Genomic DNA, 57,671 nt, shown 5'->3' on the forward strand with positions numbered 1-57,671 from the left:
TGCGAGGTTGAGGTTTTGCCCCATACGGAAGCCTGTGTGCACAGCAAGTGCGACCACGGCAACTACCCCAGTAAGGCTGTGGGCATAGCGCCAGTGATCCACATGGCCGAAAGATAGTTTTTTCCAGCGCTTTCGCACACTGAGCGCAGCGGTAAAAAAACACAGCGTGAGAATCGTGTAGCCGGTTACCTGTTTCCAAAAGTTGTCATACCAGAGTTTTTCCCAGAATTGGCCGGCCTGCACAGAGTCAGATATTGGCGGGGGTGGCATAAGGAATGACAAGGTAATTAAAAGTAGCGATATAATCGAAGTGATTAATATACCCTTGGCGTGGCGCATAACCAGATTAGGCGCAGGGGTATCGAGTAGCTCGGCCATTAAGGGGCGGCAGCTGCCGCAGACAGATCCGGCGGTGGTTGCCTGCTGCAGTTCGTTTAACGTGCGCTTGCCTTCGGAAATAGCCTTGCATAATTCCCCTTTGCTGACGGAATTACACTGGCACACCAGGTAGCTGTCGGGAAAAGTCTTGATACTGTTTGACGTCTGCAGGCCAAATAGACGGCCCTCGTCTGCAAACTGCTTAAGCGCTTGAGCACTGACTTTTTCCTCCTGAGCCACCGCTTGGCGCAAGCTGTTGGCCTCATCCCAGCTGCCAATATAAATAGCACCGAGAATGCGCCCATCTTGAACAAATAGCCGGCGATAAATACCCTTGAACCGATTACGGAAAACGTGACTCTGTAAATTACCCTGCTGATGAAGGTTGTCGGAGGCAACGTCTCCCATAATAGCGCAAGGAATATGGGCGATTTTGAGTTGGATATCTGTGTAACTGCCGGAGTAGGGGCGCTCTAAAATCTCCCCGCCATGTTCGCGGCGAATATGTGAACAACAGCTTTCCGCCTGCTCATAACCGGGGCGAACCAGCTGATAAACCTTTTGATCAAACTCGGCACATTCACCAATTGCGTAAACATCCGGATCGGAGGTTTGCATCCATTCGTTGACTACAACCCCTCTATCGATTTTTAGTCCGGCTTTTTTGGCAAGGGAGACTTCTGGCTGAATGCCAGTGCAAAGAACAATGGCATCGACGCAGAGATTTTCGCCATCCTCAAAGTGTAAATGGGATTTTTCCCCCTGCTGCTCAATAGACTTAAGAATTGAGCCTGTTTTCAACTGCACACCAAGGGCGGCAAGAGAGGATTTTAAAAACTCCTCGCCTTCCTCGCCTAAAAGGCCACTTAGTAATTTTCCGCGGGATTGAAGTGTGACAGTATTTTTCGGTGTTTTTAGAGCCGTTGCCGCTTCCAGCCCCAAGGCGCCGGCACCGATCACACAAATATCGGCGTGCCGCTCTCGCAGGGCGATTAGATCATTGGTATTGCGCAGGCTGCGAAAGGGGTAAACGCTGGGTAAGCCTGCACCGGGGATTGTGGGAATTTTGGGGTTGGAGCCGGTGGCTAGAATCAGCTTGGTGTAGGGCTGAATATTACCGGCAGCATCTGTTACCGTTTTTTTGACACGGTCTATAGAGACGATTTTACGGTCGATATATTCTGCGAGTCGGTGGTCAGTTTTACCTAGGATGGGATTATCCAGTTCCTCCCGTTCCACATGGCGAGAGAGGTACTGAGATAATTTTACACGATTGTAAGGTGATTCTGTTTCCGCTCCATAGATAACAATTTGCGCTTCGTCACAGAATTCAAGCAGCTTTTGTGCACAGCGAACCCCGACCGGTCCAGTGCCTACAATTACATAAATCGGATAGCTGCTGTCGCTAGTGCGGGCGCCATCTGGTAAATATTGACGAGCAGCTGAACTTTCTAGTTCAGTCATATTTCCCCCGAATCCCCCGGCTTTTACTACTGGCCTTTTGTCCTTTTTGTTTTAAGCCACAAAGCTCTCAGAACTTCCTAGACCAATATTCCACCGTTATGAGTTTTTTTAAATTCTAATTTCTATATGTTTAAACAAAATTAAATAAACGTCTAGTGTTGAATAGAAATCGCGAGAGAGAATAGGAAGGTATGGGAGGTCAGGCTGGAAAGTTTTTTTAAGTTGTTGTTATTGTTCGCTTTTTTTGATGCTAGCTTCAGCAAAAAAAGTGGCTGGCCTGATTGTGGTTGCCACTTTTTATTTGTTGAGGAAAAATTTTTAATCAGGCCTTCGCTGTCAATACCTATTAGGTGGGTAAGTTTGATTAGCCTTGGGGTGTAGCTTTAAATAAGCTAAAAAATATGTACTCCACTCTTATGGGCTAGATGCGCTTATCCGAAATAATTCCAAAATAATTTTCACTTACCTGTCGGGTATGCGTCTAACGCTTTTGGGTTGGTAAGCGGTTTTTAGAAAAATGTTTTGAGTCAGCGAGGGCCTGGAGCCAGGCTTCTAAAGGGAAAAGGTTTGCGCCCCGTCCTTGTGGGTCGCAGACATCCATTCAAAGTATTTTTTAATAAGTTGTTACTCACTCATTGGCTCACGCCTAATTCCTGTAGATGTTGAGTAACGAACTGGACCTCTCTAGTCCGAAAATACTTAGGAGGGCTGATAGAGAACGTAAAGTTCTTTTTCTTCCAGTGCGGTGCGGCGAGTGAGTGCTTCACCTATCTTTTGGTAATCCATTTTAAAGTCGCGAACCATTTCCGGGGTGAAGGCTTCATGATTGTAGCGTTTGCAGAATTGCACCACGGCATTGGCGATTTCATTCATATCAGTGCGGAAATCTTTTACAACCTGCAGTGTGTGCGCATCGCCGGCGAGGGCCTGCTCCAGATAGACGTAGAAGCGAACATTTTCCTTTATCAGATGTGCCTGGAAGCCGGACTTAAATTGAGTGAGTAGTTGTGACAGTTGGCGATAGTTTTGCTTTTCAAAGCCTTCGGACCACATACGCTGGAAAATGCCAATTAAGTGGCGATGATCGTCCTCCAGGGCTTTGATCAGAGTTGGGTCGTAAGAAATTGTGCGGCTGCCTTTAGCGCTGGCATAGTTGCTGCGGGTATATTTTTCTTCCAGGTCGACGCTGTTGGAGGACTTGCTACCTCTGAACATGCCGGAGATAAAGCTAAGCATATGCTGTGCCCTTAATAGGTTTAATTTTGTGTGTTGTATGGGTAAGGGAAACCGCGGGCGGGTAGTCGCTGAGGTGCGGTAACTACGCAGCAAATTCACCCGGTCCGAGAGGCGCGGATTTTACATTGCATGACAGGTGTTTTTCTGTGTGGCGGGAGTTACATCAGGATGAGAATTTTAATATTGAGAACCTTGTCACAATTAATAGAGGTCTGGGTTATTGCGTTATTTGAATTTTGTTGAATATTTTTAAATTCCAGGTGGTTATTTCAGGAAATAAAAAACCCGGCATTGCCGGGTTTTTTATTTTGAACTTTATTAGCGTTGTTCCAGTGGAACATAATCGCGCTGGGCATAGCCGGTATAAAGCTGGCGAGGGCGACCAATTTTGTACGGGTTGGAAATCATTTCATTCCAGTGTGCGATCCAGCCTGAAGTGCGGCCGGTGGCAAAAATTACGGTGAACATATCGGTGGGGATGCCGATAGCCTTCATAATAATACCGGAGTAGAAGTCGACGTTCGGGTAGAGTTTTTTCTCGACGAAGTAATCGTCCTCAAGGGCGATTTTTTCCAGCTTCTTAGCGATCTTCAGCAGAGGATCGTTTTCTGCGCCCATGGCTCCCAGAACTTCATCGCAGATGCCCTGCATTACGCGGGAGCGTGGGTCGAAGTTCTTGTAAACGCGGTGACCGAAGCCCATCAGGCGGAAGGGGTCATTCTTGTCTTTGGCACGCTTCACGAACTCGTCGATACGGCTCTCATCGCCAATTTCCTGCAGCATGTTCAGTACTGCCTCGTTGGCGCCGCCGTGAGCGGGTCCCCATAAGGTGGCGATACCGGAGGAGATGCAGGCGAAGGGATTGGCGCCAGAGGAGCCAGCCAGGCGCACGGTCGAGGTGGAGGCGTTTTGCTCGTGGTCAGCGTGTAACAGGAAGATGATGTCCATTGCCTTGGCGACAACCGGATCGATCTTGCTGGGCTCGCAGGGATTGCCAAACATCATGTGCAGGAAGTTCTCGGAATAGCTGCGGCTATTGTCCGGGTACATGAAGGGCATGCCTTGGGAGTGCTTGTAGCACATGGCTGCCAAGGTTGGCATCTTGGCAATCAGGCGGTGCGCGGAAATCTCGCGGTGCTCCGGATTGGTGATATCCAGGGAGTCGTGATAGAAGGAGGCGAGGGCACCCACTACGCCACACATCATCGCCATCGGGTGGGCATCGTAACGGAAGCCTTTAAAGAAGCTCACCAGGGATTCGTGAACCATGGTGTGAGACATAATAGTGTCTACATACTTCTTTTTTTCTTCTGCATTGGGCAGTTCGCCATTCATCAGCAGGTAGCAGGTTTCCAGATAGTCGGATTTTTCTGCTAGTTGCTCGATGGGGTAGCCCCGGTGCAATAATTGGCCTTTGCCACCATCAATAAAAGTGATCTTGGAATCACATGAGGCGGTAGATACGAAGCCCGGGTCGTAGGTGAAAAAGCCTTTGCTGGTCAGGCCGCCGACATCGATCACATCGGGGCCGAGGGTGCCGGAGCGAACGGGCATCTCAAGAGCGCCGTCGATACCATCGACTGTGAGGTGCGCTTTTTTATCGGACATTGCGGACTCCTAAAAACTGTTCTTATGGCGGCCTTTTCCTAGTGTTTTCGGGTGCTGGCGGCCTTTTGAGCGGGGCCAAACTTAAGTGCCGCGCCGCAAATTGTCAAACCCAAAGGGGTGGACGGCCAGTCGGCCGGCAACAGGATATTCGGCGACAGCGTGGGCTGGTAGAGCTTTTGCCTGGTCGTGGGCGCAAAAATCTGCGGAAATCCCGTTGAGCTAAATCCTGTGCCTGCGAGGTGCGCTGAGGTGGCGTATTCCTAGGCGTTCGTTGTGTTTTGACTATCGAATGCCTATAATCCGCGCGGCTTGCGCCATGGTACGGCTACTTTGTACAAGGCTTCATCAGGTCGAGTGCAAAGTGATCAGCAAGCAGCTCGTCCCTCCCAATTTGAAAAGCTAACGGGCGCCCGGTCGTTCAGGGCAACAAGGTGTTTTTCCTGTGAACAAAAACAGACCTGTCAATTTAGACATTTCCACTATAAAGCTTCCCGCTGCCGCTTTGGTTTCCATTTTGCACCGTGTATCCGGTGTGGTGCTCTTCGCCGTTGTGGCGTTGCTGCTCTGCATGCTCGATGCCAGCCTGGAATCCGAACAGGGCTTCGCCGATATGGCGGCAGCATTTAACAGTATTCCAGCCAAGCTCATCCTGTGGGCCTCCCTGGCAGCTCTTATTTACCATTTGCTGGCCGGTGTGCGTCACCTGTTTATGGATATGGGTATGGGTGAGAGCCTCGAAGGTGGTCGCCGCAGCGCAATTGCCGTGCTGGTGGTGAGTGTAATCCTTATTCTTTTAGTGGGAGTATGGTTGTGGTAAGAACAGTAACTAGCTTCGGCCGTAGCGGCACATTCGACTGGCTCTACCAGCGCGTTACCGCAGTAATACTGCTCGCTTACGTCCTCTTTATAGCGGGCTTTATCTTTTTCACCAAAGACTTCGGCTACCAGGCCTGGTCTGAATTGTTCGCCCAGCGCTGGATGCGTGTATTCAGCTTGGTTGCCTTGCTGTCCACCGTGATTCACGCCTGGATCGGCCTCTGGTCTGTGGTTACCGACTACATCACCAACCGGGTGATGGGCGGTAAGGCCACTGTTCTGCGCCTGTTCGTAGAAGTGATTCTGGCTGCGGTTGCCGTGCTTTACACGGTGTGGGGCATTGAAATTCTTTGGGGTGTATAAGCAATGGCGAACATGCGAACTATTTCTTTTGACGGGATTGTGATTGGTGGCGGCGGTGCTGGTATGCGCGCGGCTCTGCAGATGGCCCAGTCCGGCTATAAAACTGCGGTAATTACCAAGGTATTCCCAACCCGTTCTCACACGGTATCCGCCCAGGGTGGTATTACCTGTGCGATTGCCAGCTCTGACCCCAATGATGATTGGCGCTGGCACATGTATGACACCGTTAAAGGCTCCGACTATATCGGTGACCAGGAGGCGATTGAATACATGTGTTCTGTAGGCCCCGAAGCGGTATTTGAGCTGGAGCACATGGGCCTGCCTTTCTCCCGTACTGAGGAAGGCCGTATTTATCAGCGTCCATTCGGCGGTCAGTCCAAAGATTTCGGCCGCGGTGGCCAGGCAGCCCGTACCTGTGCTGCCGCCGACCGTACTGGCCACGCACTCCTGCACACGCTGTACCAGAATAATGTTAAGCACCAAACCGAGTTTCTGAACGAGTGGTTTGCGATTGACCTGGTGAAGAACCAGGACGGTGCCGTGGTGGGTGTGATCGCCATGTGCATCGAAGATGGCGAAGTGGTGTTTATTAAGTCCAAGGCGACCGTATTCGCTACCGGTGGTGCCGGCCGTATCTTCGCCTCCACCACTAACGCACACATCAACACCGGCGACGGTGTCGGTATGGCCCTGCGCGCAGGTATGCCTGTACAGGACATCGAGATGTGGCAGTTCCACCCGACTGGTATTTACGGTGCCGGTGTACTCGTGACCGAAGGTTGTCGCGGTGAGGGTGGCTACCTGATCAACAAAGACGGCGAGCGTTTTATGGAGCGTTACGCGCCCAACGCTAAGGACCTCGCTTCTCGCGATGTTGTAGCCCGCTCCATGGTACTTGAGATTCTCGATGGCCGCGGCTGTGGCCCCGAGGGCGATCACGTGTTCCTGAAGCTTGATCACTTGGGCGAAGACTTGCTCAACAGCCGTCTGCCCGGTATCTGTGAGTTGTCCAAGACCTTTGCCCATGTCGACCCAGTTAAGGCGCCGATTCCGGTTGTTCCCACCTGTCACTACATGATGGGCGGTATTCCGACCAACGTTCATGGTCAGGCCTTGACCCAGGACGCTGCGGGCAACGACCAGATCATCGATGGCTTCTACGCCTGTGGTGAGGTTGCCTGTGTATCGGTACACGGCGCTAACCGCCTGGGTGGTAACTCGCTGCTGGACCTGGTGGTATTCGGCCGCGCATCCGGCCTGTTTATCGAGAAGGCACTGCGCGAAGGTATCGAGCACCGCGAAGCTTCCGAGTCCGATCTGGAAGCGGCGATGGCGCGTCTGAACCGTCTGGAAACCAACGAAACCGGTGAGAAAGCTGCGGACCTGCGCAAAGAGTTGCAAGGTGTAATGCAGAATCACTTCGGCGTATTCCGCCGCGGCGACTACATGGCGGAAGGTGTGAAGAAGCTGGCTGACCTGCGTGAGCGTATTGAGAATGTACGCCTGGACGACAGAAGCCGTGCCTTTAACACCGCCCGTGTCGAAGCGCTGGAACTGCAGAACTTGCTGGAAGTTGCCGAGGCCACTGCGATTGCCGCGGAGACCCGCACTGAGAGCCGCGGTGCCCATGCCCGCGAAGACTTCCAGGAGCGCGATGATGAAAACTGGCTGTGTCATTCCATGTACTTCCCAACTGAGAAGCGTGTGGGCAAGCGTGCGGTAAACTTCGCACCGACCACCATGGAAGCCTTTGAACCGAAAGCTCGGACCTACTGATTCGGGAGCGGAATAGAGTATGTTGAAAGTAAGCATTTACCGTTACAACCCGGAAACTGATAAAGCGCCTTACATGCAGGACTACCAGCTCGACACTCAGGGCAAGGACCTGATGGTGTTGGACGTGTTGGAGTTGCTCAAGGCTCAGGATCCGACCCTGTCCTTCCGCCGCTCCTGCCGTGAAGGTGTGTGTGGTTCCGACGGTATGAATATTTCCGGCCGCAATGGCCTGGCGTGCACTACGCCACTGTCTGAAGCTGCCCCCAAGGGTAAACTGATTCTGCGTCCGCTGCCGGGCCTGCCTGTGATTCGCGACTTGGTTGTGGATATGGAACAGTTCTACGAGCAGTACAAAAAGATTGAGCCGTATCTGCAGAATGACACTCCGGCACCGGCGATTGAGCGCCTGCAATCCCCAGAGGATCGCGAAAAGCTCGACGGTCTGTACGAGTGTATCCTGTGTGCCTGCTGCTCCACTGCCTGTCCGTCCTTCTGGTGGAACCCGGACAAGTTTATCGGTCCGGCCGGCCTGCTACAGGCTTACCGCTTCCTGGCGGATAGCCGCGACCTGGCCACTGACGAGCGTCTATCCAATCTGGACGACCCCTTCAGTGTGTTCCGTTGTCACGGTATTCAGAACTGTGTCAACGTATGTCCTAAGGGTTTGAATCCGACTCGCGCCATTGGCCATATTCGCAATATGCTGCTGACGCGTGCTGTATAGGGATTAATGAAGGCTGCAAAGCAGTCTTCAGGGCTCATCTTCGGTGGGCTCGGTGCCAGGTAGGGCGCTTATCTAATACAAAAGCCGGCTCCGGTCGGTATTAAATTAAAAAGGGGAGGTGGCTTTGTGCGCCTCCCCTTTTGTGAGTGAAGGAAAGCGCAGTGGCTGTAGCGATGAGAGTCCACTGCAATCGAGGTAGGCATCAAAATGCACGAAAGTACCATGGAGCAGCTGTGGCGTAGCTCCCATATCTCCGGGGGCAATGCTGCCTATGTGGAGGAGCTTTACGAGACCTATCTGCACGACCCCAACGGTGTACCGGAGGAGTGGCGCAATTACTTCGACAGCCTCCCCCGCGTTGAGGGCAGCAGCGATGTCTCTCACGCCGCAGTGCGCCAGCACTTCGAGCTGCTCAGCAAACACCGCGCGCGCCCAGTAGCGGCGCCCGGTTCCGGCTCCGTCAATATCGAACATGAGCGCAAGCAGATTAAAGTTCTGCAGCTGATCGATTCCTATCGCCATCGCGGCCATAAGAAAGCGACCCTGGACCCGCTCGGCCTGATGGCCCGCGAGCAGGTGCCCGATTTACAGTTGAGCTACCACGGCCTTACTGAGGGTGATTTCGATACCACCTTCAATACCGGTAGCCTGTTCCTTGGCAAAGAAGAGGCGACCCTGCGTGAGATCGTAGAAGGGTTGGAGCGCACCTACTGTGGCAATCTGGGTGCAGAGATCATGCATCTCTCCAATCTGGAAGAGCAGCAGTGGTTTCAGCAGCGCCTGGAGCGCAGCCAGTCCAAGGCCAACTTCGGCACCGATATCCAGATTGAGATCCTGCAGCGCTTGTCTGCAGCAGAGGGCCTGGAGCGCCATCTGGATTCCAAATACCCGGGTACCAAGCGCTTTGGTGTCGAGGGTGGTGAGAGTCTGATCCCGATGATGGACGCCCTGATCCGTCGCTCCGGTACCTACGGGGTGAAGGAAATCGTGATCGGTATGGCCCACCGTGGCCGTCTGAATACCCTGGTGAATATCCTCGGTAAAAACCCATCGGACCTGTTCGAAGAGTTCGAGGGCAAGAAAACTCTGGATACTTCCGGTGACGTGAAATACCACCAGGGCTTCTCCTCCAACGTAATGACTCCCGGTGGTGAAGTACACCTGGCGCTGGCCTTTAACCCGTCGCACCTGGAAATCAGTGCGCCTGTGGTGGTTGGTTCTGTACGCGCTCGCCAGGACCGTCGTAAAGACGGGACTGGTGAAAAAGTAATGCCGATTAACATCCACGGCGACGCGGCTTTTGCCGGTCAGGGTGTGGTGCAGGAAACCCTGCAGATGTCTCAGACCCGCGGTTACTACACCGGTGGTACTGTGCACATCGTACTGAACAACCAGGTAGGCTTTACCACCAGCAAGCGCGAAGACGCTCGCTCCACCGAGTACTCTACCGATCCCGCCAAGATGATCGATGCGCCGGTGCTGCACGTAAACGGCGACGACCCGGAAATGGTCGTATTGGCCGCGTTGCTGGCGGTGGACTACCGCTACGAATTTAAGAAAGACATCGTTATCGATTTGGTTTGTTACCGTCGTCGCGGCCATAACGAGACTGATGATCCCTCTGGTACCCAGCCGCTGATGTACCAGACTATCCGCAAGCATAAAACTACCCGTACCCTCTACTCCGAGAAGCTGGTGGCTGAGGGCATACTCGATAAGGCTGCTGCGGACAAGCTGGCCAACGACTACCGCGATAAACTCGATGCGGGTGAGGACGTGGCCACCGGCTTGGTGAAGCAGCCGGACTCCTCCATGTTTGTAGATTGGAGCCCCTACCTGGGCCACGACTGGCAAGTAGCTGCAGATACTGGCTATGCGCTGCCGAAGTTGCAGGATGTGGCCAACCGTATGACCGCTGTGCCCGATGGCATTGTGATGCAGCGCCAGGTCTCCAAGATTTACGATGACCGTCGCAAGATGGCCGGTGGCGCACTGCCCTTGAACTGGGGCATGGCGGAAACCCTGGCTTATGGCACTTTGCTGGAAGAGGGCTTTATGGTCCGCTTTACCGGTGAGGATGTGGGTCGCGGAACCTTCTCCCACCGTCACGCGGTGATTCACAGCCAGAAAGATGGCCAGAGCTATGTGCCTTTGCAGCATATGTTCGAAGACCAGCCGCCTTTCTACATCTACGACTCGCTGCTGTCTGAAGAGGCGGTGTTGGCGTTTGAATACGGCTACGCCACCACTACACCAAAATCCCTGGTGGTGTGGGAAGCTCAGTTCGGTGATTTCGCCAACGGTGCCCAGGTAGTAATCGACCAGTTCATCACTTCCGGTGAGCATAAGTGGGGCCGTATGTGTGGCCTGGTAATGTTGCTGCCGCACGGCTACGAAGGCCAGGGTCCGGAGCATTCCTCCGCACGTCTAGAGCGCTTTATGCAACTGTGTGCCGAGCACAATATTCAGGTGTGTAATGCCACTACTCCGGCACAGATCTTCCACCTGCTGCGTCGTCAGGCGGTGCGCCCAATGCGTCGTCCTCTGGTGATTATGAGTCCAAAGTGGATTTTGCGTCACAAGCTGGCCACTTCCAGCCTGGAAGAGCTGGCCGAAGGCCGCTTCCATAACGTGATCCAGGACCAGGGCGTAGACCCAGAAAAAGTGAAACGCTTGGTGCTGTGCTCCGGCAAGGTTTACTACCACCTGCTGGAAGCCCGTATGGAGCGTGAGCAGGAAGATGTTGCGTTCGTACGAATCGAACAGCTGTACCCATTCCCAGACGAAGAGTTTGTGGAAGCGGTATCCGCATTCAAGAAGATCAAGAGTGTTGCCTGGTGTCAGGAAGAGCCCATGAACCAGGGCGCCTGGTACTCCAGCCAGCACCACTTGCGTCGTCTACTGTCGGAAACCCACCCGAAGCTGGATCTGGAATACGTGGGCCGCGCCCCATCCGCAGCACCTGCGGCGGGCTACATGTCCACGCACCTTGAAGAACAGAATAAGTTCATCAACGAGGCGCTGACCGTCAAGTAACCGGCGGCAGTAATAAGTGAAGAGTCAATCTCAGGAAACAGAAAAAATGACGATCGAGATTAAAGCGCCAACTTTCCCTGAATCTGTTCAGGACGGAACTGTCGCCACCTGGCATAAACAACCCGGTGAAGCTGTGTCCCGCGATGAACTGATCGTGGACATCGAGACCGATAAAGTTGTGCTGGAAGTTGTTGCACCTGCCGATGGTGCCCTGACTGAAATCATCAAGGGTGAGGGCGATACCGTCCTCTCCAATGAAGTGATTGCTAAGTTTGAAGCGGGCGCTGGCGCGGCCGCTGCCCCGGCGGCAGAAAAAGCAGAAGCTCCGGCTGCCGAAGCGGCTGCCCCCGCTGCTGGCGACAAAATTGCCATGCCATCCGCCAAGAAAATGGCCGCTGAGAAGGGTGTCGATCTGGCGGGTGTTGAAGGCACTGGCAAGGGTGGCCGTGTTCTCAAAGAAGACGTAATGAAAGCTGGCACTGCGCCCGCCGCTGCTGCTCCCGCCGCTGCTGCCGAAGTGGCTGTTGCTCCGGGCGAGCGCGTGGAGAAGCGTGTTCCTATGACCCGCATGCGCAAGCGTATTGCTGAACGCCTGCTGGATGCCTCCCAGTCCACCGCCATGCTCACCACCTTTAACGAGGTGAACATGAAGCCGGTCATGGACCTGCGCAAGAACTACAAAGATCTGTTCGAAAAAACCCACAACGGCACTCGTCTGGGCTTTATGGGCTTCTTTGTGAAAGCTGCGGTAGAAGCGTTGAAGCGCTACACCGCGGTGAACGCGTCTATCGATGGTAACGATATTGTTTACCACGGTTATCAGGATATCGGTGTAGCGGTTTCCTCTCCGAAAGGCCTGGTTGTACCGATTCTGCGCAATGCGGAAAACATGGGCCTGGCGGATATGGAAAACAATATCCGCGATCTGGGTGTTCGCGCCCGCGATGGTAAATTGTCTATCGAAGAGATGACTGGCGGTACCTTCACCATCACCAACGGTGGTGTATTCGGCTCCCTGCTGTCCACTCCGATCCTGAACCCGCCGCAAACCGCAATTCTGGGTATGCACAAAATCCAGGAGCGCCCGATGGCGGTAAATGGCAAGGTGGAAATCCTGCCGATGATGTACCTGGCGCTGTCCTATGACCACCGTCTGATCGACGGTAAAGAAGCGGTTGGCTTCCTGGTAGCGATCAAGGAAATGATCGAAGATCCAGCGCGTATCTTGCTCGAAGTTTAAAAAATAAGTTCTGGGGCCTGCGGGCCCCTCGATCACACTGCATTAGAAATATCTGGAACTGATCATGTCGGAAAAATTTGACGTAATCGTAATCGGCTCTGGTCCTGGTGGTTATGTCGCTGCCATCCGTGCCGCTCAGCTGGGCCTGAAGACTGCTTGTATTGAAAAGTGGAAAAACAAGGAAGGTAAATACGTTAACGGCGGTACCTGCCTGAACGTAGGTTGTATTCCCTCCAAGGCACTGCTGGACAGCTCCTGGAAGTACCACGAGGCCAAAGACGCTCTCGACGTGCACGGCATTGAAGTCGGCAAGGTCAAGATGGATGTGAGCAAGATGATCGAGCGCAAGGGCGAGATCGTTAAGAAGCTGACCGGCGGCGTAGCTGGCCTGTTCACCGCCAATAAAGTGACCTCCATTTTCGGTACCGGTAAACTGCTGGCCAACAAGAAAGTGGAAGTCACTGACGACGAAGGCAACAGCACTGTCTACGAAGCCGAAAATGTCATTCTGGCTTCCGGTTCTGTACCGGTAAACATTCCCCCAGCTCCGGTAGACAATAAAATTATTGTCGATTCCACCGGCGCTTTGGAATTCTCTGAAACGCCCAAACGTTTGGGCGTTATCGGTGCCGGCGTTATCGGCTTGGAGCTCGGTTCAGTATGGAACCGCCTGGGCTCTGAAGTGGTTGTTCTGGAAGCGATGGATAAGTTCCTGGCGATCATGGACCAACAGGTTGCCAAAGAATCCCAGAAGATCTTCAAGAAGCAGGGCCTGGATATCCGCCTCGCTTGCCGCGTAACCGGCTCTGAAGTGAAGGGCGAGGAAGTGGTTGTTACTTACCAGGACAAAGATGGTAAAGAGCACCAGGAAACTTTCGACAAGCTGATCGTCTGCGTTGGCCGTCGTCCTTACACTGAAGGCCTGTTGTCTGAAGATGCCGGCGTGAAGATGGACGAGCGTGGATTTATCTACGTTAACGACCTGTGCATGACTTCTGCACCGGGCATATGGGCGATCGGTGACGTGGTACGCGGTCCGATGCTGGCGCACAAGGCTTCTGAAGAAGGTGTTGTAGTCGCTGAGCGCATCGCCGGCCAGAAGCCAATGATGAACTACGACGTGATCCCCAACGTTATTTACACTCACCCGGAAATCGCTGCGGTTGGTCGCACCGAAGAGCAGGTGAAGGCCGATGGCGAGCCCTACAACGTAGGTAGCTTCCCGTTTGCCATCAACGGTCGCGCTATGGCTGCCAACGATACCCAGGGCTTTGTGAAAATCATCGCTCACGCGGAAACTGACCGTGTACTGGGTGCCCACATCGTTGGCCCGTCTGCTGCCGATCTGGTTCAGCAAGTGGCGATCGCGATGGAGTTCGGTTCCAGCGCCGAAGATATCGGTATGACCGTATTCGCACACCCGACTCTGTCTGAGACCGTGAAAGAAGCGGCACTGGGCGTGAACGGTCATGCGATTCACACCGTAAATCGCAAGAAGCGCAAGTAAGAAGTTTTTTCGATGTCGGGGCACTAATTATTAATTAATTAGCGCCCCGGTTTCATTTGCGGAATTCAAAATTTGCAACGACGGAAATTTTGAGTTTTGTCTTTCAGGTGCAGAGAGATCTGCAATTAATAAACACATTTCACATGTGAATTGGTATTGACTATGAACTTGCATGAGTATCAGGGCAAACAACTGTTTGCGGCATACGGATTGCCGGTTTCCAAAGGCATTGCAGCGGAAACCCCGGCAGCGGCAGTAGCAGCGGCTGACGAAATTGGCGGTGATAAGTGGGTAGTAAAGGCCCAGGTACACGCTGGTGGCCGCGGTAAGGCTGGCGGAGTAAAGCTGGTAGATTCCAAGGCAGAAATTGAAGAGTTTGCCAAGAAGTGGCTGGGCGAGCGCCTGGTAACTTATCAAACAGACGAAAATGGCCAGCCTGTTTCCCGTATTCTGGTTGAAAGCTGCACCGACATTGACCAAGAACTGTATCTTGGCGCCGTTGTTGACCGCTCCACCCGTCGTATCGTTTTCATGGCTTCCACCGAAGGCGGCGTTGAGATCGAGAAAGTAGCGGAAGAGACTCCGGAAAAAATCCTGAAAGCCACCATCGACCCGCTGGTAGGCGCTCAGCCTTACCAAGCGCGCGAGCTGGCTTTCAAACTGGGCCTGAACCCGACTCAGGTGAAGCAGTTCACCAAGATCTTCCTCGGCCTGGCGAAAATGTTCGAAGAAAAAGATCTGGCCCTGCTCGAGATCAACCCGCTGGTAATTACTACCGAAGGCAACCTGCACTGCCTGGACGCCAAAGTGGTAATCGACAGCAACGCGCTGTACCGCCACGCGGACCTGCGCGAAATGCACGATCCTTCCCAGGAAGATTCCCGTGAAGCGCACGCTGCCAAGTTCGACCTGAACTACGTAGCCCTCGATGGCAACATCGGCTGCATGGTAAACGGTGCTGGTCTGGCCATGGGTACCATGGACATCGTCAACCTGCACGGCGGCAAGCCAGCTAACTTCCTAGATGTTGGCGGCGGCGCGACCAAAGAGCGCGTTGTTGAAGCGTTCAAGATCATCCTGTCTGACGAGAACGTAAAAGCCGTACTGATCAATATCTTCGGTGGTATCGTTCGCTGTGACATGATCGCTGAAGGCGTTGTGGGCGCAGTAAAAGAAGTTGGCGTTAAAGTACCGGTTGTTGTACGCCTGGAAGGTAACAACGCAGACCTGGGCGCCAAGGTTCTGAGCGACAGTGGCCTGAACATTATCGCGGCGACCAGTCTGACCGATGCGGCTCAGCAAGTGGTTAAAGCTGCGGAGGGTAAATAATCATGTCAGTATTGATTAACAAAGACACTAAAGTAATCTGCCAGGGCTTCACCGGCTCCCAGGGTACTTTCCACTCCGAGCAAGCGATTGCTTACGGCACCAAGATGGTTGGTGGTGTAACTCCGGGTAAAGGCGGCCAGACTCACCTGGGCCTGCCAGTATTCGATACCGTTAAAGAAGCGGTAGAGAAGACCGGCGCTGAAGCTTCTGTAATCTACGTACCTGCGCCTTTCTGTAAGGATTCCATCCTGGAAGCGGCCAACGCTGGTATCAAGCTGATTGTTTGTATTACCGAAGGTATCCCGACTCTGGATATGCTCGACGCTAAAGTGAAGTGCGACGAGCTGGGCGTGCGCCTGATCGGCCCGAACTGCCCGGGTGTTATCACTCCGGGTGAGTGCAAGATCGGTATTATGCCGGGTCACATCCACAAGCCGGGTAAAGTGGGCATCGTTTCCCGTTCCGGTACCCTGACCTATGAAGCGGTTAAGCAAACTACCGATTACGGCTTCGGCCAGTCTACCTGTGTGGGCATCGGTGGCGACCCCATCCCGGGCTCCAACTTCATCGATATCCTGGAGATGTTCCAGAACGATCCGCAGACCGAAGCGATTGTTATGATCGGTGAGATCGGTGGTACTGCTGAAGAAGAAGCCGCTGCTTACATCAAGGAAAATGTTACTAAGCCTGTAGTTTCCTACATCGCTGGTGTAACTGCTCCTCCCGGCAAGCGTATGGGTCACGCGGGCGCGATCATCTCTGGTGGTAAAGGCACCGCTGACGAGAAGTTCGCTGCTCTGGAAGACGCTGGTGTTAAAACCGTACGCTCCCTGGCTCAGATCGGCGACGCTCTGAAGGAAGTTACTGGCTGGTAAGTAATTACTAGCTGGCTAGCACAAAAAAAGGCCACCCTTTGGGAGGCCTTTTTTTGTTTATTAAACTCAACCGTCATCCTAATTCCGTGCCAATCTTTCCCTTGGCTTCTTTTGTTGCCAGATTAATTTCGCTGCGCAGCCATTTTAATTTTCACGCTACTCACTATTTCTGTGCATTTTGCCGATATTTTTCTTCTGCCTTGTGGTTTTTTCATGTTTTTGTTTTTTTATGCAATTAAATATTGAATGATATTTATTGTTGTTTGAGAAAGTATCTTATTTTTTTATTTTTTCTTGGAGTGTTTTAGGAGTTATTTAATTTTTTCTAGGTGTTGTGAATTTGTTGGGGTATAAATTCCTTGTTGGGATTAAATGCGGAGGTTGGCTTTTAAGAGTCCGGTTGTAAGTTAGATAAAGGATTTATTAACCCTCAAAATAATGACCAAATAATTGTGGAGGTTCACAGCATGGGACTATCAATAGATAAAAATATTCGAAATATTTCATATAAGCTGGTCTTTAGTGGTTTTTCTTTGGATAGAAATGAGGATGTTGGCGGAGTCTGGCCTAATGGGATCGTTAAATATTACGTACCGAATAATCTTGATGCTGGCTATGTGACGGCGGTTAAGAAAGCCATGTCCCGCTGGGAGTTGTGTATTTATCGGGCGTTTCAGTTTGCGGCGATTAAATTTTTGCAGGTGGGAGCGGCGGGGCAGGGTGTGATTACTATCCGGGATAATGATAGTAGTGCCACCGTAGGTTATACCAATACAACAAATCAGTATTGCGGTGTTAATTGGAGAGGGAATCGGGCTGCGATTGCCTCGCTTCCACATGAAATTGGTCATACCCTGGGATTGGCCCACGAGCATATGCGTTCAGATGCTCCCATGGCAGTGCAGAGCACACTGGATTCTTTACAAGTGCAAACCCGCACCCAGACAATGGCACGCTTTATGACTCATGGCTCGTCATTCGATGGCCAGTCTATCATGATGTACGATGCTCAAGCCCAGGCGCTGGGGGTCAGGGAAAATACCAGGGCAGGCGGTTGTAAAATTACCCCCAACCAGGTTAATAATTCAAGTTGGAATCCCAGCGCGGGTGATTTGAATATGCTTTCCTATTTGTACGATGGCAGGCGTCTGACCTTACCAAGATCTTTTGCGATGCCAATGGTGTAGATCAGTTCGTTGTTGCGAAGGTGACTTAAAAAAGGGAGTCAGCACCTCCCTTTTTTACGTTTTTATTTTCTTCTCTAAACGTACCCTCTAAATTTCTGGCTCTTTAGGCTTAAGCGCAAAATTTACTAAAAGATAAATTACATTTTCTATCTGTGCCGCTGAAGTATTCGGTACTGCTAGGTGCTATACAAGCCGTATTTGTGACCGTGTGTACGGCTGCGTTGGTAAAGAATAAAAGCCGTCAGGCTAAGTAGTAATAACTCAGCAATGGGCCCTGCATACCAGATTCCAACTTCACCAACGGCCAGAGGTAGTAGTACTATTAAAGGCAGTAAAAATATATAAGTTTTTGCCAGTCCGAGAATGGCTGCTCGTTTGGCGTCACCAATCGCCTGGAAGAAGGTATTAACCATCATGAGGGGGCCAGCCAAGAAATAAACCAGAGTCATCATTGGCAGGATACGCGCAACTTCTTCAATGATCAGAGGATCGTTAACAAATAACCCACCTAAAGTGTCTTTAAAAATAATGACGGCAAGCTGAAGTAGCAGGCAGTAGCCGAATGCCGCAGTTAGGGCGATATTGATGCTACTATCCATTCGCGACCAGATCTTTGCGCCAGCATTATTACCTGCCACCGTTTGAAAAGCCTGGCTTAAGCCGAGTAGGGGTAGAAAAATAAAAGTCATAATCCGAGTGGTAATACCGTAGGCACTAACGGTAGCGTCATAGTTTTCCGCTCCCCATGCCTGTAGGCTGAATATAACTGCCATAGAGGTGAGGGAAACGCCTATATAGCTCAAACTAGCCGGTAAGCCCAAGGACAGAAACTCTCTCCAATATTGTTTCTCATAGGAGAGGCGGATGACCTGTGTATCAATGACTGTTTTTCCGTAATGACGATAGCCAGCCACTATCATCAGGGCGATTGATTGAGCCAATGCTGTTCCATAAGCGGAACCCGCTACTCCCATTTGAAAGTGGGCAATAAAAATATAGTTAAAAACGATATTAAGAAGTATGGAGCTTAAAGAAACTATCGCCATCAACGATAGTTTTCCCTCACAGCGTAATGTGTCGGAGTTTACGGAACCAATAAATAGGGCGGGAGATAGGAAAACAAGAATTGTTAAATAGGTGTAGCCCATATCCGCCAACGGCTGGGAGCCATTGGCTACCAACATCGTCAATTGTTTACCCCCAAGAGTAAACAGCACCATAAGAAGGCCACAAACTAACAGTGCCAAGGTGATTGCCTGAGAGAAAGCCTGTTTTGCCTTATCTATTTTTCCCGCGCCCAAGAGTCTGGCCTGAACACTGGAGTAGCCAGCCGATATTAAGGAGGATAGTGCCACTAGCAACATAAACATTGGAAATGTCAGGGTGACAGCTGCCAGTGCGTCAGGGCCTACATACTCCCCCAGGAAATAAGCATCCAGCAGGGTAAAAGAGCCGTTTACCAACATTATAAAAATGATCGGTGCTGCTGTTTTGAAGAAAACCGGTAAAAGTGCACCCTTGAGGAAAATGTTGTCTTGTTGTTTGCTCATATACGATCCCTATTACTTATTTCCACTATGTATCTCTGCAATATCATTAAATTTGGCCAAAACAAAGTGTTTGATTTCTTCTGGCCAGGCTCGGATGGCTTTTTCAAAGCTTACTTTGCTATTTCGATAGAGGGAGCGGCTGGCATCTTCGAAGCCTGGGGCGTCACCAACAACCTGCAGCATAAATCTATCGAGTTGATGCTGGCTTGTGGTGATACGCTCTTCGAGTGAAATATCTTTCTGGGCCTGCTCCACCAGCTTGCGCAGGGTAACGGAGGCTCCGCCTGGTTGCTGTCTCAGCCACTCCCAGTGACGGGGTAACAATGTGACTTCCTTGGAAATGACTCCCAGCTTTGGGCGCCCTCGCTTTGCACTGGTAGGTGTTGTGCTGGGCTTCAATCTGGTTAGTACCGTCTCAATATCGCCTTGCCAATCGATCTCGATTCTTTGGCAGTTATCGGTTGAAAAAACCATGGGCTCAAGTGGCGTTTCACGGGATTTTATCTGGCGAACGATCGACTCCAGTGTGCCCCTTGCAATCAGTTGTTGTCGCTCAATGGCTATGTACTCTGGCACAACAAAAGTCTCCTATTGATTTATCCGGGCAAAATAATATTACCCGGGTAAATATAGGCGATCAATTTGTCTATGTACAGCAAAGGTCTCTCGCAAAATCTACTGGTATGTGCTGAAGGACTACTATCGGTGGGATTGCCGTGAGTATTTCTTGCTCTAGGCGCGTTCTTAGGGAGTATTTTGCACCCTATCTGCCGATATACAGGGTCATTGCTCAATTCTATACTGCGGAAAAACTAACTACTTAGGAGTGAACATGGCTAGAGCACTGGTTGGTGTGATTGGGGGGAGTGGTCTCTATGAAATGCCGGGGCTGACTGATGTGCAAGAGGTTCAAGTGGAGACCCCATTTGGCCTGACATCGGATCCCATTCTTTGTGGCAAGCTGCAGGGTATCCCGGTTGCTTTTCTCTCCCGCCATGGACGCGGTCACAGGCTGATCCCCTCTGAGGTGCCCTACAGGGCAAATATCCATGGGTTGCGCCAGTTGGGTGTGCGCTATCTGCTCTCTCTCTCGGCGGTTGGCTCTCTGCAGGAGAAGGTCAGGCCACTGGATATGTTGATTCCCGATCAGTTTATCGACATGACGCGCAAGCGTGAGGGCACTTTTTTTGGTGGCGGCGCTGTAGCCCATGTCTCTATGGCAGACCCCGTATGTTCCGCAGTGGCGGATTGTCTGGCGCGGGCCTTTGCTTCCACCCAGGCCGAGCAGCCGGTGCAGTTACATCGGGGTGGTAGTTACTTGTGCATTGAGGGGCCACAGTTCTCAACGCGAGCGGAATCCCACTGGTATCGCAGCATGGGGGCGTCGGTCATTGGTATGACTAATATGCCAGAGGCGAAATTGGCGCGAGAGGCGCAGATTGCCTACGCCACACTCGCAATGGCCACCGATTACGACTGTTGGCACCCTCGCGAGCAAGCGGTTACCGCAGAAGTGGCAATCGCCAATCTGCAGCAAAATGCTGCGCGTGCCCAGTTGATAGCAGCAGAGGCCATTCGATTATTGGGTATGGAGAAACCTGACTCCATTGCCCATACGGCATTGACCAGTGGATTGGTCACACCTGTGGAAACAATGTCGCAGGGCCAGCTTGCTGTAATAAAACCACTGCTTGAACCGACACAATTAGTGTTGGAAGAAGTGGAGCACTGAGACATATGCATGAAACACTGCCATTACTTGAAATATCCGATTTCCCGGCAATACGCCGCAGTACTATCGAAACCCTGCAGCTCAACATTGGTTATCGCTGTAATCAGTCTTGTGTGCACTGCCATGTAAACGCAGGTCCCAATCGCACGGAAATGATGTCGGATGCAAACCTGGCACTGCTGTTGGAGGTCATTGAGAAGCGCCGTATTCGGAGACTGGATATCACTGGTGGCGCACCGGAATTACATTGGGGGTTTCGCGGCTTGGTCAGTGCTGCACGGGCATTGGGAGTGCAGGTTATTGATCGGTGTAATCTCACAGTTTTGTTCGAGCCAGGCAAGGAAGATACTGCGGAGTTTCTCGCCCGAAATCATGTGGAAGTGGTCGCTTCCCTTCCTTGTTATTCCATGGATAACGTCGATAAACAGCGCGGCAAAGGGGTCTTTGACAAGAGTATTGCCGGTCTGCAAAAGCTCAATGAACTGGGTTATGGCAAGCCAGAAAGTGGTTTGCAGTTAAATTTGGTATACAACCCTCAAGGCCCCTTCTTACCCCCAGAGCAGAGTGTCCTGGAGGCGGACTATCGCAGAGAATTGAGAAGGCAATTTAATATTGAGTTCAATCAATTGTTTGCGCTCGCCAATATGCCCATCAAGCGCTTTGGTTCCATGTTGATTTCCAAGGGGCAGTTTAAAGATTATATGACTTTATTACGTGACAGTTATAGCGCTGAAAATCTCGATGGCGTTATGTGTCGCAGCCTGGTGAGTGTTGACTGGCAGGGGAATCTATTCGATTGCGATTTTAATCAGCAGCTAGATATTCCTGTGCCAGGTAGGCCGCACCTGCATGATTTACTCGATGAGAATCTGCAGGGGAGCGCGATTGCAGTGGCAGATCACTGCTACGGCTGTACTGCGGGGCAGGGTAGTAGCTGTGGTGGAGCACTGTAAGAGGAAAGGGTTTTATAGCCATAGGGCAGGAATACTATGAGTAAAAAAATACTGCTGTTGGTGGTTATCGCGGTATTGGTGATTGCTTTTTACGCACTTGATTTACATCACTGGTTGAGTCTAGACAAATTGCAGGAAGGCGGGGAGCAGTTCCAGCAATGGAAAGCGGCCTCACCATTTTTAGTGAGTTTCCTGTTTTTAGTTTTTTATATTTTGGTGACCGGCTTGTCCTTGCCTGGCGCGGCTATTCTCACCATAGCCGCTGGTGCGATTTTTGGTTTGTTGTGGGGCACTATTATTGTGTCTTTTGCTTCCAGTATCGGTGCCACTCTGGCTTTTCTTATGGCCCGCTACTTATTTCGCGATTATATTCAGGAAAGGTTTGCGGTACGCCTCCAAGTTGTGAATAAAGGTATTGAGCGGGAAGGCGCATTTTATCTTTTTGCCCTGCGCCTTGTACCTATTTTCCCGTTTTTTCTGATTAATATCTTGATGGGGTTAACCCACCTGCGAGTCTGGATATTTTATTGGGTGAGCCAGTTAGGCATGCTTGCGGCCACAATTGTCTACGTGAATGCGGGAACGCAACTCGCCCGAATAGAAAGCCTTAAAGATATCGCTTCCCCTCAATTGCTTTTGTCCTTTGCGCTGCTGGGTATTTTCCCTCTATTGGCAAAATACTTCCTCAACTGGCTTAAACGTCGCCGCGAGGCCAAGTGAGACTCCAATGAAAAAACCTAAAAAGTTTGACCGTAATATTATTGTTATCGGAGCAGGTGCCGCAGGGTTGGTCAGTGCTTATATTTCTGCGGCAGTAAAAGCTAAGGTGACATTAATTGAGTCTGGGGACATGGGGGGGGATTGCCTGAATACCGGCTGTGTGCCCAGTAAGGCATTGATCAAGTGTGCTCGTGTGGCGCACTCCGCTCGTACTGCGGGTAATTTTGGTGTGCGCCTGCCGGAACCGGAGATTGATTTTCCTGGGGTGATGCGGCATATGCGTAAATCTATCCAGCAGATAGAGCCTCATGACAGCGTGGAGCGTTATTCAGAGCTCGGTGTGGAAGTGATAAAAGGCTATGCACGATTGGTTGATCCCTGGACAGTTGATATCACTTTGAAAAGTGGCGGTGAAAGATCTTTGCGTGGGCGTGCCATTATCCTGGCTACTGGTGCCGAGCCTATAGTACCGCCATTCCCCGGCCTTGATACAGTTAATTATCTGACGAGTGAAACACTCTGGGATAGGTTTGCTCAACTGGATAAGGTTCCGCATAGATTGGTATTACTGGGTGGCGGTGCCATTGGTTGTGAGCTGGCCCAGGCATTTACCCGTTTGGGGTCTCGGGTGACCTTGATTGAGCGGGATGAACGTCTACTCCCCCAGGAAGACCACGAAGTATCGGAGGCTGTTGCCAAGGCATTGAAATCTGAAGGGGTATGTCTTCTCACTGGGCATGAGGCAGTTTCTTTTAGTGGCAATAAAGATTGCCAGGAGAGCACATTACATTTACGTAATGCCGAGGGTGAAACACAGGTGACATTTGATGAGGTTATCCTGGCACTTGGCAGGCGCGCTCGCACCAAGGGCTTCGGGCTGGAAAAATTGGATTTATTGCAGGATGGTAAACTGACAACCGATACTTTCCTGCGCACTCGCCACCCCCATATTCTCGCGGCTGGGGATCTTGCCGGTCCCTATCAGTTTACCCATATGGCTTCGCACCAGGCCTGGTATGCTGCAGTGAATGGCCTTTTTGGTGATATCAAGAAATTTGCCGTAGATTACTCGCTGGTACCTCGGGCAGTTTTTATCGATCCTGAGGTGGCCAGTGTTGGGTTCAGTGAGCTCGAGGCCAAGCGAAATGATATTGCTTATGAGGTAACTCGTTATAATCTTGATGATCTGGATCGGGCTATTGTAGATGGGGCGGCACAGGGTTTTATTAAAGTAATAACAGTACCAGGTAAAGATAAAATATTAGGCGTTTCAATTGTTGGTGAAAATGCGGCAGAGCTTATCGCCGAGTTTGTGTTTGCTATGAAGCAGGGGCTGGGGCTGAATAAAATCCTATCCACCATTCATATCTATCCGACAATGACCGAAGGCAATAAATTTGTTGCAGGAAACTGGAAGCGGGCCAATGCACCCAAACGCTTGCTGCGCTGGTTGGAAAAATTTCACCAGTGGAGACTGGGGTAAGGCCTAAAAAAAGGGATGAGGCGGAGTTGAGGCAAGATAGTGCAATACAGTGTTATTGTGCCCCTGTTAAATGAGCGGGAGCAGTTACCCAAGCTGGTAGCGCAATTGAGGGAGCTGGTCGCATACAGCAGTTGTGAAATAATCCTGGTTGATGGTGGCAGTAGTGATGGTAGTGCAGAGATAGCCGCTGCAGCCGGGTTGCGGGTAATTCAATCCCAGCGTGGACGCGCGCTTCAAATGAATGCGGGCGCTTCGGTTGCCTGTGGCAGTTGGTTGTTATTCCTACATGCAGATACTCGCCTACCGCAAGGTGCTCTGAGTGCGATTGCCTCTGCCTCGGTTAGGGGGGCACAATGGGGGCGTTTTAATATTCGTATCAGTGGAGACAGCCTGTGGTTTCCCCTGATTTCTACCATGATTAATTGGCGCTCTCGTTTGAGTGGGATCGCCACAGGTGATCAGGCGATTTTTGTTCGTCGCTCCCTCTTCAATGAGGTGGGAGGTTATGCCCGGCAACCACTGATGGAAGATATTGAGTTGAGCCGGCAACTGTTAAAAATAGCGCGGCCCCATTGTCTGCGTCAGAGAGTCACTACTTCTGGACGCCGCTGGCAAAAGTTCGGAATTTGGCGCACAGTCTTGTTAATGTGGCGTTTGCGTTTCGATTACTGGCGCGGCGTTCCGGCGGAGTGTCTGGCAAAACGCTATGAGTAACTCTTCTCTGCCCTCTCTGCGTCTAGTGGTAATGGCTAAGGCGCCCCTTCCCGGCTATGCAAAAACCCGTTTGATTCCAGCTCTTGGGGAGCAGGGGGCCGCCTCTTTGGCTGAGCGTTTGTTGCAGCAGACATTAATGGAAGCAGTAAAAGCCGACCTCGGCCCAGTAGAGTTGCATGTTACACCGGACTCCCTGCATCCCTTCTGGCAAACACTAGCCCTACCCAGGGGGGTAACTCTGCATAATCAGACGCAAGGCGACCTAGGTCAGCGTTTGTGGCATGCGGCCAATACTTGTCAGGTGGCGGGCCAGGGACTTTTATTACTGGGCACAGATTGCCCTGCATTAACGGCCGCGCGTCTGCGTAAGGCGGCCGTTGCGCTAAAGAATGCCGATGCAGTTATGTACCCGGCAAAAGATGGTGGATACACCCTGTTGGGGCTCAAGCGGGTGCACTGGAGATTGTTTGAGGACATTTCCTGGAGCACGGAGGTGGTTGCCCAGCAAACCCTGGAGCGCCTACAGGAATGTGCAATGCTCTGCCGGTGTTTGGAAGTGCTACCAGATATTGATGAGCCAGAGGACTTGCAGTTTTTGCCTTGTGCCTGGGGAGTGTCTCAAGCGGAAAGCTAGCTGGTTTCTACTAGCCAGGTGGGGATTCAACAAATTATCTGTTGTACAGTGGGCCTTTTATAGGGGGCGGCCAGTGTAACTGCTACGAAGGAGTTAGCTAGGGTAGGGGGGCTCCAGAAAGATGATTTCCCGAATGACTTGCCAGCGCCCATCCTCATAAACCAGGTTGATGCCCAGCCTTAATTTTCTTTCCTGGCCAGCTAAGTTATTTTTTCGGGAAAATATTACCAGCGCAGAGTTGTTGTTCGCTGCCACATGGTGAATTTTTTCCAGCTGTTCAGTGGCAATTCACCGGCATCGCGCTTGTGTTTGAATAAATCGATAAATGCGCTCTAATCGGCCAGGGTCAATTGGTCGGATTCATCGAGCATGTAGACCTGCATATTCCTATAGTAGACGCTCTCCAGCTCATCCACTCGGCAGTGGGCTCCTGCCTGTACAAGATAATCGATAAACTCCTCGATCTCTTTAACAGTGTCTTCCATCTCTCTGGCGCCTGTAATTTATAGCGCGGGTGCGGCACTGCCTTCCGCTTCCACTGCGCTGTTCTCTGCAAGAATCCCACCGTTTTCATCATTGGCCGCCAGGCGTTGTTCTTCGATACGGCTGGTCCAGCTCAGCAGAGCCTGGTAGTGGCGGATATTTTGCACATAGGTAACCGGCTCCCAGCCGCGTGCGTAGCCGTGCTTGGTAGATTTGTAATATTGGCGCTTGGCCAGTAGTGGCAGATGGTCGCGTACATCCGGCCACAGATCTGGGTTGCCGCCCATGCGCTGGGTGAGTACACGGGCATCTTCCAGATGACCGTAGCCCACGTTGTAGGCGGCCAGAGCCATCCAGGTTCTGTCGGGCTCGCGGATGCGTTCCGGTAGCTTGTTGCGGATATGCACGATATAGCGAGCGCCACCCTCAATACTCTCTTCCGGGTTGAGGCGGTTGACCCCCAGCTCTTTGGCGGTATTCAAAGTAAGCATCATCAGGCCACGAACCCCAGTGCGTGAGCGAGCGCGGGGATTCCAGTGGGATTCCTGGTAGCTGAGTGCAGCCAACAGATGCCAATCCAGCTCGTATTGATCGGCCACTTTTTGCATAACTCCGCGCCACTTGGGCAGTCGCTCGCGGCTACGCCTGGCGAATGCCTGGGCACCACCGGGATTCAGTTCGCTGACGTGACCAAAAAATTCCTCGCGCAGCTGTGCAATCATGCCATTGGTATTGGCACGCAACATAAACAGTCGTGCTCGCTGATAGAGGCTGTCGTCGTCACTTTTGGGAAAAGCCCAGGAAACCGGTTGGAATTGGCTGAGATTAAAAGCCACTCCAGTTTTGGGGTAGAGCCCACGGTGCACAGCGTAGGCGTTGGAATCCACCACCGCATAGCTGTATTGGCCCTGGTGTACCATCTCTACCAGCTCCATAGCGTCGACATCAGAAACTTCTTCCCAGCGCAAATTGGGGTAACGCTGTGAGAGTTTTTTTAATTCTTCGGCATGGGCGCTGCCGGCGATAACCGCAATGGTCTTACCTTCAAGGTCACTGGTTCTGCGAGGACGTTTTTCTCCGAGGCGGTAGATAATCTGTTGGCGAACTTCAAAATAAGAAGGGGAGAAACGCACTTGTTCACGGCGCTCCGGGGTCACTGTCAGCCCGGCGGCGGCAAAATGAGCACCCTCTTCGGGATCGCGCAGGCGAGCGAACATATCATCCAGGCTGTGCACATCGCGAATCACCAGCTTGACTCCCAGCTCTTCGGCAAAAGCGTGCAGCATGCCGTACTCAAAACCGGTGGGATTGCCAGAGGCGTCTTCGTAATAGGTGGTGGGGCCGTTTTGCGAGAGGACAACAAGTTCACCGGAAGCTTTAATTCGCTCCAGGGTATTCGGTGCTTTACTGGCAACTAATAGGGAGGCACAGCAGGACAGCGCGATACCTTTGCACACGCGGCGGACATAGCGCAGCGCTCGGCTTCTCATCATCATAGGCTGTCCCCTCTAGCTCGTCCGTTGGTTTTATCGCTGTTATGCCTAAGGCCTGCTGCGGGTATTTCCGCCAGGGCTTTCCTCGCCAATGCTGGCACAGTCTGCCAATTTTACATTATTTGACGACAATCTGCCCAATTTGGCTTTAGGACACTGTGACATGGGCGCTTGAAATGCCATTAAGACTTTTGTAGGGAGTTTTAACCCCCTAATAAAATCGGTGAATTTACGATTGGTTTTGTTCGCCTTTTGAACACATTGATTGCTATTTAGTTCATGTGTACTCAAGTGACGGGCGGGTGTGTTGGAGTTGCGGCGCTTCGGGTACAATTGCGCCTCTCAAATTTCCGGGGCCTTGTGCGATTCTTCTTTCGCGCAATCTTTCTCATTTAGACAAGAGGCTATCTCCCGCAATGTTAGTTCTGCGTGGTGCTCCCGCACTGTCGAAATTCCGCCATAAAAAACTACTCAACCAACTGCGCGCGCTGCTACCGACCATCGACGATCTTTACGCCGAGTTCGTACACTTCGCCGATAGCGACGCACTGGATAACAAGGAGATGGCGCTGCTTGAGCGGCTACTCCAGTACGGCCCCAGCGAAGAGAAGCACCAGCCGAAAGGCGAGCTGATCCTAGTGGTGCCGCGCCCGGGCACTATTTCTCCCTGGTCTTCCAAGGCCACTGATATTGCCCACAATGCTGGTCTCACCCAAATTCATCGGCTTGAGCGTGGTGTTGCCTACTATCTGAGTGGAGTTGAGCTTAGCGAGGCCGAGCGCCAGGCGCTGGCCTCACAACTACACGATCGTATGGTCGAGGTGGTCTTTACCGAGCTCGAGCAGGCTGAGCAGCTGTTTGTTGAAGAAGAGCCCCGCCCACTGCGTGGTGTGGATATTCTCGAAGGTGGTCGCGAGGCATTGGAAGTTGCCAATGTGACACTGGGCCTGGCCCTGGCCGAAGACGAAATTGATTACCTGCTCACCAGCTTCCAGGAATTGGATCGCAACCCCACCGATGTGGAGCTGATGATGTTCGCCCAGGCGAACTCCGAGCACTGCCGCCATAAAATCTTTAATGCCTCCTGGACTATCGACGGCGAAGAAATGCCGCATTCTCTATTTGGCATGATTAAGAATACCTACCAAAAAGGCGGCGACAATGTGTTGTCTGCCTATGCGGATAATGCTGCAGTTGTGGTGGGTAACGTGGCTGGACGTTTCTACCCAGACCCGGAAAGCAAGGAATACGGTTTCAGTACTGAAGCCATTCATTTGCTGATGAAGGTGGAGACGCACAACCACCCCACCGCAATTGCTCCTTTCCCCGGCGCTGGTACCGGTGCCGGTGGTGAAATTCGTGATGAGGGCGCGGTGGGCCGCGGCTCCAAGCCGAAAGTGGGCCTGACCGGCTTTACCGTTTCCAACTTGCAGATCCCCGGTTGGGAACAGCCCTGGGAGTCCAATTACGGCAAGCCCGAGCGTATCGTTACCGCTCTGGACATTATGATCGAAGGCCCCATCGGTGGCGCAGCATTCAATAACGAATTTGGCCGTCCGAATATCTGCGGTTACTTCCGTACCTTTGAAGAGAATTTCGATGGCGAGCGTCGCGGCTATCACAAGCCGATCATGTTGGCTGGTGGTTACGGCAATATCCGCGAAGAGCATGTAGAAAAGCCCGAGTTTTCCCCCGGCGCCAAGCTGGTAGTCCTGGGTGGCCCGGCCATGTTGATTGGTCTTGGTGGTGGTGCAGCCTCCAGTATGGCCAGCGGCTCCAGCTCTGAAGATCTGGATTTCGCTTCAGTACAACGCCAAAACCCGGAAATCGAGCGTCGCTGCCAAGAGGTGATCGACCAGTGCTGGCAGCTGGGTGAGAACAACCCGATTGCCTTTATCCACGATGTGGGTGCAGGTGGTTTGTCCAATGCTTTCCCCGAGTTGGTGAAAGATGGCGGTACCGGCGGTAATTTCGAACTGCGCAATGTGCCCTGTGATGAGCCGGGTATGAGCCCGCTGGAAATCTGGTGTAACGAATCCCAGGAGCGCTATGTACTGGCGGTTATGCCGGAAGACCTGGAGCGTTTCGAGCAAATCTGTGAGCGTGAGCGTACGCCTTACGCTGTTGTTGGTGAGGCTACCGAAGACAAGCACCTGTTGCTGAATGACAAGAAGTTTGATTCCAAACCAGTGGATCTGCCGATGTCGGTACTGTTCGGTAAGCCGCCGCGCATGCACCGCGAAGCAGAGACTCGCCAGGTTGAAGCCAAGGCTTTCTCCACCGCGGATATCGACCTGAACGAAGCGGCTGAGCGCGTGCTGCGCCTGCCCACTGTGGCCAGCAAGAGCTTCCTGATTACCATTGGTGACCGCACTGTAACCGGCCAGGTATCCCGCGATCAAATGGTCGGTCCCTGGCAGGTGCCGGTGGCTGATTGTGCGGTGACTACTGTTGCCTATGACAGCTACGCCGGTGAAGCCATGTCTATGGGTGAGCGTACCCCGGTGGCACTGTTGGATGCGCCGGCCTCAGGCCGCCTGGCTGTGGGTGAGGCAATTACCAATATCGCCTGTACTCCGGTGAAGCAGCTGTCCGATATCAAACTTTCCGCCAACTGGATGTGCGCTGCGGGCCACCCGGGTGAAGAGGAAAAACTCTATCGCACCGTAGAAGCGGTGGGTATGGAGCTGTGTTCTGAATTGGGCATTACCATCCCGGTGGGCAAGGACTCTATGTCTATGCGCACTGCCTGGGAAGAAGAAGGTGAGCAAAAGTCGGTTACCGCACCGCTGTCTCTGGTAATTTCCGCCTTTACCCCGGTTACCGATGTACGCAAAACAGTGACCCCGCAACTGCGCACCAATAAAGGTGAGAGTGAGCTGCTGTTGGTTGATCTGGGTGCTGGCAAAAATCGTTTGGGCGCTTCCTGTCTGGCACAGGTCTACAACGAGTTGGGCGACAAGCCCGCAGACCTGGATGATGCCAAGAAGCTGAGAAGTTTCTTCGAGGTGGTGCAGCAGGCTCTGAACGAAGACCTGATCATGGCCTACCACGACCGCGCCGACGGCGGTCTATTCACAACCCTGGCGGAAATGGGCTTTGCCGGCCGCGTGGGTATGGATGTGGAAATCTATGAATTGGGTGAAGACCCGATTGCCGCGCTGTTCAGTGAAGAGTTGGGTGCAGTATTACAGGTTCCCGCTTGTGAAGCGGATATGCTGGTACAGCGCTTTGCCGCTGTCGGTGTACCTACCCACAAGATCGGTTACCTGAATAATAACGAACACCTGTGCATCACCAATAACGGTGTTGAAATCTTCAAGCGCTCCCGTGCTGAATTGCAGCAGATCTGGTCGGAAACCAGCTTCCGTATCCAATCCCTGCGCGATAACGCTGAGTGTGCCGAGCAGGAATTTGCCGCAATCGCCCAGGAAGATCCGGGCCTGACAGTAAATCTTACTTTCGATATCAACGAAGATATCAGTGCGCCCTATATCGCTAAAGGTGTTCGCCCGAAAGTTGCTGTACTGCGAGAGCAGGGTGTGAACAGCCAAGTGGAAATGGCGCACTCTTTCCACCGCGCCGGCTTTAACGCTGTCGACGTACATATGAGTGACATCCTGTCCGGCCGTATCGCTTTGGACGAGTTCAAAGGTTTGGTGGGCTGTGGTGGCTTCTCTTACGGCGACGTACTGGGTGCCGGTGAGGGGTGGGCTAAAACCATTCTGTTTAACGATCGTGCCCGCGATCAGTTTGAAGGCTTCTTCAATCGCAACGATACCTTCGGCTTGGGGGTGTGTAACGGTTGCCAGATGTTCTCAGTGATCAAAGAGCTGATTCCTGGTGCGGATCACTGGCCGCGCTTTGTGCGCAACCTCTCTGAGCAGTATGAAGCGCGCTTCGCACTGGTAGGCATTGAAGACTCACCTTCCGTGTTGTTTAAAGGTATGGCGGGTACTTACATGCCGGTTGCCGTTGCTCACGGTGAGGGACGAGTGGAGTTTGCTGACCAGCAGGCACTGGAGAAGTGTGAAGCTTCCGGCACTATCGCGATGCGCTACCTGAATAACAAAGGGGAAATCAGCCAAACTTATCCGGCCAACCCCAACGGCTCGGTCAATGGTATTACCTCCCTAAGTTCTGAAGATGGCCGCGTGACTATTATGATGCCGCACCCCGAGCGTGTTGCCCGAGCTGTCAGCAACAGCTGGCATCCAGATGAGTGGAAAGAAGATTCCGGCTGGATGCGCTTGTTCCGCAATGCGCGGGTATTTGTCGACTAAGCCGATTCTCTTCTGCACCCCACAATTCTGTCGGGGTGCAAATTATTTTCTAGGCAGGCAAATGGATTTTTGTGGCATAAGGATATGCCGCCTGTATCAGCTGTTAAATCGCCCTTCAAAATCGATAGTGATTCTTCGAATTCAGTGTCGAGTGTATTTTCACTGTTAATTGATTTTTTATGGTTTTGTCAGTGTTTGCATCTGGCACGATTTACTTTTTGGAGCGCTTTGGATATTTCCTGCTACACTTAAAGGATTATTCGAAATAACTTTTCTCGCTATGGTGCAGTTATCTGTATCGATTCACAATTTTTTAATTGGCTTCTATGCAGAAATTCGGCATGGGGCGCTGCTCATAAACTCCCTTCGACTGATCTTTCGCTTGTCGCGTTTTTATTGGCGCAGATCCCAGCAGTACCAAAAATTCTTTTTCCTACCTAGCAACAGTGACTAAGGAGATTGTCATGGCGTACAACGAAACACTAGCAGAAAAAGTGCGCAATTTATTACAGGGAAGTCAGGGGCTCTCTGAAAAACAGATGTTTGGTGGTCTCGCATTTATGTTAAATGGCAATATGGCTTGTGGTGTGGTTGGTGAAGAGTTGATGGTGCGGGTGGGGCCGGATAATTATCAGGATGCTTTGGCTGAGCGTTATACTCGCCCTATGGATTATACCGGTCGCCCTCTAAAGGGGATGGTCTATGTGGAGGAAGATGCAGTGGAGCAGGACCTCGATGAGTGGGTAAATCGGGGGGTGGAATTCGCGGGGTCTCTCCCTCCCAAATAACATAAAGTAAAGAATTGAGATGCAGTGGTAGTCAAGATTTTCTGGCTTTTGCACTTGGATTTTTATATCGATTCGCAAAAAAGAGTGCACTATTCTCGAAATATTTCGACAAATGACATTGAGATCGTTTATGCAATCGAGAGTGGTGTATTTCTTTTTTTCTTTTTAATTAAATGTCTGTTTATTTGAAAACTTCGTCGCTAACAACTTGTATCACCTATATTCAGCGCCGGGCGTAATTAGAACAAGGGTGGCTGTTTGTTGTGGGTAGAGACTGCAGCATTTGGCAAGGGATCGAGTATGTATTTTATCGAATTAAATAATGGCGTGGAGATTCCCCAAATCGGAATGGGGATGGCTGCGATAGGTAGTTGGCAGCAAGATGATGGTTTTGTCACCGAGGTAATCCTAAAGGCCATGGCAATTGGCTATAGGCATTTCGATACGGCATCTTTATATGGCAATGAACGCGCCTTGGGCCGAGCTATCAAGGAGTCGGGTATCCCCAGGAGTGAACTGTTTATTACCAGTAAGGTCTGGGATACCGAGCAGGGAGGAAAGAAGACTCACGATGCTTTTGCACGAAGCTTGGAGCGTTTGAAACTGGAGTACCTGGATCTTTATTTAATCCAGTGGCCCGTTCCCGCTTATACACGGGAAACCTGGGAGGCGATGGAGGGGCTATACCAACAGAAAAAAGTTCGAGCTTTAGGGGTATCAAATTTCCGCAAATCAGATATTGAGCAAATAGCATCTTTTGCCGAAGTTCGCCCGGTTATTAACCAAATAGAGTTGCATCCATATTTCACCCAGCAACCACTAGTTGACTATTGTCAATTTCATAAAATTGCAATTAGTTGTTGGTCCCCACTGGGTACCGGGGGCTGGGCAGAGGTGCCTTTGGCTGAGAAGCCGATAATGGACCCGGTGATCGCTGAAATTGCTGAAAGGCATTCAGCTACGCCGGCACAAGTCATCTTAAAGTGGAATATTCAGCAGCATCGTATTGTTATACCTAAATCAGAATCTATAGAGCATATAGGAACTAATTTCTTACTAAGCGATTTTAATCTGAGTAACTCCGATATCCAGTCGATTAACAACTTGAATTGTAACAAGCGGCTTGGCGGTGATCCGGATTATGTACACAAGAAAAATATAACTTTAAAAGTACCGGATTGAGGGCAGAGCTTAAATAACGGAAGGAGATAATTTATCTATCCTGCGGTTGTGTCTATAACACTGTAAAGAAGTTTTTTGCTTTAAGCGGACCGCGAGGGAGTCATCTTTCTTAATAGCTCATAACTTGCGATAGCACAGGCCGAAGTGACATTCATTGAGGAATTAACCCCATGCATAGGGATGTGCACCGTCGCATCGGCTATTTCCAGTATTTCGGAGGCAATTCCATCTTTTTCAGCCCCTAAAACCAAGCAGACCTTATCTCCCTCAACGACAGGGGCTTGACCCAGTTCAACGCTTCTGGATGTGATCTCTAAACAGATTATCCTGTATCCCTCTTCCCGTAGTGCTAAGGCGGCTTTTAGGGCATCTTCCTCGTGTTGATAGGGAATATGCTGCTCAGTTGAGCGGGATACCTTACGGATCTTGGAGTTTGGTGGTAGCAGACTATCTCCAGCCAGGTAAATTTTCTCTACGCCCAGGGCATCGGCAATGCGAAAGAGTCCACCGATATTGCTGGGTGTGCGAATATCAGTGGCCAAATAGCAAAGGGGAAAGTTGTGTTTGCTGGGTGAATGATCGCTGTGCTCTTTCTGCATAGTTACCGCTGCTGAAAATGGCTACTAACTGCTGAGAGGTTCTTGGGAACTCTCTACCTGTGAGCCTATTTTAGCTTCTTCGAAAGAAGTATTCCTCATGCGCTCCACTAAAGAAGGCTCCTTGCTGGCCTTTTGGCTTTGTATCTGCATCGCTTGGCGATAAACCTTGTCGGAGACAATAAATTCTTCGGCCCGTTGATTAATTTCACTGTAGCGGGTATTGAGTTCGGAAATTTTATTGGAGAGGTGCTCCAGGTCGAGAATGCGATCAAAGTAGAGGGCAATTAACCGTTCACATTCTCTGGCAATGGCTAGGTATTCATTACCCACCTGGCGGTGTCCCTCATAGTTTTTCTTGAAGTTGAAGAAAGTCTGTACTCCCCCCAGTAAAGCAGCCAGCAAGGCTAAAGCGGCGCCACTCCACTTGGTCCAGTCAGGAAGTTCCGCATTGATTAGGGAAAAGAACAGAGAGCCAAGGAATAAGTTGACCACCACTATGGGGACTCCGCAGAGCACATGCAGATTGCGCCCCTTCATAGAGGCGCGGAAGTGGCTGTGCTTACACAGATGGGCATTCCAGCGCAGTTTGTCCAGTACTGCCACGGTATTCGGTATCGTGCTCATGAATCCCTTCTGCCCCTTTAGTGTTATTTTTGGAGGGCGATAGTTTGCCGGATAAAAATGAGATGTACAGGGTGGAGCAGGGAAGATTGGGATTGATGTGTTTAATTTACACACTGAGGGTTTAGTGGGCCTTGTGCTGGCGGTTAGTGAGCACCCGCCTTACAAGGCCTCAATTTGAGGGCTTCAAATAGGAGCTGGTAGTGAATTGCCTAGAAGCTATACGTTACGCCGACAGAAGACAGGTTGGCCTTCTCTTTTTTAATCTCGTAGATGGTGTGTTCCAGGTTGATGCCCCAGTCACCGTTCTTCCACTTAACTTCAGCACCGTAGTATGGGTTGCTGCCGCTGTCCTTCTCATTACTCCAGCTATAAGACCTATCGTAGGACTCTGCATACAAGAGCTCGCGATCTAGGCTGTATACGCTGAGGTTGCCGGAGTCTTCAGTCTGGCCGCTGTTATTTTCATTCCATTGGTGTACACCAAAGCGAACTCCGGCATTTAAGTTTTGTTGAATTTGCGTCGAAAGGGTTAATCCTAAGCTATAAGAATTGTATTTGGATTCCTGCAGACTTCTGAAATCGTAGTTTTCTATTAATACTTCATCTTCATTGTGCCACTCGAGGCCGTGAGCGCTCTGTTCATAGTCTCTGTGGATATTGCCGAGATTCGCTATACCGCCTTCGAAGGCAATATAGTTATTTACCTGATAGCCAACAGTCAATGCGTAGCCGGTTGAGTGGAGGTCCTCTCTTATCGCAGTGGAGTCTTCGCTATCAAACTGCATATTACCCAGTGAGGCTTTTAGGTAAAAAGGCTTCTCCTCTGCGTAAACGCCGCTACTAACTAATGCGATTAGGGCGGTGAGAGCGATATGATTCAAGGGGTACCTCAATTCAGTCAGTCGACAGGCGCTTGGGTGTTAGCAAGCGGCAAAGATCGTAAAGTCATGATTGGCGCGCATTGTACATCTGTACAAATTAAGCGTTAAGCAGAAAGGGTCCTTCATTACTGGATTGAAGCGGAAATTCTCATTGCTATGACACTGGGGTTGTCTTTTGGTGACGGCGGTTGAGCCCTTCCCTCATGACTACTAGGTCTGCTTATTTAAATATGCCCCCTTCTCGGAGTATTTTCTTCAGGTCAAGGCTGCGAAAGCCGCTCGATTTCTTGTATTTTGTGCAGCTCCAGATGAGAGGGGTAGCACTGCTCACCAAATTCACCTGGGGAATAAATCAATAAGAAAGTTAACCCTTCTGGCTAGGGGGGAATTGGGAGCTGGTATGTCGATTGCGCGGCAACAATTTATCGTCTTGGGGCCGTTACTGGCTGTAGCGTTTTACATTTCTTTGACTCTACTGGGGATGCAGTATCTTCCCGCAGTGACGGCAGCGATCACCCTGCTAACAGTGACTTGGTGGGTAACAGAGGCGCTTCCTATTCCCGCCACTTCTCTGGTGCCATTTGTGCTTTTACCCCTATTTGGGGTGACGGATCATAAGACTGTTGCGGCATCCCTCGGTAGCCATGTAATTCTGCTTTTGATGGGCGCTTTTATTCTGTCGAAAGCCCTTGAAAAGAGTGGTGCCCACGAACGGTTGGCTCTATATATGTTGCGTATCTTTGGGGTATCTAGCGGTAGGCGCTTGGTGCTCGGTTTTATGCTGGCCGCTGGTTTCCTCAGCATGTGGATTTCCAATACCGCCACAACCCTGATGATGTTACCCATTGCCCTGGCAATTCTCTCCCGTATTGATAATCAGCGCCTCACTGTTGCCCTGGTTCTGGGGATTGCCTATGGAGCAAGCCTTGGAGGCGTGGGGACGCCTCTGGGGACACCGCCCAATGTCATTTTCATGGGAATATATGAAGAGGTCACCGGTAGGGAGTTTAGCTTTCTTGGCTGGATGAAGATCGGGGTACCGGTTGCCCTGGTAACTTTACCGATAATGGCCCTCTGGCTTACCCGCAATGTTCACTTGAAGAATGAAATTGAGCCGCCCCAAGTCGGTGAGTGGCGGGCTGAGGAGAAACGCACTCTGCTAGTGTTCGCCATCGCTATTTTCTTCTGGGTAACCCGCAATGCACCGTTTGGTGGCTGGAGCGATTGGCTGGGGATAGGAGCGGCGGGAGACAGTACCGTAGCTCTCGCTGCAGTGGTGGCAATGTTCCTGGTACCCAATGGCAAAGGGGGGCGCTTGCTGGACTGGCAGACAGCGGAAACCATTCCCTGGGGCATGTTGTTATTGTTTGCAGGTGGTATAGCCCTGGCCAAAGGATTTTCAACATCTGGCTTGAGCGACATGCTCGGTAATGGATTGTCCTTTCTTACTGCTATGCCACTATGGCTGATGTTGGTGATTCTATGTTTGGGAGTTACCTTTCTTACAGAGATCACCAGTAATACAGCCACTGCGACTCTACTCATGCCCATTCTCGCTGTGGCGGCGACCTCTGCGGGCTTTGAACCTATGGTATTGATGATCCCCGCGGCTATGAGTGCCAGCTGTGCCTTCATGTTGCCTGTTGCCACAGCCCCGAATGCCATTGCTTACGGGACTGGTAAAGTGCGTATACAGGATATGGTTCGCGAGGGGGCGGTACTCAGTGTGACCGCATCGTTGATTATTGCGGGGATGAGCTGGTTGATTTTACCGGGTTGAGTTCACAGGTTTCTCTAGGGCTGGTATCCATTACTTTAGAGTGGGTGGTAAGTGTTTTAAACTCCGCCCCTTTGAGCCTAATAAGGTTATGTACCGGTTACAGAGTGTGAATGGTGTAATCGGAAAAACATGCGGTACAGGAGGTAGATGTGAAGAAAGCTGAGTATAAAATTGCCGTCGGGAAGTCTGGCTTTTCCAGTTTGGAAGAGGAAGTTACCCAGCTGCTGAATGAGGGCTGGAAGCCGATTGGTGGCTTGGCGTTTAATGCGGGTTACCCCTACCAAGCGATGGCGCGAGTGGTGAATGTTGCCAAGCCTTCTGGCCATTCACAGAGCCAGGCCCAAGCGTCATCTGAAGCTGAACCTACCAGAAGGCAATCCTATGGTGCTCAGGATGCTATGCGTATGATTGATGAGCTCACCTGAGATTATTGATTCGTAGATTGTTATGCGCTGATGTATGGAGGCAACTTTACATCCCTGCGGTGATCAAGCCAATTGTAAGAGCTCCCTTACTGATTAACGACCTTCTAAAGAAGGTGGGAGAAGAGGCTATGATAGGCTGACTCCTAGCCTGGACACACTGTGGTCCTGTCAAATGTGCTCACCGCTAACTTCATCACTCGTACGACATGCTTTAGCTATTAAAGGATATTAAGCATAAATGCGAAATTTTCTCGATATTGAAGCCCCCGTCATTGACCGTTTCGGCGGAAAGAAAGGCCTTACGGCCAGACTCACAAAGCCTAAACCCGCTAAAGAAATCTCAGCAATACCCAACAGCCAATGGTTGTCTGCGGCTTCTCGGGCTGTATTTCAGGCGGGGTTTAGTTGGAAAGTCGTGGAGAAAAAATGGCCGGGGATAGAGCATATTTTTTATGGCTTTGATTTGTCCTTTTGCCGATATCTCTCTGAGGAAGCGCTGGATGACTTAATGCGCCAGGAGGGCATGATAAAGCATTGGACCAAAACTCGCTCAATCTCCCGGAATGCAGACTTCTTCTGGCATTTATCCAATGAGAATGGGAGTCTGGGGGAGTATTTTGCTAGCTGGAATACGAAAAACTATGTAGAGAATCTCCAGAGTTTACGCAAAGGTGGAGACCGACTGGGAGGCAAAACCGCCCAGGTTTTTTTGCGTCGTATGGGGGTGGATACACTGGTCTTTGCCAGCGATACTATCCGTGCTCTAGTGAGAGAGGGGGTAGTAGATAAATCTCCCTCTTCAAAAAAAGACTGGGTCGCACTACAAGCGGCTATTGAAACTTGGCAGGCGCAGTCGAACCGCAGCTTAAATGAGATCAGCCAGATATTATCCTTATCTGTTGGGTAGTTGGTTAAGCCTGGTAGATGGAGCCCACTGCTTAAGCAGTGTAAAGAGTGGGCTCAGATCATCAGAATTGTAATAACACTAGAACTGGTTTAACTATGGCTGAGGACGAACACGAAAGTCTACAGAGAGCTCCGCCTCATAAATAACCTCATCAAATGATTTATCCTGGCCAGAATCAAAAAAATTGCTCTCAAAGTTGCTGCTGGAGTCACGGGAAGCGGTAACAACAACCTCTTCTATAGCCATGGCGCCTTCAGTAGCTCGGTAGTGTATGTTATCACCGCGAATGCCTATCGGTGTCAGCTGGACACCAAGCGCTTTTTCATAATCCGCTTTCTGTTCCAGAATATCTTGCAGAGCCCTGGATTTAACTTTCTTGTTAAACAGATTCTTTTCTGAATGCTCAAATATGGTGTTTGCTATTTCAACGTCTTCGTTTTGATCTGTGAGCTGCGCAATACTGTGGAGTTGGCTTTCCTCGTTGATTGAAATAGTTACGCGGTTAACAACCTTATAGCTCTTGGGCTTCTTGCCCATCCAGCCATATTGGGGTGAGGAGGAAAATTTTGAGCTTTTAATATTTGCTCCCTTGATTCCAGCCTCTGTCAGGCTCTGATGCAATTTGGAACGGAGCCTGTGATTGGCGTCAATTGCATTTGATAGTAGCTCTTCTTCCGTTGTGACAATCAAACTGACAATGGCCTTATCGGAGTACGCGGTTTCTTCCGCGCTGCCACGGATGGTAACAATATTCTCCGCCGGGTGGAGGAGTCCGCGTAGGTCCTGGGGTGTACCTCTAATTTCTGGAGCTGCCAGGCAAGCACTAGATAAGAGTAAGCTGATAATTAGTAGTGGTAGTTTCATTTCACTATATCCTTGTTAGGTTTTTGTAGGTGTACTACTTATGCGGTGGAATATCGATTAATTTCAAAGATGTATATTGTTGCCAGGCCCTAATAGCTTGAAGAATGATTATTTTTGTTAAAAGCTGTATAACCTAGCAGCTTTCTATTTAAATCAAAGTATATAAATTGCTTACTGAACATTAATAAGAAATACCTTGATTATTTGTTTGTCTTCACTTTTATTGAATTGTATCTCTGATTTTTAATAAATTCTCTTTTGATGGCTGTTTGCATCAATGTTCAATACTTTGCATTGTATTTTTGCTCTCATGTTGCTTTATCAAGACCTTTTGTCTTTTGCGGTTTGATCTATGTCACGGTTTTTGTGGTGAGTGTATCACGGAAGGTCGATTGCATAGCTAATAAGGTCGCGTTGGCTTACGTGTATCTCAAACCAAATAATAACTATATTTGTAGCGACTTACGGGGTGAAGAAAAATCATGGGAATTCATTTTTTAAAAAATTTATTGGTCCTGGCTCTCACTATTCTGCGGCCTTAATTATCATTAATAGAAATTATTGATTTTTGAAAATGAGTGGCTCAGATAACCGTGGCTGGGGCTGCGGCAATGGTCACGTGGTCAGTTGGGTACAATTGCGATAAAATGGTGTGGAGTGATTCATTCGAAGGCTATTTTAATCATTTTTTATCCTCTACTTCATCGATAGTATCCAATGGAGGAGGCCACACGGTGGTACCTCTAGGTGAGGAGATCAACCTATCAATTATTGTTTCTCCTAAATACATAGAATATTCAGATATGGAGCGCTACCTTCGTGATGAGGTTGGTGCTGATCTTAATGATGTAGATGCTTTTGATGAGGAATGTAGTTCAAATTGGGAGGTTAATTGTTTTCTCTCTTATATGGCCCATAAGAGTGAATATGATAATGATGATTATCCCATTATAGAGTGCCAGGCTCTTTATTCCGGTAACGGGCTGGATTCCTCTTCTTAAAGTCGTGTGGGAATTACCTAGGTTAATGGCAGTGGCAGCATTGATGGTGAGGGCTTTGAATGGTTAGTGGAGGATAGTGATTACCAAATTAGTGATCCTCAGTTGGTTGACTTAAGAAATGACCGCTATTTACTTGGTTATGCTAAATTTTAATGTATTTCGGATAATCTGAAATTTGATCGAATTAATAGCCCTAGCTCTCTGCGGTTATTGGTCTCAAAAGCGTATTATGTTTTGGAGATCGATTCGGATTTGAATATTCTTGAGGGCCCAGTTCAACTTCCTAACCATGGTTGGGGGGGGCTAGATGAACCGATGTATTTAGGTGATGGTAAGGTAGCTTGGAGCTACATTAAGAACCCGAAAATTGAAAATTATGGTGGTGGCCAGCAGAATGTGTGGCAGGCGATAATTTATCATTCCAAGAGTACCAATTAAGCCCCTCCGTCAAAAAGGATAGTAAGTTTGTGCCCAGTATTGTTGCTGGGCCATTTTCTATAAATGGTGGAATAAGTTTCATGCTTCTGCTTAAACTCAGCAAAATTTAATGTTTTGTTTAATAGGTAACCAAGTTGCAAGGTATATTTTCTAAATAGGACTGTCTTCCTTTGCCAAAGCGGTGCCTGCTGAATATCTACTGTATTAGCCCGTGAAGCTCCAATCCTTTCCATTCTGGAGCTGTAGGTATCATTAAGTTAAAGCGGTAGGCGTATAGTATCTCCTGGAACAAAATAGACTCCAGCTATGGAATCGAATACTTCGATTTTGCACAGATGTCAGCGATGTAATTCATCTCATAGTCTGGGTTTATATCTATATAGAGCATTTGCCTAACACCCCATACCTTTACCCGGTCTTGAATATCTTCCTCAGGGGAATGCATAGTTGCCCTAATATCTATAGTGTTTTTTTGAGAACTCTAAGATTGTGAATGACTTGATGATATCTCGTAATCTTTACTAAATGGGCCTGGTGGAGGGTGAGCCTCAATAGGCTTGGCAAGTTTTTTTCTTGATAGAGGGAGGGGGGTTAATAGAGGAGGATAGTAACTTCAATATTCTTTGCATTGGGCTCATGGATCAGTACCGATCAAGGCGATTTTGATTTGAGTTAATTCGATTAGCAGCTGGTAGTCAAATATGTGACTGATTGGTCCGCAAGCCTGTCGCCCCCGGTTCTCGTTTGGCGCCCTAAGTCCTATATCCGTTGAGCATCCCCGGATAACTTTCCCTGTCCAAAAATGACTCCGGCCAATAAAAATAATTTTTTGGGAAGTGTGATCTAGAGCCGGGAAATAAATATAAGGAAACAACAATGACTCTTTGTAAACGACTAGGTGCGAGTCTCTCACTTGCACTGGCTGGCCTATTTGCTTCCGTATCTGCTGCGGCAGATAACTGCTATATCCTAGTTCACGGACATGGTACCGAAGGGCATATAAAACAGCGCACCAACTCCCAGGGTAAGTTAGAGCAACCAGCCCTAGATTATTGGAGTGAAGCTTTCTTTGATAAATATAACGGCAGTAATTTTATTGAGCAGCTGCGAATCAATGGCGGCAACTATGGAGTTGTAGGTTATAACTCCACCGATGAAGGTGAAATGCCTTACTGGCATGATGGCACAGCTGGCGAAATTGCCAGACAGATTATCGATATTCGCAGCGGTAAGGGAGATGGCTATCAACATGAGAATCAATGTAAAGCCGATGATACTTTTTGGGTGATTGCCCATAGCCAGGGCGCTGCACAAATGATGTACTTATCTGGTAACGCAGTGCCTGGGTCTCCTTATTACAATCGTGCTTATAATCAGTTTGATAGTAATACTATTACTGAGAGCAATAAGGTTTGTACTGGTCGCTGGTTTTGGAAGAGATGTAAAACGGAAACCAAAACCAGAAATGTTGCCGGTTTAGATGATCGCTATGCTGTAGAGGTCGACTTCGACAAAGCTATGAATGGTATTGCTGCGATCTTTACCACTGGAGGGGCTATTACAGGCACCGAGTTCGTCGATCGTCTGTGTAATGGTAGCTGGATCGAAAGCGTGGTTAACGACCTATTTATCGGTCGTGAATGCTCAGCGGTACGTTATCTGCAAACTAATGATGTGTACTCCGTGCGCAACTATGTGGGCACTAACTTGGCATCGCCCGTATATACCATTGGTGGTTATGCTGGTTTCCCTGGTGTTGCAACCGCAAGCTCTATATTGCTTGCTGGTGAGGACGATGGTTATATTAATCTCGCATCCCAGATGAACTGCTCCGGTTCTGCCAAGCGTAATCTCTATTCAGACCTGAAGGAATACAAAACCTTCCTGGGCATTGCCTATGGCAGCGCTATCTTCTCCTGTGACAACGATCACAAGGGCACAGCGCGTTCATATAACCTGGCAAGCCTCTATACTGACCACGATGCACAGCGTAATGGTGGCATTATGTCCCCAGATTATACCGGCATTCCTAATGGTCTGAACTGCGGTATTGGTAAGAACAGCGCTGGTCGTATTGCTGCCTGTACTCAGTAATTTTTAGATTTACTTTTATGCCTTTTTTGGCACATTAGGGGGCTTATTCGCTTCCTGCTTCCTCACAGGATAAAGCCCGCTTATTTATAGCGGGCTTTTTTTAGGGAAAGTTCAAGGTGGGTGGTATCCACCGCTGTTACTTACCAGTGCCATTCGGTCATCTTTTCCTTGGAAATGGTGCGTATTCCAAAACGTTAACTATCTATATTGTTTATTGTATAGGGCTTACCGGAATAGTTCGAAGAACTCATTCCTGGGAAATATATATCTGGCAGTGCCAGTCAGTAATCTCTCCAGATAGTCTCGCTCAGTGCAAATATATCCTTTAAAGAGTATCAAATAGAATAAAACTGATAAGAGTTACTTCATATATTCACCTGTATTTAATATTTGATTTTTTGTCCGATTAGTCATAACTATAGCTTCTATCATTGGAGAGTGGGCGATGTAGTCCTCCTTACAATTGGCTTCTCAAGTCAGCCGTGTTCTAAAAGGCTAGTCTTGATAGAGTGTCTTTGGCAGTAGTCTTATGGAGCGGCTTTATGGGTAATCTTAAGTTGGCAGCGGGTGTTGAAATCCCTGCTATTGAAGTGGCCAAGCTGGGTGGTGGAAAAATTCAGCTGGGTAAAATGGAAGGGAGTTTCCCCTGGCAAATGGTAGTGGTTTATCGAGGTAAGCACTGTCCGCTCTGTACCAAGTATTTACGGGAATTGAATGTGCTGCTGCCGAGATATCATGAAGAGGGCGTTTATGTGACAGCTGTGTCAGCGGATAGCGCCGAGAAAGCGTCTGAACAAATGAGGGAGGTCAAACCAGATTTTCCGATAGGTTACAATTTATCCATCCCTCAGATGCAGCAACTGGGTGTCTATATCTCCAATCCCAGGTCTCCAGAGGAAACTGATAAGCCTTTTGCCGAACCCGGGATTTTTGTGATTAATGAGGCTGGTAAGCTGCAAATCGTTGATATTTCTAATGCACCCTTCGCCAGACCAGACTTGCAGACCTTGTTGATGGGGATCGAGTTTATTCGAAATCCGGAGAATAACTATCCAATTCGGGGAACCTACTAAAGCTACTCATCTGAGGGTTAGCCTCCTAAAAACGCAATAAAAACCCCATTGGGATGTGAGATTTTTATTGCGAGTTAACGGTTAACTTTGTAGCTATTTATCAATTCTTTTTATAGTGTTAGAGGTTTGCCATAGAACCAAGTTTGAGGCCAGTGACATTAGAAATTATTCAACTCTTCACGTAGGTCGTGTTCCAGTTCCTCAGTGCCAGTAATCCACACGCTTTTATCTGGTGCGGGGAATACACCAACTTCAATATTATCTTTTCTTAATCCGGGGAGCCATTTCTTCAGAAACTGTGGGAGGGGAATACTTTTAGGCGTGAGTTCGGTTTCATCTTTAGCATAAGCGCTAGCAAATTCTGACGTAGGCCATACGGGTAAATATTCAAAACCTCCGTCCTCATCAGTATGTATTTTGAGGAAGCAGTTTTGGTTATCGACTAATATCCAAATTTCCCGCTCTTCACCGATTGCACTCAGGAAATATTCGTATCGGTCTTCACAACTCTGGTTAATTACTTCATTTAGATTGGGAGTACTCATATATAAATTCGCAATGGCTGATTGGTAGCAGGCTGATATTTACAGGCCTGCTCGAATAAGTGTGTAACAGTAACACAGTCAATGCGTGGCATTATGCGCGAATACAAGATACTGTCCAGATGGTTTGATGTGTTGCCCGGTAGTAGATAGGAGCGGGAGAGATTCTATAGAACATAGGTCTATGAATGGTTTGGAGAGTAAATCGAAGTACTCTCAATAAAAATCGGTTTGAAGGCTTGTTTTCAGTACTTCTCTCTATGAGAGACAACTTTTCTTTTTGTGATAATTCATTAGCCCGAAACCTGTTGCGAACTCTACCATATTATACATTAGAAAACTTCAATAAAATCAACTAGTTACGGGTTGATTTTTAAAGCAGATAACGCTCAGATTTACTCTATCTAACGACGTTTAAATTAGATAGGTACATTATCTGTTGGCTTAGCCTATTTTTGACCTAGAGTCTCTAGTTGCTATTAGAGAAGCTCTGTTAATATTGGAGCTTGTTTATACAAGCTAGGGGCAGTTTATCATTGTGCAATTTAAGTCATGAGTCGATAAAGCTTCAGTTTCCACTGTTACTGCTCTTGTCACAAAGCTGTGATCAAGAAAGGTATCGAAAAGGGCTTTAGCCCGTAACTCTGAAATTCGGGGCAGCCATCAGAGCATCGAGACCAGTGCCGAGTATTTCCTCGGCAAAGTTCTTGTGATGGCCGGGTAACCGCGAAAGCGGTTACCGAAAAGATCGCGCCTACCGGCGATCGTTTGGCCATGTTATGTGGCTACTCCTCCTGGTTTCATTATGACATGGCGGGCCAGTTACGCTTGCTGGAGTTTGGCAAAGTTGAATTACTATCGAGGAATTGCAGTTCCTTTAAGCAAGCCGCTCAAATTCTTTCTTCGACATATACTTCGCAGTAGGGTAGTAGGGCCCCATGACCAGGCTGTCCATAGGCGCGGGATTTTCCTCAGTAGGTACCGGAATATTGAGGGGGGAGTTCGGCCAGTCGTAGTTGCTCAGTGATGCTTGGTAGCGTATGTAGACGCAGTTGACCCAGCTGCGAGCGCCGATATAGTGCCCCTCACCGGCTCCGAACTCTATCCATTTGACGCCGTGCTCACGGTCTGCATTTTTGGGCCGATCAATCGCCCGGCTCATGACGATAGTGAACTTACGATCCTCAACCAGTGGTATCTCTTCATCGAAGATTGTCGACCAGCCCAGACCCGACGGCGCTGTGCCCCCAGTGGTAAGAGACCAGTAGCGTACCTGGGTTTGCTCTTCGGGCCAGTTCACCTGACCATGCTTGGTTTTAGGAAAAGTCGGCATCTTACCTTCGATCACCACGACCTCGCCAAAAGCTAGCGAGAACAGGCCAACCATGTATACAGTGTCGGGGTTGTTCAGCCATGCTCCGTCATTGCTTGCAGGGCAACGGATAACCCGCTTGATCGGATCGGGGATGAAGGCACCTTTGACACTGTAATCCATATTCCAGAATCGCTGGAACATGGGAGCGGGCATAGCAGGTGCATTCACTCGGTCCCAGGAGTCCTCAATCAATTGAAGCCACTCTTTAGTCGGGAATTCTTGCTTCTGCCCCTCCTTAGAAGCCAATAATGCACGGCACATTCTCTCGCCTGTTAGCACCACATCGTCGCTGTTATACAAACCCTCTTCGCCCTGGATCGGGGTCTCCGGAAGGTGCAGCGTGACTGTTGGTAGCCCCAGCTCAACTGGCAATCCACCCTCCTCAAGTGGCGGCATGCGCACGTTGCCTGTGCCATCATAGCCGTTGTCGGGCATATAGTTACGAAACGCGAGATGGATGCCGGCTCGCTCAGAGTTGGTACCGGTATAAAGTGTATTGGGGCGCGGCTTGCGAGGAGCCTGCCCCGAGCGGATATATACGGTGTAGCGTCGGCGTTCTGTCGGTACATCGCGTCTATTGGGCGACATAAAAGGGTTGATTGAGCCCTCATCGGGCACGATTTGGTCGTCACGCAGGTAACTACCGTTCCCCTGTACTCCGCCCGGCAAATTGTTTGCGATGGTGAGTGAGAAATAACGCAGGTGACCGTAATGTCCCCGCAGCTTCAGGTAAGCGCCTTTTGGCAATTTGAACTGACCGACGAAATAGGTGGAATTTTGATCCGGGTAGGCATTCGCGACTTGAATATCCTGATGCCCACGCAATAGACCGTAATCGAGCCCCTTCGGCCCTCCCCAGAAGCAGCTTAAGCGCTGGTATCGCCAATTAGTGACCTCGACAACAGTCATGGGTACCGGCGTGAGTGCAGTCGTGTCGCCAGGTAAGGTAGTTGGCTCAACCTCTTCCGTGCGTTCGGGTGTCACTTCATTGTTCTTCATGGGGAGTCTCCAAGTGATGCTGCGTCTCAGCCAGTAGCCTAGGGCCCCTGGGCAGAGCGTTTGCGTGTGAATTTTACTCGTGTCATTTTGTTATCTGGGAGGACATCAAGTGAATTGGGCTCACTTACAGCGTGAGAACCTATAGCATAGAAATTTAGATTTATGTTTGCTTTACACGACATTTTTCATGCGATGACATGGCAGGATTAACCGCACCGTTTCGTCGCCATTTTATTTGCACGAAACTATGAGATTTTGTCGAAAGCTAGCCTCCTCTATGAGTACGCTGGCTTCCAGCAAGATAGAGTCGTACAAGTCATTGCTACTCCCTCAGTTCAACTAGCTTTATGAAGAGCGCTTCCTGAGGCTTGACCACTAAAACGAAAGCGAATTTAGCCGATTTCGTACTCAACGATATTGGACTTCTGTCTAAGGCTGTTGAGTCGCTCGATATCTTGTGTATTTGGTAAATTAAAAATGCAGATCTTCGATAGCTGTTTCATCAGCCCGAACTATGCGGTAATAGATTTTTAGGGGATAGGCTAGGTTGGCTGAGGGGATTGTGTCCAAGCGCTCTAGAAAATAACGTTTGTATTTTTATATTGTACGCTTCGCGCCGCCCATGCCGAGCAGGTACTGTTATAGCTGCTTACCGGGGATCGGCCCCATAGAAAATTCCCCGAGGCCTTGCAATCGCCTCCTCCTCTTCGAACGATACTCTAGTGGACCAAGGCTTTATCAATGTCGGCTAGGGTGCTTTGCGTGAGTGGCTAGCTGTTATTGGGGACGCCCACATGGATCCGGCCAAAACGTTAGTTTCCTGTATCTAATTCTATACCCCAAGGCCAGCATCTAATCTGATTTACTAACTGCTGATGCTCTTTCATCCTCAATTTGTAGATCTACTCACCTTCGTTGGGTTTATGCCTGGGAGCCGTATCAGGATTCTCTAGTCTGGCAATTACCATGGCTTTATGATTGCCTAAAATATTGAAGTAGGTTTTGTGATCAATAAGCGTGAGTAAAGACTCGCTGCTAGGGCTTCTATCATTCATATCTCCAAGGCAAAACAGACGGTTACAGGATGGATCAAAAGCAACCTCTTGCGGTTGTTTATCTAATTGGTACAAGTGGCCATGTATATCTCGGACAATAAAATCTAGACCAAAGTTGTTTCTGTCAATCTTCAGACAGGTACTCATAGTATTAAGAGTGAGTTACTTAACTTTACAATGCTGTGCTTTGACAATTATGAATTGCTTCGCATCGATAGATTATGTGAATTCTGTTTTACTTCCTGTCTCTTTGCAGATTTCATTACAAGTTGCATTAGGTCCAAAAAATATATGACCATTTAGACACGTGAACTCTTTGTGAACCTATTTGTGCATGGTCAGTATGGCCTTCTCTTTTTTATAAACTGTCCTCCAGTGACGCTGTGCATATAATCTGCTGATTATACGAAGTTTGCTAACGCTGAGAGTAGCAGGCTATCCTACATACTAATTAACCAGATGCCTCTCTGGCCGATGCATAGCACAGCTTACAGGTGTGCCAGATACTTATAGTTTATGCTGATCCCACTAGTAAAATATTAAAGTATAGGGGTTTGAAAACGCGGTGCTCTAGATTGTGACCATTAAGTTGATGACCCGCTTTCAGACTCTGATTAACGTTAGTATTGAGCTGATAATGTAGTGACTCCTCAAATGGTAGCTTGCTTCGGCTACGGATAATGGCAGCCTGGAAGGCCCACCTTGTGCCATCATTTCGCCATTCCCGTAGTGATACTCTGGATAATGATAGTGAAACTGCACTATATAAATTCATAATCTTCTACTTCTGTTGGGAAGGTGGGATTTTTATTCGCCGATGAATTGCGAAGAAACAAAGCCCATTTTCTTGAGACGCTTGTCACTCTAAGTTATGTGTGGGCTTCGTTTTGTCGGATAATCCAGGTGGTTGAGCGTATTGTATAGTCGGAATGATTGTGCTGATTAGGTGATGTAGTGAAAATGAGGGGGATAAAATAAAAGGACTGATTATGATAACAAAGATAGGTAAGTGGTTCAGTGGAGTACTATTTCTGGGGGTTGTGGCAGTTTCAATCTTCGCTGTCAACGCCATTTATTTTAAACCTTGGTCTATCAACATTTTTTTGAAAGGGCATTTTTTAAGGTCTAAGGAGTCAGTCCAGAAAATCTCACTATGTACGGTATTCTTGAGAAATTTGGGTTAGATGAGCACAATGCACATCTCGATGATGTGTCTGATAAAGAGCAGCAACGTAAATTACTGAAAGCATAAAAATGCGACCTGGGTAATTGCAAGTCTCGCTACTTCCCTGTAATACGTGCACTTATAAACAAAGGTAATTTTACCATTTCTGAGGTGGTAGCAAGCACAAATATATCTCAGCTGGCAGTAATTCAAGTTATGAAGAGTGTGATTAAGTAAAGATTGGTACGAGTGTCATTAGGTGAAGATGCGAGAGAGTGAAAAATTCGGTTGATTCGCAAAGGTAGCGCTTTATTACCTGGGTTTAAGGCCGTGATGGATGGCCACATTGGAAACTGAGAAATCCCTTAATGCCGCGCTTTCGGTGTCCCTTCCTGAGTTGCTTGGCAATGCAATTAGAGTATTGGAAAAGTGCTCTTATCTGGCCCGGATGCAGCAAGGCATCTTGATGAAAGATGGGGGTGATTGATCAATGTGAAAATAAAATTCACTCGCCAAGCATCTACAATAATTATATAGAGTGACTTTTTGTGACACTTAAGGTGACATTAAAGAATAAAATGTAGTTCTACCACTAAAGTTTCAGAATTTCTGAAGGTTAATCTGCCTGGGAGTGAGATTAACCTTGTTGCTATTTATAGTTTTCCTTCAGTTGCACTTTTTTGGAATGTTCTTTATCAACGGAATGGTAGTTGAAAACTAGTACTGTATTTAAGAAATGTAATTTTCTGTAAGAATGAATTTGGCGACTTGGTCGTAAAAGTTGCTTATATTCTTGTGTGCCTCTAATTCTTGTGGTTTCTCTCTGTGAGTATTCAAGGTTTTGTGGTTTTGAAATTAAATATGTTTTCAGTGGGAGGTGTTTGGAGGGTATTTATTATTTTTTAGGTGTTTTTGAAAAGTTTGGATTTGATTCTGATGTTTATCAGTGTTTTATCTAGATAAATTATAATAACTTGGTTTGATAAATGTTTACTTATATTCGTAATTTATTTGTGCTGCAGCTAGTTTTTGCTAGTGCAGTTGCATATGGAGATTACCTGGATGGTCCTAGTGTGGATACTGACGGGAACTTTTCTTTGGAGTATATGCCGGTAGATGCTTCATTTTCCTTGAGTCGAACATATTTGAAAGAGTATAAAAACGGTAACTATGTACGAACTCTCTCCCTGAATTCATGGGGAACGTCAAATAAATTTGTTTCGATATCTGGGCTTTCTGCTGGTACCTATCATTATGAATACTGGCATGAGTTTGAGGAGTGTATCCCGGACGACGATTTTAACCGGGCTGCTTTGAGAGCTCCCGAGCTATGTAGGGGGGATACTATAGAGTATGAAACTGTCATCGCTACACATACTGTTAATGTGGTAACTCAGTTGCCAGTGCCTTCCAGTATTAGTTATACCTCTTTCGATAGTGATGGAACCTACCCGATTAGCTGGTCCTCAGTTACTCACGCAAGCAAGTATGAGCTTTACCGCAGCCTGAATGGTGGTTCTTGGAATAGAGTTTATAGCTCATCAGGGACTAGCTTCCCTGAAAGCAGCCGTTCCAATGGCAACTACCAGTATCGTGTACGCGCTTGTGTTTCTAACATATGTAGTGGTTACAAGACCGGCGGAACTATGAAGGTAGAGCATACTCCATCGGTTCCATCTTCCATCAGTGTACCCAGCTATACACCCTCTAGCAGTGCAAATCTAAGCTGGTCTGCCAGTAGCGGGGCCACTCGTTATGAATTACAGCAACGCAAGGATAATGGAAGCTGGTCGGGTAATATTTATTCTGGTTCGGCTACCAGCAGAACTGTTTCTTCATTGAGTCATGGAAGCAACTACCGATATAGAGTGCGTGCTTGCAATACTACCTGCTCTGGTTATCGTGAAGGAGGGGATTTGATTGTCTCTTATCGCCCTGGAGTACCTACTCCTAGCCTATCCACGAAGAACAGCCCAGATGGTAAATACACACTTAGCTGGAATGCCATGCAATTTGCCGCTATCTATCAGGTTTTGGATGCTAACGGTTCATCTATTTATAGTGGCTCGGGCCTAAGTAAAAGTTTTACTGATATTAATAACGGTACATACAGCTATAAGGTACGCGCTTGTAACGAAAATAAATATGCCTGTTCCGATTATTCCTCACTAGTAACAGTTAAGGTCGATCGCGACGTAGGTGTGCCGGTATTGTCAATAGATTCAGCGGAGAGTTGGAAAGGAAAGCTTACCCTAAATTGGGGAAAAGTGGATAAAGGCGGCCTCGAAGTTAAATATGAGGTGTTGGATAATACTGGCAAGCAAATTTATCTTGGTACTGATCTAAAATTCACTATCACAAACTTGAGTAATGGACAGTACTGCTACAAGGTTCGAGCACTGACCTCTAGCGATCAGTCCAGTTATTCTCCGCAAGATTGTTCTACTGTTGCCATACTACAACCGCCAGTAGTACCAGACTATATCACTTTGCCTTCTTCTACTGGTGAGGGTTATACAGTGAACTGGCCATCGGTCGATAACGCCGATAGCTACCTCTTGCAGCAACGTATTAATGGTAACAGTGAGTCGGCTTGGCAAACTGTATACTCGGGCTCTGGTAATGTTTATGACTACAATGCCTCTCCATTCGTATACGGTACCCACGATTATCGTGTCCAAGCTGCTAACAAGGCAGGTTCATCCGACTTCAGTGACACCTTTACAGTTACTGTTGAAGTTGATCCAACGGTACAGATCCGTAAGCAGCTCTATTACAATGAAGCCGATCAAGTACCGGCAGCTCAACATAATCCGGCTCAAGGTATTTTCTCCCGTGATAAAGCGGCCTTCCGCTACCTGGATTTGATGTATATCGTTGATACCGACACCAATACGGTCATCAACCCTTATGCCAGTGGTGAAGCCACGGTTGAATTTTCCAGCCTGTATGACACTGTTGAGCGTAACCTCGCCACTGATGTGGAAGCGTTTATTTTTGAGCAGCTGACCCATCATCCCGACAATGAAAACCTGCAGCGTTTCACGCTGGATGTATACTACGATCGAGCGGTAGCGGAAATGATCCTGGCCAATGAAGCTCTGGATCAGGCCCGTATCAGCCGCCTTCGTAACGAAGCGGTGGAGGTTGAAGTTGGTCATATAGAAACTGCACACCAGTTGTTGAAGGATGCCCTGGAGCAGTACAACTCCCTGCTGACCTATGCACCGGAGTTTTTAGCACAATGGGGTCCCTCCCGTGGTCAAATTAGCCCCCGCTACTACGACCCCAGCGACTTGGCCCAAAAAGATGTAACCCCAGCAGAGTTACTGTTCACCGGTTACAAAGATGTCACCATGCTCTATCAGCTGATGAGCAAATTGGCTTCTACTAAAGTGCAGCAAGCTCGTCTGGCCGTCGTTGCCGGACAGACCAATACCACCCTGTTGGCACAAATGGTTGACGAGATGAATACGCTACGCAGTGAGTTGATTGCTAAAGAGCAATCATTGCGTACGATCTTCCCGAATACCGACTTTACCCAGGTACAAGGTTTCTCTGGTCTGCCCGAAGCGGTGTATGCATGGCAAACCCATCTCAGTGATTTGGAAAACTCCGTGAGCTGGCTCACGGGCGAAACCAATATTCTGGGGCTGCCGCAGGATGCTGTGTTGCTGGTACAGGGTTACGGTATTGATGGTAATACAGTGTTTGATTCCTTCGATGCCCTGAGTGACTTCCTTAGCAACGAAAGCAGTGGTCCTATTGCGACGGCGCAAAATAGTTTGGTAGCCGCGAAAACTAGCTATGAGAACTACCGCCATAGTGCCGATAATCTGGCTACAGAATATACTGATCGAAACCAGCAATTAAGCAATTGGTTGTTTGATTTGATGGGTATGGACTTTCCGGAAAATTGCTTTGCTGAAGATTGTGCCATCATTACCGAGGATGCAGCGGAAGGTAGTGAAATCTCTCTACAGGAGAGCAATATCTCTAGCGCACAGATTACTTTAGATCGCAATTTTCAGCGCATGGAAGATTTGATAAGTGCGATTGAAATCGAAATTGAGAGGCGTGCCGAAGAGGAGGGTATTGTCGATGGAATGTCGAAGATTATCCTGGACTATGGTTCCAAGCAGGAGTCTATTGCAAAACAAATTCAGCGTGTAAAGAGAAAGGCAATACAGAGGAGTATTTGGAAGGGAATTCATGACACCATAGGAGGAGCGGTAAAAGCTATTTTCACAGGTAAAATTGATAAATTAGAGAATGGTATAAATCAAACTTTCTCCAATCTAAACAATCTAAAGCTTAATGAGGATATTGGTGATCTGGAGCAAATGAGAGTTCGTTTGGCTGCAGAGGAACGAGCCAAACTGAATGATAGTACTAATAAGTTACTGGATGTGGAAAGCCGGGCGCGAGTGCACACCATGTGGCTGGAAGCGAATACTATCGCTTTGGATATTGCTCAGTCTGAAGTAACTTTAATGCAGGAGATCGAACGCTTAGCTGGTATGCTTAATCAAGCTAAACGGATCATCCAGCAGGTATTTACTTCTAATAGAAACCTGGCTGATCGCTATTTTGCCGATCCGATTCATGCGAGTCGTTTGACTACTGACATGTTACGTGCAGAGCGCCACTTTGAAGAGGCGCAGAAGTGGTTGTTCTACACGGTTAGTGCACTAGAGTACAAGTGGCAGGAGCCTTTTGTTGGTCCCAGTAGTGGATATAGGAAAGAGGCTATTTATGGCTTGCGTAATGCCGAGGAGCTGAGGGATTTCCACAGTGAGATGTTGTCTTTTGATCAGTTGCGTGACCTGAATGGCACTCAGCAGGCGACGGATAAATTCTCGCTTAAGGACGATGTGTTCGGTTATGTGGATCATATCAGTGGTATCACGCAAAGCTATCCACACCCTGATCCTGAGCAGCAGAATGGCTCTTTGTTAAGCTCTGAGAAAGCTTTTCAGGAAAAACTGCGTTTGTTATCGCGTTCTATCCGTGAAGACATTTGGGTAACTGTGGAATTTAGTACTGCGAAGGAGTTACCACGCAGTACTTTCTTCAAGGGGCCTGTAATTGCGGACGATGATGATCTGACTTGCTTGGCAGCCGGAGGTACATACCTGGATAAAATTGAGACTATTGGACTCAATATTCCAGTCAAGTATAGCCTTATTAATGAAACTGAAGTACCAGCGTTCTTGACCTACGGAGGTACCAGCTTCCTACGTAGTAAAACGCCAGGTACTTTGGTGGACAACGAAGGTGATGTGGGCATTCAAGGTGAGTTAATTACCCATAGTCCTCGTTTCTGGGATACCGGGGAAGGTAGCAATTTAGCCTTCCGTGATAATTATCGCGTATTTATGTCTGCAAATCTGGATACGTTTAACACCGGTTCTGGCTCCAATTCCACGATTACTAGCGTCTTCAAGGAGCGCAGTGTCGCCGCAACAGGTTGGCGCTTATCGATTCAATTGAAAGATCGGTTTGGTCAGCTTGTAGATATTGATGCGATTAAGGATATTGAACTGATCTTCAATCATCGCTATAAATCAAGAAATTTTGATACCTGTGGTGATGATGATATTGGTCCGCTATTATTGCTGAAGCAGCCAGTAATCCACTAATCCTATCAGTCTAACTTCTAAAAAATAGAGAACTTTCTTGGCAATCCAGTGGCATTGATGCCCCTGGATTGCTCCTCTATTTACAGGAGAAGTTGCTAAATTTCATCAATATTTATTTGTAAATAAAAAAAGAATTGATTTTTAAGATGCTTTTTATAAAGCGCTTTTTATTAAACAAGGATGCTTATGCTGCGCAATTTATTGCTTTCTTGCTGCATGGTTGTGTCATCTACGGCTGCTGTTGCCGCCAATGAACACACCGCTTTGCAAGCGCCCGTTCTCAATCTGCCGACAGGCCCGGGCAGTATCTCCGGGCTCGGTGAGGCTTTCACCCCTAATTTAAATACCGGCACCAGTTCGCGCCTAGTGAAGTTGGCTGTGCCCCCTGGGCGCAATGGACTGGCTCCGGATGTATCACTGGAATACAACAGCGGGTTTGGTAACGGGCTATTGGGACTGGGGCATAAACTGGTTATTCCCTATATCCAGCGTCAAACCGACAAGGGCCTGCCTAATTATTCAGAGTGGGGCCAGACTGATCGGCAGGATAACGACCGCGATGGTCGCACCGATGAGTTTGATGAGTTTGATACGTTTATCAATCACCTGGGCGAAGAATTAGTTCTGGTGGAAGACGGTGTTTATCGCACCAAAAATGCCAGCGATTTTGCTCGCTACGAGCGTCTGTCGAAGGGTTGGCTGGTGACTCAATCCAACGGCCTGCGTTGGTATTTGGGGCAAGACTCTAATAGCCGAGTCAGTGGCAACAACGGCACATCGGTATTCTCCTGGTATCTAGAGGCGGTAGAAGATACCCATGGCAATCGTATCGACTATCAATATCGCAAGTTGGATGATGGTGTTCAGATTTATCTGGACAGGATTCAATATAATACGAATGGCGATATGGCGGTGCAGTTTCACTATGAAGACCGCCCTGACATCCTAACAAATTATAAAGCGGGCTTTGAGATTAAAACCGCTTATCGCTTACAGCGCGTGGAAACACAATTTGCCGGGCGCCATTTACGTAAATACGAATTTTCCTATCAGCCGCTAACGGAATGGCAAAGCCTCTCTTTGTTACAGGAAGTCCATTCCAGTGCAGGCGAGGGCGAATCTACGGTAACCCTGCCACCAGTACGCTATGGCTACACCCACTATCAGCAGGATCAGGTGTTTATGTCACCGATGCCGGCTGCGAGTCAGGTACCACTGAATAACCCCGACGTTGCTTTCTTGGATATTAACCGCGATGGACTGCCTGATATTATTAACACCGCACCGAATAAAGACAGCTACTGGCTCAACCTAGGTCCAGGGGACGATGGCCTGCCGCAATGGCAGAACTATCGCGAAATGAGTACTTTTTCCTATAGCCGAATTTCTAATCCCGCCGTTACCTGGGCTGATATCGATGGTGACGGGCTGGTTAATATGCTGCAGTACAATTCCGGCAGTATTGATTACTTCCACTTGGATGAAACGCATAATTGGCAGTATAGCGGGGCACTCAATCGCCTGTATATTCCCCTGGACAGTCCAAACGTTGAAATGGTGGATATCAATAACGATAAGCGCATTGACGTTTTTACAACCTCTGCTAGCACTAATGGGAAGGTTACATCTCATATAGTGCAGTTGAACCACCCCGATGGCTGGTCGCAGCCCATCGAATTACCGATACCTGCAGATAGCCAGAGAGTGCGTTTGGGTGATCCCAATGTCTTTCTCCGGGATATGAACGGAGATGGTCTGCCTGATCTGGTTTGGGTCAGCAATGGCTACGCGGCTTACTACGCTAACCGTGGCCTGCAGGGTTTTGCTCCCGCAGTAGTGTTTGCCAATAGTCCCGATACGTTACACAACCTCAAGAATGTTCGTGTTACGGATATCAATGCCGACGGCCGTGCGGATCTAATTTACCTCAATGGCACTCAGGTATCGCTATGGTTGAACCAGGGCCTGGATACCAAGCAACATCAGCTGGCAAAGTTTAGTCAGCCACAATTAATTCAAGCCCAGGGAAATGTATCCGCCGAAGAAGTGCGCCTGGTCGATATTAATGGTAACGGCTCTACGGATATTGTTTGGTACAGCCCCGGTCGCGGTGCTAATACTTTTTATTTCGCAGAGCTGTTCCCCAATGAGCAACCGAATCAGCTAAAAACGATCGACAATGGCCTGGGTGCACTGACGACCCTGGAGTACGGCTCTGTTGTCGAGGAGATGGTGAGAGACCGCGAGGGTAACAGCCCCTGGTCGCAAGGTATCCCTGTGGCAATGCAGGTACTTAAGCGCGTTGTTGTGGATGATGGCCGCGGTGGTGAACAGCAAACCACCGAGATGGATTACTGGGACGGCTTTTACGATGCTGCCGATAAAGAATTCCAGGGCTTTGCACACAGTGAAGAGCGTCGCGTGGGCGATGCCAGTACCCCGACACTGGCAACCCGCTACGAATTCCACCTGGGCCAAAAAGCCGATGGCACCGAACAGGAAGCCCTACAGGGCAAGATCAAACAAATAGAAACCCGCGATGCCTTCGGCGGAATTTTCTGGCGAGAGGAAAATCAGTGGGAGTTGCGCCAACTGCTGTCCGGTTATGCCGAGGAAAGCCGCAAAGTCGAGTTTGCGGCTATGACCGAACGCC

Annotated in this window: 41 protein-coding genes (2 of these 41 only partly in view); 28 read left to right on the plus strand and 13 right to left on the minus strand. The window is 49.1% G+C overall.

The genetic code is table 11. The features are described 5' to 3' along the window. From ACJJIV_RS16450 to gltA, 3 genes are all read right to left on the minus strand, one after another. On the minus strand, positions 1 to 1,842 hold the 5' portion of the coding sequence (locus ACJJIV_RS16450; RefSeq protein ID WP_444889651.1) for an FAD-dependent oxidoreductase. Its footprint begins 189 nt before the window's first position; only the first 1,842 of its 2,031 coding nucleotides appear in the window; the start codon lies at positions 1,840 to 1,842; its stop codon lies beyond the left edge, outside the window. 699 nt (positions 1,843 to 2,541) lie between these two features. After that, complete coding sequence (locus ACJJIV_RS16455; protein WP_444889652.1) at positions 2,542 to 3,078, minus strand: hemerythrin domain-containing protein; 537 nt, start codon at positions 3,076 to 3,078, stop codon at positions 2,542 to 2,544. Positions 3,079 to 3,396: 318 nt separating this feature from the next. Next, a complete protein-coding gene (gene gltA / locus ACJJIV_RS16460) occupies positions 3,397 to 4,686 on the minus strand; it encodes a citrate synthase (protein ID WP_252082934.1) in 1,290 nt (429 codons plus the stop codon). A 442-nt stretch (positions 4,687 to 5,128) separates the two neighbouring features. Between gltA and sdhC the strand changes: the two genes are divergently transcribed. The 10 genes from sdhC to ACJJIV_RS16510 all read left to right on the plus strand — a co-directional run bounded on the left by sdhC (position 5,129) and on the right by ACJJIV_RS16510 (position 17,539). Further along, entirely contained in the window at positions 5,129 to 5,503 is a 375-nt protein-coding gene (gene sdhC, locus ACJJIV_RS16465; protein ID WP_252082932.1) for a succinate dehydrogenase, cytochrome b556 subunit, read from the plus strand. Beyond that, on the plus strand, positions 5,497 to 5,865 hold the full coding sequence (gene sdhD / locus ACJJIV_RS16470; protein WP_444889653.1) for a succinate dehydrogenase, hydrophobic membrane anchor protein: 369 nt from the start codon (positions 5,497 to 5,499) through the stop codon (positions 5,863 to 5,865). Before sdhC ends, sdhD begins: the two co-directional genes overlap by 7 nt. Positions 5,866 to 5,868: 3 nt before the next feature. After that, positions 5,869 to 7,641 carry a succinate dehydrogenase flavoprotein subunit gene (gene sdhA, locus ACJJIV_RS16475; protein ID WP_252082930.1) on the plus strand — a complete coding sequence of 591 codons (1,773 nt, stop codon included), beginning with the start codon at positions 5,869 to 5,871 and terminating at the stop codon, positions 7,639 to 7,641. 19 nt (positions 7,642 to 7,660) lie between these two features. Continuing rightward, the gene (locus ACJJIV_RS16480) at positions 7,661 to 8,365 is read left to right on the plus strand and encodes a succinate dehydrogenase iron-sulfur subunit (protein WP_252082928.1); all 705 of its coding nucleotides are present in this window, start codon (positions 7,661 to 7,663) and stop codon (positions 8,363 to 8,365) included. A gap of 207 nt (positions 8,366 to 8,572) precedes the next feature. Next, on the plus strand, positions 8,573 to 11,401 hold the full coding sequence (locus ACJJIV_RS16485) for a 2-oxoglutarate dehydrogenase E1 component (RefSeq protein ID WP_444889654.1): 2,829 nt from the start codon (positions 8,573 to 8,575) through the stop codon (positions 11,399 to 11,401). 46 nt (positions 11,402 to 11,447) lie between these two features. Beyond that, positions 11,448 to 12,641: a 2-oxoglutarate dehydrogenase complex dihydrolipoyllysine-residue succinyltransferase gene (gene odhB / locus ACJJIV_RS16490; protein ID WP_444884076.1), complete on the plus strand. Its 1,194-nt coding sequence runs from the start codon at positions 11,448 to 11,450 to the stop codon at positions 12,639 to 12,641. Positions 12,642 to 12,705: 64 nt separating this feature from the next. After that, positions 12,706 to 14,148, plus strand: a complete 1,443-nt coding sequence (gene lpdA / locus ACJJIV_RS16495) for a dihydrolipoyl dehydrogenase (RefSeq protein WP_444889655.1) — start codon at positions 12,706 to 12,708, stop codon at positions 14,146 to 14,148. Positions 14,149 to 14,310: 162 nt separating this feature from the next. Beyond that, on the plus strand, positions 14,311 to 15,477 hold the full coding sequence (gene sucC, locus ACJJIV_RS16500; RefSeq protein ID WP_252082922.1) for an ADP-forming succinate--CoA ligase subunit beta: 1,167 nt from the start codon (positions 14,311 to 14,313) through the stop codon (positions 15,475 to 15,477). Between the two features lie 2 nt (positions 15,478 to 15,479). Beyond that, complete coding sequence (gene sucD, locus ACJJIV_RS16505; protein WP_020412684.1) at positions 15,480 to 16,352, plus strand: succinate--CoA ligase subunit alpha; 873 nt, start codon at positions 15,480 to 15,482, stop codon at positions 16,350 to 16,352. A 467-nt stretch (positions 16,353 to 16,819) separates the two neighbouring features. Continuing rightward, positions 16,820 to 17,539, plus strand: a complete 720-nt coding sequence (locus tag ACJJIV_RS16510) for a M12 family metallopeptidase (RefSeq protein ID WP_252082921.1) — start codon at positions 16,820 to 16,822, stop codon at positions 17,537 to 17,539. A 176-nt stretch (positions 17,540 to 17,715) separates the two neighbouring features. On the opposite strand, the gene ACJJIV_RS16515 is transcribed toward ACJJIV_RS16510, so the two are convergent. Both ACJJIV_RS16515 and ACJJIV_RS16520 read right to left on the minus strand, forming a co-directional pair. Next, entirely contained in the window at positions 17,716 to 19,089 is a 1,374-nt protein-coding gene (locus ACJJIV_RS16515) for an MATE family efflux transporter (protein ID WP_444889656.1), read from the minus strand. A 12-nt stretch (positions 19,090 to 19,101) separates the two neighbouring features. After that, entirely contained in the window at positions 19,102 to 19,665 is a 564-nt protein-coding gene (locus ACJJIV_RS16520) for a DUF2239 family protein (RefSeq protein ID WP_252082918.1), read from the minus strand. Between the two features lie 256 nt (positions 19,666 to 19,921). Here ACJJIV_RS16520 and mtnP point away from each other — a divergent pair, with 256 nt between their 5' ends. From mtnP to ACJJIV_RS16550, 6 genes are read left to right on the plus strand one after another with little or no spacing between them, the layout of a single operon-like run. Then, entirely contained in the window at positions 19,922 to 20,821 is a 900-nt protein-coding gene (gene mtnP, locus ACJJIV_RS16525) for an S-methyl-5'-thioadenosine phosphorylase (RefSeq protein ID WP_444889657.1), read from the plus strand. Positions 20,822 to 20,826: 5 nt separating this feature from the next. Beyond that, positions 20,827 to 21,774 (plus strand): arsenosugar biosynthesis radical SAM (seleno)protein ArsS, encoded by a 948-nt coding sequence (arsS, locus tag ACJJIV_RS16530; protein WP_444889658.1) that lies wholly within the window; start codon positions 20,827 to 20,829, stop codon positions 21,772 to 21,774. Positions 21,775 to 21,810: 36 nt separating this feature from the next. Further along, entirely contained in the window at positions 21,811 to 22,494 is a 684-nt protein-coding gene (locus ACJJIV_RS16535) for a TVP38/TMEM64 family protein (protein ID WP_444889659.1), read from the plus strand. Positions 22,495 to 22,501: 7 nt separating this feature from the next. Next, the gene (locus ACJJIV_RS16540; protein WP_444889660.1) at positions 22,502 to 23,977 is read left to right on the plus strand and encodes a dihydrolipoyl dehydrogenase family protein; all 1,476 of its coding nucleotides are present in this window, start codon (positions 22,502 to 22,504) and stop codon (positions 23,975 to 23,977) included. Between the two features lie 39 nt (positions 23,978 to 24,016). Then, a complete protein-coding gene (locus ACJJIV_RS16545; protein ID WP_444884084.1) occupies positions 24,017 to 24,691 on the plus strand; it encodes a TIGR04283 family arsenosugar biosynthesis glycosyltransferase in 675 nt (224 codons plus the stop codon). Then, positions 24,684 to 25,325 carry a TIGR04282 family arsenosugar biosynthesis glycosyltransferase gene (locus tag ACJJIV_RS16550; protein WP_444889661.1) on the plus strand — a complete coding sequence of 214 codons (642 nt, stop codon included), beginning with the start codon at positions 24,684 to 24,686 and terminating at the stop codon, positions 25,323 to 25,325. Before ACJJIV_RS16545 ends, ACJJIV_RS16550 begins: the two co-directional genes overlap by 8 nt. 332 nt (positions 25,326 to 25,657) lie before the next feature. On the opposite strand, the gene ACJJIV_RS16555 is transcribed toward ACJJIV_RS16550, so the two are convergent. Both ACJJIV_RS16555 and mltF read right to left on the minus strand, forming a co-directional pair. Beyond that, positions 25,658 to 25,810: a hypothetical protein gene (locus ACJJIV_RS16555; RefSeq protein WP_444889662.1), complete on the minus strand. Its 153-nt coding sequence runs from the start codon at positions 25,808 to 25,810 to the stop codon at positions 25,658 to 25,660. Positions 25,811 to 25,828: 18 nt separating this feature from the next. Beyond that, complete coding sequence (gene mltF, locus ACJJIV_RS16560; protein ID WP_444884087.1) at positions 25,829 to 27,304, minus strand: membrane-bound lytic murein transglycosylase MltF; 1,476 nt, start codon at positions 27,302 to 27,304, stop codon at positions 25,829 to 25,831. A gap of 413 nt (positions 27,305 to 27,717) precedes the next feature. Here mltF and purL point away from each other — a divergent pair, with 413 nt between their 5' ends. The 3 genes from purL to ACJJIV_RS16575 all read left to right on the plus strand — a co-directional run bounded on the left by purL (position 27,718) and on the right by ACJJIV_RS16575 (position 33,554). Further along, positions 27,718 to 31,584, plus strand: a complete 3,867-nt coding sequence (purL, locus tag ACJJIV_RS16565) for a phosphoribosylformylglycinamidine synthase (RefSeq protein ID WP_444889663.1) — start codon at positions 27,718 to 27,720, stop codon at positions 31,582 to 31,584. A 464-nt stretch (positions 31,585 to 32,048) separates the two neighbouring features. Further along, entirely contained in the window at positions 32,049 to 32,372 is a 324-nt protein-coding gene (locus tag ACJJIV_RS16570; protein WP_252082900.1) for a TfoX/Sxy family protein, read from the plus strand. Positions 32,373 to 32,672: 300 nt separating this feature from the next. Then, positions 32,673 to 33,554, plus strand: a complete 882-nt coding sequence (locus tag ACJJIV_RS16575; protein WP_444884089.1) for an aldo/keto reductase — start codon at positions 32,673 to 32,675, stop codon at positions 33,552 to 33,554. An 80-nt stretch (positions 33,555 to 33,634) separates the two neighbouring features. Here ACJJIV_RS16575 and ACJJIV_RS16580 read toward each other — a convergent pair whose 3' ends face one another. The 3 genes from ACJJIV_RS16580 to ACJJIV_RS16590 form a co-directional block, all read right to left on the minus strand. Beyond that, positions 33,635 to 34,153, minus strand: a complete 519-nt coding sequence (locus tag ACJJIV_RS16580) for a TrmH family RNA methyltransferase (RefSeq protein WP_444884090.1) — start codon at positions 34,151 to 34,153, stop codon at positions 33,635 to 33,637. 24 nt (positions 34,154 to 34,177) lie between these two features. Beyond that, positions 34,178 to 34,777, minus strand: a complete 600-nt coding sequence (locus ACJJIV_RS16585) for an SLATT domain-containing protein (RefSeq protein WP_444884091.1) — start codon at positions 34,775 to 34,777, stop codon at positions 34,178 to 34,180. A gap of 209 nt (positions 34,778 to 34,986) precedes the next feature. Continuing rightward, positions 34,987 to 35,658, minus strand: a complete 672-nt coding sequence (locus ACJJIV_RS16590; protein ID WP_444884092.1) for an outer membrane beta-barrel protein — start codon at positions 35,656 to 35,658, stop codon at positions 34,987 to 34,989. A 400-nt stretch (positions 35,659 to 36,058) separates the two neighbouring features. Between ACJJIV_RS16590 and ACJJIV_RS16595 the strand changes: the two genes are divergently transcribed. The 3 genes from ACJJIV_RS16595 (at position 36,059) to ACJJIV_RS16605 (ending at position 38,770) form a co-directional block, all read left to right on the plus strand. Further along, on the plus strand, positions 36,059 to 37,438 hold the full coding sequence (locus tag ACJJIV_RS16595) for an SLC13 family permease (protein WP_444884093.1): 1,380 nt from the start codon (positions 36,059 to 36,061) through the stop codon (positions 37,436 to 37,438). A 149-nt stretch (positions 37,439 to 37,587) separates the two neighbouring features. After that, positions 37,588 to 37,863, plus strand: a complete 276-nt coding sequence (locus ACJJIV_RS16600) for a hypothetical protein (protein WP_444884094.1) — start codon at positions 37,588 to 37,590, stop codon at positions 37,861 to 37,863. A 238-nt stretch (positions 37,864 to 38,101) separates the two neighbouring features. Continuing rightward, positions 38,102 to 38,770: a DNA-3-methyladenine glycosylase I gene (locus tag ACJJIV_RS16605; RefSeq protein ID WP_444889664.1), complete on the plus strand. Its 669-nt coding sequence runs from the start codon at positions 38,102 to 38,104 to the stop codon at positions 38,768 to 38,770. A 93-nt stretch (positions 38,771 to 38,863) separates the two neighbouring features. On the opposite strand, the gene ACJJIV_RS16610 is transcribed toward ACJJIV_RS16605, so the two are convergent. Continuing rightward, positions 38,864 to 39,634 carry an SIMPL domain-containing protein gene (locus tag ACJJIV_RS16610; RefSeq protein WP_444889665.1) on the minus strand — a complete coding sequence of 257 codons (771 nt, stop codon included), beginning with the start codon at positions 39,632 to 39,634 and terminating at the stop codon, positions 38,864 to 38,866. A 578-nt stretch (positions 39,635 to 40,212) separates the two neighbouring features. On the opposite strand from ACJJIV_RS16610, the gene ACJJIV_RS16615 reads away from it, so the two are divergent. The 4 genes from ACJJIV_RS16615 to ACJJIV_RS16630 all read left to right on the plus strand — a co-directional run bounded on the left by ACJJIV_RS16615 (position 40,213) and on the right by ACJJIV_RS16630 (position 44,240). Beyond that, positions 40,213 to 40,635: a hypothetical protein gene (locus ACJJIV_RS16615; protein ID WP_444889666.1), complete on the plus strand. Its 423-nt coding sequence runs from the start codon at positions 40,213 to 40,215 to the stop codon at positions 40,633 to 40,635. A gap of 252 nt (positions 40,636 to 40,887) precedes the next feature. Beyond that, positions 40,888 to 41,073: a hypothetical protein gene (locus ACJJIV_RS16620; RefSeq protein ID WP_444889667.1), complete on the plus strand. Its 186-nt coding sequence runs from the start codon at positions 40,888 to 40,890 to the stop codon at positions 41,071 to 41,073. A gap of 876 nt (positions 41,074 to 41,949) precedes the next feature. After that, positions 41,950 to 43,167 carry a hypothetical protein gene (locus ACJJIV_RS16625; protein ID WP_252082881.1) on the plus strand — a complete coding sequence of 406 codons (1,218 nt, stop codon included), beginning with the start codon at positions 41,950 to 41,952 and terminating at the stop codon, positions 43,165 to 43,167. Between the two features lie 542 nt (positions 43,168 to 43,709). Beyond that, positions 43,710 to 44,240: a redoxin domain-containing protein gene (locus tag ACJJIV_RS16630; RefSeq protein WP_444889668.1), complete on the plus strand. Its 531-nt coding sequence runs from the start codon at positions 43,710 to 43,712 to the stop codon at positions 44,238 to 44,240. 158 nt (positions 44,241 to 44,398) lie between these two features. Here the strand turns inward: ACJJIV_RS16630 and ACJJIV_RS16635 are convergent, their stop codons facing one another. Both ACJJIV_RS16635 and ACJJIV_RS16640 read right to left on the minus strand, forming a co-directional pair. Continuing rightward, positions 44,399 to 44,785 (minus strand): DUF2750 domain-containing protein, encoded by a 387-nt coding sequence (locus tag ACJJIV_RS16635; RefSeq protein ID WP_252082877.1) that lies wholly within the window; start codon positions 44,783 to 44,785, stop codon positions 44,399 to 44,401. An 874-nt stretch (positions 44,786 to 45,659) separates the two neighbouring features. Then, complete coding sequence (locus ACJJIV_RS16640; protein ID WP_444889669.1) at positions 45,660 to 47,156, minus strand: hypothetical protein; 1,497 nt, start codon at positions 47,154 to 47,156, stop codon at positions 45,660 to 45,662. Between the two features lie 3,206 nt (positions 47,157 to 50,362). Between ACJJIV_RS16640 and ACJJIV_RS16645 the strand changes: the two genes are divergently transcribed. Next, positions 50,363 to 55,018, plus strand: a complete 4,656-nt coding sequence (locus tag ACJJIV_RS16645; protein WP_444889670.1) for a fibronectin type III domain-containing protein — start codon at positions 50,363 to 50,365, stop codon at positions 55,016 to 55,018. A 186-nt stretch (positions 55,019 to 55,204) separates the two neighbouring features. Further along, positions 55,205 to 57,671 carry the start of a toxin TcdB middle/N-terminal domain-containing protein gene (locus ACJJIV_RS16650; RefSeq protein ID WP_444889671.1) on the plus strand. Its footprint extends 3,635 nt past the window's final position, so the window shows 2,467 of its 6,102 coding nt (coding positions 1-2,467); its start codon is at positions 55,205 to 55,207; the stop codon falls past the right edge of the window.

It is taken from the genome of Microbulbifer mixtoriginis (SeqCode) (assembly GCF_052466765.1).

Coding starts and splice junctions, on each gene's coding strand:
- ACJJIV_RS16540 (WP_444889660.1), top strand. CDS start 22,502: ATGAAAAAACCTAAAAAGTTTGACCGTAATATTATTGTTATCGGAGCA.
- ACJJIV_RS16510 (WP_252082921.1), top strand. CDS start 16,820: ATGGGACTATCAATAGATAAAAATATTCGAAATATTTCATATAAGCTG.
- ACJJIV_RS16630 (WP_444889668.1), top strand. CDS start 43,710: ATGGGTAATCTTAAGTTGGCAGCGGGTGTTGAAATCCCTGCTATTGAA.
- ACJJIV_RS16580 (WP_444884090.1), bottom strand. CDS start 34,153: ATGCAGAAAGAGCACAGCGATCATTCACCCAGCAAACACAACTTTCCC.
- arsS (WP_444889658.1), top strand. CDS start 20,827: ATGCATGAAACACTGCCATTACTTGAAATATCCGATTTCCCGGCAATA.
- purL (WP_444889663.1), top strand. CDS start 27,718: ATGTTAGTTCTGCGTGGTGCTCCCGCACTGTCGAAATTCCGCCATAAA.
- ACJJIV_RS16555 (WP_444889662.1), bottom strand. CDS start 25,810: ATGGAAGACACTGTTAAAGAGATCGAGGAGTTTATCGATTATCTTGTA.
- ACJJIV_RS16640 (WP_444889669.1), bottom strand. CDS start 47,156: ATGAAGAACAATGAAGTGACACCCGAACGCACGGAAGAGGTTGAGCCA.
- ACJJIV_RS16515 (WP_444889656.1), bottom strand. CDS start 19,089: ATGAGCAAACAACAAGACAACATTTTCCTCAAGGGTGCACTTTTACCG.
- odhB (WP_444884076.1), top strand. CDS start 11,448: ATGACGATCGAGATTAAAGCGCCAACTTTCCCTGAATCTGTTCAGGAC.
- ACJJIV_RS16570 (WP_252082900.1), top strand. CDS start 32,049: ATGGCGTACAACGAAACACTAGCAGAAAAAGTGCGCAATTTATTACAG.
- gltA (WP_252082934.1), bottom strand. CDS start 4,686: ATGTCCGATAAAAAAGCGCACCTCACAGTCGATGGTATCGACGGCGCT.
- ACJJIV_RS16635 (WP_252082877.1), bottom strand. CDS start 44,785: ATGAGTACTCCCAATCTAAATGAAGTAATTAACCAGAGTTGTGAAGAC.
- mtnP (WP_444889657.1), top strand. CDS start 19,922: ATGGCTAGAGCACTGGTTGGTGTGATTGGGGGGAGTGGTCTCTATGAA.
- lpdA (WP_444889655.1), top strand. CDS start 12,706: ATGTCGGAAAAATTTGACGTAATCGTAATCGGCTCTGGTCCTGGTGGT.
- ACJJIV_RS16575 (WP_444884089.1), top strand. CDS start 32,673: ATGTATTTTATCGAATTAAATAATGGCGTGGAGATTCCCCAAATCGGA.
- ACJJIV_RS16595 (WP_444884093.1), top strand. CDS start 36,059: ATGTCGATTGCGCGGCAACAATTTATCGTCTTGGGGCCGTTACTGGCT.
- ACJJIV_RS16480 (WP_252082928.1), top strand. CDS start 7,661: ATGTTGAAAGTAAGCATTTACCGTTACAACCCGGAAACTGATAAAGCG.
- ACJJIV_RS16585 (WP_444884091.1), bottom strand. CDS start 34,777: ATGAGCACGATACCGAATACCGTGGCAGTACTGGACAAACTGCGCTGG.
- ACJJIV_RS16625 (WP_252082881.1), top strand. CDS start 41,950: ATGACTCTTTGTAAACGACTAGGTGCGAGTCTCTCACTTGCACTGGCT.
- ACJJIV_RS16485 (WP_444889654.1), top strand. CDS start 8,573: ATGCACGAAAGTACCATGGAGCAGCTGTGGCGTAGCTCCCATATCTCC.
- sdhA (WP_252082930.1), top strand. CDS start 5,869: ATGGCGAACATGCGAACTATTTCTTTTGACGGGATTGTGATTGGTGGC.
- sucD (WP_020412684.1), top strand. CDS start 15,480: ATGTCAGTATTGATTAACAAAGACACTAAAGTAATCTGCCAGGGCTTC.
- ACJJIV_RS16610 (WP_444889665.1), bottom strand. CDS start 39,634: ATGAAACTACCACTACTAATTATCAGCTTACTCTTATCTAGTGCTTGC.
- ACJJIV_RS16645 (WP_444889670.1), top strand. CDS start 50,363: ATGTTTACTTATATTCGTAATTTATTTGTGCTGCAGCTAGTTTTTGCT.
- sucC (WP_252082922.1), top strand. CDS start 14,311: ATGAACTTGCATGAGTATCAGGGCAAACAACTGTTTGCGGCATACGGA.
- ACJJIV_RS16550 (WP_444889661.1), top strand. CDS start 24,684: ATGAGTAACTCTTCTCTGCCCTCTCTGCGTCTAGTGGTAATGGCTAAG.
- ACJJIV_RS16535 (WP_444889659.1), top strand. CDS start 21,811: ATGAGTAAAAAAATACTGCTGTTGGTGGTTATCGCGGTATTGGTGATT.
- ACJJIV_RS16455 (WP_444889652.1), bottom strand. CDS start 3,078: ATGCTTAGCTTTATCTCCGGCATGTTCAGAGGTAGCAAGTCCTCCAAC.
- ACJJIV_RS16605 (WP_444889664.1), top strand. CDS start 38,102: ATGCGAAATTTTCTCGATATTGAAGCCCCCGTCATTGACCGTTTCGGC.
- mltF (WP_444884087.1), bottom strand. CDS start 27,304: ATGATGATGAGAAGCCGAGCGCTGCGCTATGTCCGCCGCGTGTGCAAA.